Origin of the sequence: Qipengyuania sp., from assembly GCF_043423005.1 — a bacterium.
Classification (GTDB): Bacteria; Pseudomonadota; Alphaproteobacteria; order Sphingomonadales; family Sphingomonadaceae; genus Qipengyuania.
Window position 1 is genome coordinate 1 of the sequence record NZ_JBHWMI010000050.1, and the last position, 47,029, is coordinate 47,029.

The window sequence follows — 47,029 nt, forward strand, 5'->3', positions numbered from 1 at the left end:
GTGATCGATCGCAAAGCCGCTTACGCTGACCGATCCGGCATCGCCGGCGGGGCACGCGATGCCGGCGCCATCGCACAATCTGGCGAGCTTCACCTACTCGGTCCCCTTGCGCGCTTCGGGGATGAGCGGGGTGATAGAGGAAATATCGATATCGCGGCTGTCGTCGGGACGCACGCCGATCAGCGGGCCGATGCGGGGAACCAGCCGGCCGACGATCGGCGCGGCATTCCAGGCCGCCGTGCGCTGAAAGCTGGAGGCAATCGTTCCCCGCGGCTCGTCGAGCATGGCAATGACCACATAGCGCGGGCGATCCATCGGAAATGCCGCGGCAAAGGTGCTGACCAGGGCCGAGCGCCGGTATCCGCCGACCCCCGGCTTTTCCGCCGAACCGGTCTTGCCCCCCACCCGGTACCCGGGCGCATCGCCATTGCGCCCGGTGCCGTAGATCGAGATCGCGCGCATCAGCTGGCGCATGCGGCTGGAAGTCGACGCCTTGAAGACCCGGCGGCCCTGCGGCACGTCGCCCGGGGCCAGCCGGTGCAGCGTGGCGGGACGCCAGATTCCGCCGTTGACCATCGCGGCATAGGCGCTCGCCAGATGCAGCGGGGTGACCGCGATACCGTGGCCATAGCTCACCGTCATGCTGCGCAGGCGCGGCCATTTCTCGCCGGGCCAAAGCGGAAAGCCCTTGGCCGGAAGCTCGATATACGGGCGCTCGTTCATGCCGAGATCGATCATCGTCTGGCGCAGCCGTTCCGGCCCCAGTTCGTCGGCGATACGGGCGGTGACGGTGTTGGACGAATGGATCAGCGTTTCCACCACGTTGAGCGTCGGACCCATTGCATGGCTGTCCTTGATCGAGAATCGTCCCACCTTGACCGGCGAGGCATCGTAGCGCCGCCCGAAATCGCGCACCGTTCCGGCATCGATCGCTGCAGCAACAGACAGGGGCTTGAAGGTCGAGCCGAGCTCGTAGACCTGATTGGTCACGCGATTGAACATCAGTTCCTGCCCGCGCTTGTCGATCTTGTTGGGATCGAATTCGGGCAGGCTGGCAAGCGCAAGCACCTCGCCGGTATCGACATCGAGCACGATGCCGGCGGCGCCCTGGGCATCGGTCAGCTTCATGCCGCGGCGCAGTTCATCCTCGAGCGCGCCCTGCACCCGCACGTCGATCGAAAGCGTTTGCGGCGTGCCGCGCCGCGCAGGATCGGTCAGCTCGGCGTCGAGTACCTGCTCCATGCCAACGCGGCCCTTGCCGTCCGCCCCGACATAGCCAAGCACATGTGCGCCCATCGAACCCTGCGGATAGTGCCGGTCGTTCTCCATCGGCATCTCGAGCGCGAGCTCGCCGATATCCTGGACCCGGTTGGCCTCTTCGGGCAGCAGACGCCGGCGGATGTAGCCTTGCCGGCCGCTGGCTAGCTGGGCCTCGATGCGCCCTTCGTCGAGATCGGGGAAGATCGCCTTCAGCTTGGCCGCGACGACGTCGGGCGACCGGACCAGCGGGTCGCTGCCCGGGCCGAGCGCCTCGGGATTGAACCACAGCGCATAGGCCGGGAACGCCCGTGCCAGCGGCACGCCGTTGCGGTCGACGATCTCGCCGCGGGTCGGCAGCAAGGCCTCTTCCAGCGAAGTCGCCCGGGTGGTTTCCCCGCCCATGCCGAGATAGGCGATACGCAGCATCGCAACCAGGATGATGAAGGCAAAGGCGAGGCTCAACCAGATAATCCGCAGACGCGCCTGCGCCACCGCACCCTGCCGGATGCTGACCAGTTGCACACGTCCGCTGGCGACAGCGGTGCTGATCGGCGCGGCACCGTGGTGCCACGGGTTCATCGCGTTCACTGGCTGAACTCGGCTGCCGCGGCGAGCGCGGTGGCATTGGGCCGGGCCAGACGCTCCGCCAGCGTTCCTCCCCGCGATGCCGCCGGTGCCGGGCGGGCCTCGGCGTCATCGCCGGCGGGGGCGTCCTCGTCGCCCAGCCAGTCCGGTAGCAGGGTGGTATCTTCGGCGACCGGCTTGCGCGCCATGGCGAACCGGATCGGATTGGGGGCATTCTTGCCTCGCGGCACGCCGAGCGCAGCCAGTTGCCGTTCGTGCTCGACGTACTGATCGGCTCGCGGTGCGCTGTACCCGAACTCTACCGCATTCCAGTCGGCCAGCTGCTGCTGGCTGGCCCGGGTCTGGAATTCGGTTTCGAGCATCAGCCGCGCGTACTGCGCCTCGATGATATCGCGTTCGACCAGGCGGACCTGGCCCTTGACCGCGTTGACCTTGAAGGTCAGCGCGAGCAGCGCAGCAAAGCCCAGCGAAAGGACGACCAGCCAGCCGATCTGGAGCATGCGGGCGTTGGCAGTCATCACGCCGCCTCCCGCGCCGGTGCGGCGGTCCGCAGGGCATGACGCAGGACCGACGAACGCGCGCGCGGATTGCGGGCGAGTTCCGCATCGCCGGGCTTGATCGCCCGGGACACCCTGGTGAAGACCGGATCGCCATGCACTGCCATGGGGACATGACGCGAGGCGTTCTGGGTAGCGGACGCCTCGCGCAGGAAGCGCTTGACGATCCGGTCTTCGAGGCTGTGGAAGCTGACCACCGCGAGGCGGCCCCCTTCGCGCAGCAGGTGTTCGGCAGCCGACAAGGCTTGGGACAGTTCGTCGAGCTCGCCGTTCACGTGAATGCGGATGGCTTGGAAAGTCCGGGTGGCAGGATCCTTGGGCGCACCTTGCCGGTGACCCAGCGCCTTGCGCACGATCTGGGCCAGCTGCCCCGTCGTCTCCAGCGGGCGTGCGGCCACGATCGCCCGTGCGATGCGGCGCGACTGGCGTTCCTCGCCATAGCGATAGATGACGTCCGCGATCACCTCTTCGTCCGCGTCGTTGAGAAAGTCCGCGGCACTTTCGCCCGCCTGGCTCATGCGCATGTCCAGCGGCCCCTCGACCGAGAAGGCGAAGCCCCGCCGGGCCTGATCGAGCTGCATGGACGAGACCCCGATATCCATCACCACCGCGTCGACTCGCGCCACTCCGGCCGACGTCATGACGTCAAGCATTTCGGAGAAACGGTGCGGATAAAGAATAAGCCGCGGCGGGTTTTCCCCCGTCTCGGGCCATTGGCGGCCGGCGTCGATCGCGTCGGGATCACGGTCGAAGGCATGCACGGTCGCCCCCTTGTCGAGCAGCGCACGGGTATAGCCGCCCGCACCGAAGGTCGCGTCGATCACGACATCGCCCGGCCGCGGATCGAGCGCGGCAACCACCTCGTCGAGCAGCACGGGGATGTGGGGTGCGGCGGCCGCGCTCATTTGCTCTTGGCCTTCGCTTCGGCGAGGAAGCTGGCGCAGGCGGCCTTCGCCCCTGCCCATTCGTCACCCATCTTGGCCAGTTCGTCCGGGTTCCAGAGGGTGAAGAAGCGTCCGGCACCCTGGAAATAAAGGCCGTCCTCGATCCGGCCAAGCAACCGCAGATGCTCCGGCATGACGAAGCGACCGCTATCGTCGAACGGCATTTCCTGAAATCCGAACAGCTGGCTGGCCCGGGTATCCCGGTCGAAGTCCTTGCCAAGCCGAAGGTGCTTTTCTTCTTCGCGGTCCAGCTGCTCGTCGAGCTCGCCCTTGCGGCTGGTGCCGAAGCCGACCAGGCAATCCCACTTGTCGTGCTTCATCAGGCACAGGACGCGGCCATCGCTACTGTCCTTGACCGCCTTGCGGAACAGGGGCGGAAGCACATAGCGGCCCTTATCGCCTGCTGGCGAATAGGCTTGTCCGCTGTAACCTCCGAATTGCACCTGCCCCGTCCCCGGCCATACGTTGCACGCCTAACCCGGACACGATCTCCCCGCCCCCCGGTCCGCAGACCGGCAGCTCACCGCGGAAAACGCAGTGCGCGAAGACATCTTCTGTCCGATGCCAAGGACCTTATCCAAAACGCAGACGGGATGGAAGGGATTTTCACGGGATTTTACGGGAAAATGATTTAGATATTTGAGAATTAGAGATTTTTCCGAAAGGGCGATGCAAACAAACGTTAACGAAATCCTACCCACCCCTCGGCAGAATCGGCCGATACATGCGACTTTTCGCCATGGGTTAAAGGGCCCCTATCCGGCAGAAGGACGTTTTCCCGTATTATCCCCGATCCAACCGGACCGCGGCTAATCGGCGAAGGCGCGCTCTGTCAGGGCGGAAAGCGCCTCGCGCGAGGTCGCGCTGTTTCGTCGCTGATCGAGCAGGTCGGCATCGGCCACGACGACGGCCCGCCCGTCACCGATGGCGCAGCTGGCGATCAAGCCCGCGACGCCCACTGTGCATTGCCCCTGCCCGCCGGCGGGCGGCCTTGGAACCAGCAGCCCCGCCATGGCGACGGGAAGGGCGATGCCGTCGCTGGTGACGGTGCGCTCAGCCTCGCCCTGTCTCTCGTCGAACCGAAGATCGAGCCCCCAACGGGCGAGAATGGGCGAAAGAAGGACCACGTCCTGCGGACGGCGCTTGTCTCCGATCGGGAAAGCCGATTCCTGCACCAGCATCGGATCGGCAAGCACAAGCACCTCTCCCCCGTCCCGAACCCAGGTATCGAGCGCGACGTTTTCCTCCGGCGCCAGCGCACGCGGCTGGGCGAGCAGCAGGCGATCGACATCGGCCAGCGTCTGCGGCGTCAGGACATCCAGCGGGACCAAGCGGTAATCTTCCTCGAGCGCGGTCCGGGCCCAATGCGGTGCAGCCCCAGTGTCCAGCATCGCGGTGACGTCGCGCACCTCGCCCCAATAGATGGGCAAGGTCGTGAACAGGCCCAGCGGAGGCCGCTCCTCGCTCGCCGCCTTCTCGTTCGATGCGCCGTTGCAGCCGGCCAGCATCACCGCGCCGGCAAGCGCTGCGACGATCCGTTCAGTTCGCCGGCGGATTGGCACCTCCGGCCCCCTGTTCCGGGACGGGAGCGGGCGACAACGTGGATGCGGTTTCGGGTGTTTCGCTGGGCATGTCGGGAACAACGCCGGCTTCGACCAGGGGATCGCTGGCAACCGGCGGAGCGGCGCCCTGCTTGGCCGCGGGTACGGTTGCAGGAAGGTTGGTCCCTTCCGCCTGGGCTGCCCGGTTCTGGATGACGCTGGCCAGTCCTACCAGCAGCACCATCAGCACCACCCCGATGGCGCCGATCTGCAAGCGCTGGATCATGTGGCGCCGGGTTTCGCGCGGCAGGCCTTCGGTATAGTCCCCGTTGTCGGCCGGCCGGGTCATGTCGTAGGACCGGCCAAATTGCGACAGTTTCATCATCGTGCGATCACTCCTCCGGTCGAGGCAGCCAGTCGAAGACCGGCAGCCCCTTTTCGGCCAGCCAGGCAGGATTGTAGAGGGTCGAGAGATAACGGAAACCGGTATCGCACAGGATCGTCGCCACCCGCGGCCGCTCGACGCCCCGCGCCTTGAGCTCGGAAGCCAGGGCAACGGCCCCTGCCACGTTGATACCGCTCGACAAGCCGAGGCAAAGCCCCTCTTCGCGCAGCAGCCTTGCCACCCAGTCAAGGCCCTCTTCGTCCGCGATCCTGAACTGCGTATCGATCGGCGCATCTTGAAGGTTGCCGGTGATCCGCCCCTGCCCGATCCCTTCCGCGACCGAGTTCCCCTCGCTCCGAAGTTCGCCATGGGCATAGTATTCGTACAGGGCCGCGCCATGCGGGTCCGTCAGCGCGATGGTGATAGCGGGATCGTACCGCTTGAGGCCGATGCCGACCCCGGCGATGGTCCCCCCGGTCCCGGCAGCGCAGGTAAAGCCGTCGATCCGGTGGTCCATCTGCTGCCACAGTTCCGTCGCCGTCCCCTCGATATGGGCAGCACGGTTGGCCTGGTTGTCGAACTGGTTGGCCCAGACCGCCCCCGGGGTCTGCTCGGCCAGCCGCCGTGAGGTATGGACGAAATGGTTCGGGTCGGCGAACTTGGTCGGCGGCACCGTCACCAGTTGCGCGCCCAGCGCGCGCAAGGTGGCCATCTTCTCGGCCGACTGATTGTCGGGCATGACGATGATCGTTCGGTATCCCAGCGCATTGGCGACCAGCGCGATACCGATACCGGTATTGCCCGCCGTCCCCTCGACCACCGTACCGCCGGGTTGCAGGGCCCCGCGGGCCTCGGCATCGCGAATGATGTTAAGCGCGGCGCGGTCCTTCACCGAGGCGCCCGGGTTGGCAAATTCGCACTTGCCGAAGATGTCGGCCCCTGCCGCCTCGCTTGGCCCCTTGAGATGGACGAGCGGCGTGTTGCCGATAAGGGCGAGTGTATCAGGGCAAGGCGGAGGTACGGTCATGTCCGCCAAGTAAGGTCAGCTGCCGCCCGCCACAACCGCTGTCAGTCTTCCGGTGCAATCGCAACCTTCAGACCATCAAGCGCATCGGTGAACGGGATCTGGCAGGAAAGGCGCGAGGTGGCCGCGCGGTGATCGCTCGATTCAAGCAGATCGTCCTCGTCCTCGCTCATCGCCGGAAGGCTGTCGAAAAAGGCCGGATCGACGTGGACATGGCAGGTCGCGCAGGAACAGCAGCCACCGCACAGGGCCAGCAGTTCGTCGAACCCGTTGTCGCGGATCGCTTCCATCACCGTCAGACCGTCGCCGACCGCGATTTCGGAGGTCTCGCCGTTGCGGCTGGTGACGATAAGCTTGGGCATGTGTGCTGTCCTCGATTGCCTTGCCCGGCGGGCGGGCCCTATGTGCGCGGCTGCTATTCAATCGCGGCAGGTTAGGCAAGGCGGCGAAGAGCGAGGCAGCGACAGTGGGATTGACCAGGGAAAGACTGCACCGCGATCTCGATGCGGTCGCCGCACACCATCCCGCGGTGGCGACGGCGCTTGAACGCTGCGGCTATCCCGAACCGCGCCTTCATCCGGCCGGCTATCACACGATGTTGCGCACCATCATCGGGCAGCAGGTCAGCGTCGCCTCCGCCGCCTCGACCTGGGCGCGGCTCGAACAGACGCTGGGCAAGGATTTCGCGCCGGCCGACCTTCTTGCCCGCGACTTCGACGAGTTGCGCGCCTGCGGCCTGTCGCGGCAAAAGCAGGGCTATGTCCGCAGCCTGTGCGAACTGGTCGATACCAACGTGGTCGATTTCGTCGATCTGCCGTCCGACGACGAGGCGGCGATCGCCGAACTGACGAAGATCAAGGGCATCGGGCGCTGGTCGGCCGAAATCTATCTGCTGTTCGCCGAGGGCAGGCCCGATATCTGGCCGGCAGGCGATCTGGCGGTGCAGCAGGCCTGCGGCAAGCTGTGCGGCCTCGCCGAACGGCCGAGCGAGGCCGAAACCCGCAGTCTGGCCCAACCATGGCGCCCCCGGCGCGGTGCGATGGCGATCTTCACCTGGCACGTCTATGGCAACCCGGCACTCTGAGGGGAGAGCTGAACCGATGAACGAGCGCAAGACCATCTTCATCAGCGGCGGGGCCTCGGGCATCGGCCGCGCCATCGCCACGCTGTTCGGGCAGCGCGGCTGGTTCGTCGGCATCGGCGACATCGATCAGCCGGGAATGCGCGAAACCGAAAACGCGATCGGCCACGGCTTTGTCTATTCCCACCGGCTCGACGTGCGTGACCGGGGGGCGTGGGACGAAGCCCTGGAAGCGCTGGCGATCGCCGCGGGCGGGCGGATCGATGCAGTGGTCAACAACGCCGGCATCCCCCTTGGCGGCGGGCTTGTCGAGAACAGCGTCGATGAGATCGAGCGGTGTCTCGATATCAATCTCAAGGGCGTCCTGTTCGGCGCGCAGGCGGCTTATCCGTATCTTCAGCGAACGGCCCCGGGGTCGTGTCTGCTCAACATCTCCAGCGCGGCGGGCATCTACGGCACGCCGGGCGCCAGCGTCTATTCGGCCACGAAGTTCGGCGTGCGCGCCATCACCGAAAGCCTTGACGGCGAATGGGCCGCTGACGGTATCGCAGTACGCTCGCTGATGCCAGGTTTCATCGAGACGCCGTTGCTCGACCATTCGCCCAACGCGCAAAGCAACGAGGCGATCCGCCAGCGGGTGCGCGATGCCGGGCTGGAGATCACGCCTGTGACCGAAGTCGCCGAGGCGGCATGGCAGGCGGTTCATGGGGACCGTCTGCACACCCGGGTCGGCGCCACTGCCCGGCGGCTCGCTTTCGCCAGCCGCTGGCTACCGGCGCGTCTCCGGCGCGAAATGCGGTCGTCGGCCCGGCCGATGGGCCGCTAGGCGGGGGCCGCGCCCGGCAGGGCGTCGATCTTGCGCGCCATCTTGACGTCGCGCAGCGAAAGGCCGCCCGCGTCATGCGTCGTCAACGTGATGTCCACCTTGTTGTAGACGTTGAACCATTCCGGATGATGATCGCGCTTCTCCGCGATCAGCGCGACGCGGGTCATGAAGGCGAAGGCTTCCTCGAAATCGGCGAAGACGAACGACCGGGTGATGGCCGCACCTTCGCGCGCCAGCGACCACTGCGGCAGCGCCTGCAGCCAACTCTGCCGCTCCTCGTCCGACAATTGCTCCACCGACACAGCGCTCTCCCTTGCTTGTGGCGGAGGCCGCTTTTGCCTAACGACCGCCGCTATGCAACCCCGTCTCGCCGTGACCGACCTTGCCTGCCGGCGCGGTGACCGACTGTTGTTCAGGGGCCTCGGCTTCGCCTGTCACGAGGGAGAGGCGGTTCAGGTTCTTGGCGATAACGGGGTGGGCAAATCCAGCCTCCTGCGGCTGTGTGCCGGCCTGCTGACGCCCTTTGCCGGAACGATCGTGCGCACAGGCCCCGCCGCGCTGCTGGACGAGCGGCTTGCGCTCGATGCGAACCTTCCGCTGGGCCGGGCACTCGGGTTCTGGTGCGGGCTGGATGGCGCTGAACCTGGCGCGGCGATGGGCCCGCTCGACCTCGAACACCTCGCACAGGTGCCCGTGCGCTATCTGTCCACCGGTCAGCGCAAGCGGGCGATGATGGCCCGGGTGCTCGGGCAAAAGGCGCCGCTGTGGCTGCTGGACGAACCATTGTCGGGGCTCGACGAGCCGGCGCGCGCCCTGATCGCCGGGTTGGTGGCGGAACATTGCGCGGGCGGCGGCACAGCCGTCATCGCCTCGCACCAACCGCTCGGCCTGCCCGGCCTGCGCGCCATACACCTACGGGATTTCGCGGCATGATGAGCCGCCTGCTACGCCGCGACCTCGGCCTGCTGCTCCCCGGCGGGCGCGGCGGGGCGGGCGTGCTGCCGCTGTTGTTCTTCCTTGCGGTCGCCATGCTGTACCCGTTCGCGGTGGGCCCCGAGCCTGAGCTGCTGGCGCGAACCGGAGGGGGGGTGATCTGGGTGGCGGCGCTGCTTGCCGCGATCCTCCCGCTCGAACGGCTGGTCACCGGCGATCTCGAGGCGGGCGTCTTCGATCAGCTGGCGCTGCGCGGGATCAGCGAGGAATGGGCGATGGTGTCGCGCCTTGTTGCGCATTGGCTCGCCTTCGGACCGCTGCTGCTGATCGCGGCGGTTCCCGCTGCGGCCTTGCTCGGCCTTTCAGGAGAGACGCTGCGCACCGTGCTGCTCGGGTTGCTCGCGGGCACCCCGGGGCTGGCGGCGGTAGGCCTTGCGGTGGCGGCACTGACGGCGAGTCTGCGCGGCGGGGCGGCCCTTGCCGGGCTGATGGTCATCCCGCTCGCCGTGCCCTTGCTGATCTTCGGAGCGGGCGCACTCTCCCAGCCGGAAGCCGGCGGCCTGTTGCTGACCTGCGCCATCAGCCTTGGCCTGTGCGCGGTCGCCCCATTGGCCGCCGGCGCCGCGATCCGTGCGGCGCGCGACGCCTGAACCGTCAATAAGGCGGCTTGTGCAAGCCTTTCGGGCTGAGGGTGAAGATTTCAAGCCCGTCCTCGGTGATTCCGACCGAATGCTCGAACTGCGCGCTCAGGCTCTTGTCCCGAGTAACGGCGGTCCACCCGTCGCCGAGCAGCTTGGCATGAGGACGGCCAAGATTGATCATCGGCTCGATGGTGAAGAACATGCCGGGCTTCAGCAGCGGCCCCGTCCCCGCCCGGCCGGTATGGACCACTTCGGGGGCATCGTGGAACAGTCGGCCAAGACCATGGCCGCAGAACTCCTGCACCACGCCATAGCGGTGCTGCCGCGCATGATCCTCGATCACCGCACCGATGTCGCCCAGCCGCGCCCCCGGCTTGCCAGCGGCCTCGATGCCCAGCATCAGGCATTCGTAGGTCACGTCGACCAGCCGCCGGGCCTTGAGCGGCACGTCGCCGACCAGATACATGCGGCTGCTATCGCCGTGCCAGCCGTCGAGCAGGGGGGTCACGTCGATATTGACGATATCCCCGTCCTTCAGCGGTTTGTCGCCCGGAATACCGTGGCAGATGACATGGTTGATCGAGGTGCAGCAGCTATGGGCATAGCCGCGATACCCCATCGTCGCCGGGACCGCGCCTGCATCCAGCGTCATCGTGCGGACGAGATCGTCGATCGCGCCGGTGGTGATGCCGGGCGCCACGAAACCGGCCAGCTCGTCGAGAATTTCGGCAGCCAGCCGTCCGGCGCGGCGCATCCCCTCGAAGGCCTCCGGGCCGTGCAGCTTGATGGTGCCATCGCGCAAGACGGTCTCGTTACCGTCGATAACCTGATATTCTGTCATGTCGCCCGAGATAGCGAAGGCAGTGCCGGATTGCGAGGGTTCACCGCGGGGCGGCGAACGCGGTCCGGAATGCAGGCTTCACCGCGGAGGTGATCGCCGCGTCCACCGGAAAGACGAGTTCGTAAGCCCCCTCGGCATAGGGTCCGGCGACATAGGGTCCGAAATAGATCGCGATCCGGTCGAACGTTTTGCCTTGCGACGACGCCACGAGGACGCTCGCCTCGTCCAGGGCCGGGCACTGGTTCGGCCATTCCCGATTTGTGCGGCTTGCCGGCATCCCCCGCCGGGTGCCCCGTTCGGCATCGAGCGCCGCGCACAGCGCCGGACCAATCGCGTCCTGCAGCACGGCGGGTGAGACAAACAGGTCGATCGCCTCGCGCGGCTCCCCCGCGGCCCGATCCCATACCAGAGACTGCCGGTGGCTCATCCCGTGGGCGCCGCCCGTGTACTGATAGATATCGGCTGCAAGGCTGAGGAAGGCAGGAACGTCGCCCAGGACCGACCATTCCTTGCGCAATTCGCGCATCTGGCACGAGACGCAGCCCGCCGGCGCATCGCGCAGCGCAGCGTCCCATTCGGCTTCCTGTTCGGCAAGCAAGCGGGTCCGTTCGCGCAGCAGGAAGGAGGCAAGGTTGGGCTCGGCGGCGACTTCGGCAGGCCAGCTGTAGACGAACATCCGACTGCCGTCGCCCTTGCTGGCTTTGCTTTCGAACCGGACCGGCTGCGGCGGCAGGGCGGATGGGCTTGCCACCGGCGGCGGCCCGCACGAGACGCTCGACAGGGTCAGCAAAATCATCAAGATGGCGTATCGCATGAGGGCTCCTTTCGCCCGGCGCACCATAATCGAGGACGACGCAGCACCGATGGCCGGCATTCCCCATCTTATCGAAGCCGACCGCGGTCAGGAAGCGACCGCCTTGCACCTGGTCGATAAATCCACTGTCGATGATTTCATCAAGGCATTGGCGCCGGGGCAGCAGGCGGCGCTGGCGGCGCAGCGCTTCGCCGGCGGTGGCTACCAGACCGCCATCGTGCCCGACAGGGATGGCTGGTTCGCGGTCGGCGGTGTTGCCAATGTCGCCAGCCTGTCGAGCTGGTGCATGGCCAAGCTTGCGGAATTCCTCCCCGCCGGAACGTACCGCCTCGCGAACGGCGATCCCGGCCCGGCGCTGCATGGCTGGCAGACGGCGCAATATCAGTTCGATCGCTACAAGAAGGACGAGGACGCCCCGGGCAAGCGTATCCTGCTGACGCGCGAGGCGGCACGGATCGCGCCTGCGATCGCCGAAGCGGGGGCGGTGTGTCTGGTCCGCGATCTGGTCAACACGCCGGCCGAAGACATGGGGCCCGCCGCGCTCGAAGCCGAATTCGAGCGGCTGGCGCAAGCGCACGGCGGCAGGCTGGAGGTGGTCCGCGGCGATCGGCTGGAACAGGACTATCCGATGGTCCACGCCGTCGGCCGCGCCGCGGCGCGCAGCCATGCACCCCGCCTCCTTCACCTGACCTGGGGCGAGCCTGCCGATCCGGTGCTGGCCGTGGTCGGCAAGGGGGTGGTTTTCGACAGCGGCGGGCTCGACATCAAGAACGCCAGCGGGATGCTGCTGATGAAAAAGGACATGGGCGGGGCCGCCCATGCCATCGCGTTGGCGCAGCTGATCATGCAGGCCAAGCTCAAGGTGCGCCTTCACCTGCTGGTCCCGGCGGTCGAGAACGCGATCAGCAGCAACGCCTTCCGCCCGGGCGACGTGCTGAAAAGCCGCAAGGGGCTGACGGTCGAAATCGGCAATACCGATGCCGAAGGGCGCCTGATCCTGGCCGACGCATTGACCCGCGCCAGCGAGGAGAGTCCCGATCTGGTTCTCGACTTCGCCACCCTGACCGGCGCGGCCCGGGTGGCGCTGGGTCCGGACCTGCCTGCGCTGATGGCGCGGAAGGACGAAACCGCCGACGCGCTGATTGCAGCGGGCAAGGCGTGCGACGATCAGGTCTGGCGCCTGCCGCTGCCCGAAGCCTATGCCGAGTGGCTCTCGTCCGATATCGCCGATACCGGCAACAACCACACCAACGGCTTTGCCGGCGCCAGCGTGGCCGGACTGTTCCTCGACAAGTTCGTCGCGCCGGGCCTCGACTGGGTGCATCTGGATACCTATGCCTGGCGCCCGTCCGGCAAGCCCGGCCGGCCCAAGGGCGGCGAGGCGCTGGGCCTGCGGGCCGCGTGGCACATGCTGCAGAAGCGTTACGCTGCGGCATAACCCGCCGCCGCTCCCTTGCCGGATCGCGGCAGGGCGGGTAAGCGCCCCCATCCGCAACGAAGGGCATCCACAAGTACGGTGAGCGAAGAGCCGCGCTATCCACTTCCGCAAGGTATCGTTGGTCTGAATGGCCCGGTCGAAAAGCCGGAGCCGGGAACGCTGCCGTTGCGCGGCGATCTGGCGCATATCGCACTCGCCAACCGGTATCTTGCCGCCCATTATGTCGTGCCCCTGCCCCGCGTCATCGGGACGAAGGACGTAACGCTCAAGCTCGCCATGCGCGAGGACGGCGCGGATGGGGCAGTCCTGCCCGCCGGTACGCCGGTCGAATTGCTCGACAGTGCGGGACGATGGTCGTGGATCGCGTGCGGGCCGGACGGGCCGAGCGGCTATGTGCTGACCGAGGCCCTTTCGCCCGGCGCGCCCGGCGAAGATGCCGCATAAGGTTTTCATCGACGGTGCGGCCGGGACCACGGGCCTCGAGATCGCGGTGCGGCTCGAAGACCGTGCCGAATTTGCCCTGATCACCCTCGATGACGACCGACGCAAGGACGCCCGCGCCCGTGCCGATGCCTTGAATTCAGCCGACATCGCCATCCTGTGCCTGCCCGACGATGCCGCACGCGAGGCGGTGGCGATGATCGATCCGCAATCGCGTGTGAAGGTGATCGACGCATCAAGCGCGCACCGCGTGGCCCCGGGCTGGACCTATGGCTTTCCCGAACTGTGCGGTGCCGACGTGGTCGCGCGTGCCACGCGGGTTTCCAACCCAGGCTGTTATCCCACAGGCTTTCTCGCCTTGGTCGCGCCCCTCGTCCGCAGCGGCCTGCTGCCCGCGGACTGGCCCTACACGGTCAATGCGGTCAGCGGCTATTCGGGCGGCGGCAAGCCCCTGATCGCGCGGTTCGGCCAGCCCGATGCCCCCGCCTATCGCGCCTATGGTTACGACATGACGCACAAGCATCGTGCGGAAATGAAAGCTCACGCCGGACTCGCGCACGGGGTGATCTTCGCCCCCTCCGTCGTCCCGGCCTACCGCGGAATGATCGTGGAGGTGCCGCTTCACCTTGGCGCCATGACTGGCGAGGTCACGGCAGCGTCCCTGACTGAAGCCCTGAAGACGTTCTATGCCGATGCCCCATTGGTCCTAGTCGTCGATAGCGAGGGCATCGACGAACTCGTGCTGGAACGGGACGGCGCGCCCGATGACGGCATGGAACTGTTCGTCTTCGGCAACGAGGGCGGGTGGCATGCGAGGCTCGTCGCCCGGCTGGACAATCTCGGCAAGGGTGCCGCCGGCGCCGCGATCCAGTCTCTCAACCTGATGTGCGGGCTGCCCGAGACGAGCGGGCTGCGACTGCCGGCGACGCGATGAAGGCCGTGCACGGTTTTTGTGCAGGTGCGATATGATGGTTGGCGGGGCCTGCCCGGCACGGCACAAGACACAAGTGCTCGCGGCCGGCCGGCCGAGTCGGCAGCTACGGACTTTGGCGACGCCGTTTGATGAGGGATGAGACCGGGTGAAGAAGATCGAAGCCATCATCAAGCCGTTCAAGCTCGACGAGGTGAAGGAGGCGCTGCACGATGTCGGCGTATCCGGGATCACCGTGCTCGAAGCCAAGGGGTTCGGCCGGCAGAAAGGCCATACCGAGCTTTATCGCGGGGCTGAATATGTCGTCGATTTCCTGCCCAAGGTGAAGCTCGAGGTCGTCGTCACGGACGATCTTGCCGACCGGGTGGTCGAGGCCATCGCCGCTGCGGCGCAGACCGGCCGGATCGGCGATGGCAAGATTTTCGTCTCGCAGGTCGAAGGCGCAATGCGCATCCGTACCGGCGAGCGTGACGAGGACGCAATCTAACCGGCGCAAGAGGCAGCGCCAGCCACCTATCTCACGGAGGACATCATGGCCGAACCAAAGGACATCATCGAACGGATCGCGGACGAGGGGATCGAATGGGTGGACCTGCGCTTCACCGACCCCAAGGGCAAGTGGCAGCACCTGACCATGGTCGCCAGGACGCTCGATGAAGATCAGCTGGAAGACGGCCTGATGTTCGATGGCTCGTCGATCGCCGGGTGGAAGGTCATCAACGAATCCGACATGATTCTGAAACCCGACCTCGATCGGGTGTATGTCGATCCCTTCAGCGCCGAACCCATGCTGATCGTTTTCTGCGACATCGTCGAACCGTCCACGGGTGACTGGTACGCGCGCGATCCGCGCACCACGGCCAAGCGGGCCGAGGCCTATCTCAAGACCACCGGGATCGGCGATACGATCTATGTCGGCCCGGAGGCCGAATTCTTCATGTTCGACGACGTCCGGTTCGAGGATGGATACGCCGCATCGGGCTTCCGCCTCGACGATATCGAACTGCCGACCAATACCGGCCGCGAATACGAAGCGGGCAACATGGCGCATCGCCCGCGCGCGAAGGGGGGCTATTTCCCCGTCGCTCCGGTTGACAGCGGCGTCGATATCCGCGGCGAGATGGTCTCGACCATGATCGAGATGGGCCTCGATTGCGACAAGCATCACCATGAAGTGGCCGCTGCGCAGCACGAACTGGGGCTGACCTTCAGCACCCTGGTCGAAACCGCCGACAACATGCAGATCTACAAGTATGTGGTCCATCAGGTCGCGCACATCTACGGCAAGACCGCGACCTTCATGCCCAAGCCGATCCGTGACGATAACGGTTCGGGCATGCACGTCCACATGTCGATCTGGGACGGCGGCAAGCCGACCTTCGCCGGCAACCAGTATGGCGGGCTATCGGAAAACTGCCTCTATTACATCGGCGGGGTGATCAAGCATGCCAAGGCGCTGAACGCCTTCACCAACCCCACCACCAACAGCTACAAGCGGCTGGTTCCGGGGTTCGAGGCACCGGTTCTCCTAGCCTATTCGGCGCGCAACCGTTCGGCCAGCTGCCGCATCCCCTATGGCGCGGGCGACAAGGCCAAGCGGGTCGAGTTCCGGTTCCCGGACGCGATGGCCAACCCGTATCTCGCCTATGCGGCGCTGCTGATGGCCGGGCTCGACGGAATCCAGAACAAGATTCACCCGGGCGAGGCGATGGACAAGAACCTCTACGATCTGCCCCCGGCGGAACTGGCCGACGTGCCGACCGTGTGCGGATCGCTGCGCGAAGCGCTCGAGGCGCTGGCCGCAGACAACGAGTTCCTGTTGCGCGGGGACGTCTTCACCAAGGACCAGATCGACTCCTATTGCGAGCTGAAATGGGACGAGGTGAAGCGGATGGAAATGACCCCCTGCGCAGTCGAATTTGATATGTACTACAGCGCCTGATCACATGCGAAGGCCGCGGGCAGCCGGGGGGTGCGCCCCCCTCGGCGCCTGCGATGCCGGGGGCTTCGTCACCGTCCCGCCCGACAATCGACAAAGGACACCGCCCGCCGCACTGACGCACCGATGCCGCTTGGCGCTTAATGCGCCAGCCGGTAATCCAGCGGCAGGCCGTCCTTCGACGGCAGTTTTTCTTCCGCATCCTGCACCCGCGGGCGGGTGGCTTCTGCGATCAGTCGCCGCTGTTCGTCCTCGGGCATCCGCTCCCACCCTGCCCGCGTCAGACGGTCGAGCGGCCGGAAGCGGACCTTGTACTGCATCCGCTGCGACCCTTCGACCCAATAGCCGAGATAGACGTAAGGCAGGCCTTCGGCTGCCGCGCGGCGGATATGGTCGAGGATGATGAAATTGCCGAACCCTCCCCGATCCTGGAGGTCGGGATCGTAGAAGCTGTAGATCATCGACAGACCGTCGCCTTGGACATCGGTCAGGCAAGCTCCGACAAGCCGTCCCGGCCCGCCACCTCGCGACGGTTCGCGATACTCAACGACGTGGCTCGACACCGGCGTATGCTCGACCATGTCGGCGAAATCGGATTCGTCCATTTCCGCCATTCCGCCGCCCGGATGCCGCGAGGCGAGATAACGGCGCAGCAGCTGGAACTGCTCGTCGGTCGCCCAGGGGCGGCACTCGCTCACCTCGATATCGCGATTGGCCCTCAGCGTGCGTTTCTGGCTGGTCGACGGCACGAATTCGGTCGCCGCCACCCGCACCGAAACACATGCCTGGCAGTCGAGGCAGGAGGGGCGATAGGCAACCGTCTGGCTGCGGCGAAAACCGATCCTGCCCAGCGCCTCGTTCAGTTCGTCCGCATTCTGGCCGCGCAGTTCGGTGAACACCTTGCGCTCGAACTTGCCTGGCAGATAGGGGCAGGCCGACGGACTGGTGACGAAGAAGCGAGGGAATCGGATCGGGGCCGTCACGGGGCTGGCGTCCTTTCGCGTCAGGAGAAAACGGCTGTTCTCGTGACGCTTATATGGCTCACCCGGGAAGGTGTTAAAAGTCTCTTAACCATCAAAATGCAGGCCAGGCCAGACGGACGGTCAAGCCCGCTATCGTCAGTCGGGTTTGGCGAGTTCGACCTGATAGCCCTTGGAGCTCAGCGCCGCGATCAGCGCCTCGATCTGCGCGCGGTCCTGCGCCTCGCATTCGAACTCGGTAATCAGCGCCTTGGCCGGCTGGCTGGTGAAGATGCGCTGATGGTGAATCTCGACGATATTGACGTTGTGCGCCTCGAATTCGCGCATCACGTGGAACAGTGCACCGGGGCGATCCCGAAGCGAGAGGCGCAGGCGCGCCAGCCGGCCCGAACGTGCAAGATCGCGCAGCAGCACTGTCGCAAGAAGGCGGGTATCGATATTGCCGCCGCACAGCACCAGCCCCACGCTCTTGCCGGCAAAGCGCTCGCGGTTCGACAGGACTGCCGCCAGTCCGGCCGCGCCCGCCCCTTCGACGACGGTCTTCTCGATCTGCAACAGCAGGGCCACCGCGTGTTCGAGAGCGGGCTCGTCGACCAGTAGGATCTCTCCGACCAGCGCGGCGATGATCTGCGAGGTAAACGCGCCAGGCGCCTTGACCGCGATGCCTTCCGCCAGCGTATCGCCGCCGCAGGCGCGGGTTTCCCCGGTCAGCGCGGAATACATCGAAGGATAGAGCGCCGCCTGCACGCCGATCATCTCGATCGCGGGGTTGATCGCGCTGGCCACGGTCGCCATGCCGCTCATCAGCCCGCCGCCGCCGATCGGGACGACCAGGCAATCGAAATCGCTCTTCACGTCGAGCATCTCGAGCGCGACCGTCCCCTGCCCGGCGGCAACCGCGGGATCGTCGAAGGGATGAACGAACGTCAGCTGCCGCTCCTGCTCGAGCACGCGGGCATGGGCATAGGCCTCATCGAATGTCTCGCCGAACAGGACTACCTGGCCGCCGACGCTTTCGGTCTGCATCACTTTGACGCTGGGGGTCGTGCGGGGCATCACGATGGTCACCGGGACGCCCAGACGCCGCCCGTGATAGGACAGGCCCTGCGAATGATTGCCGGCCGAGGCGGCAATGACACCCCGGCTGCGCTGCGCCTCGGGCATCAATAGCAGGGCGTTGAGCGCCCCGCGCTCCTTGTATGCCGCGGTAAATTGCTGGTTCTCGAACTTCAGCCAGATATCCGCCCCGGCAATCTCGGACAGGGTGATCGAGTGCAGAAGCGGGGTTCGCACCACCGCGCCCTCGATCCGCTGCGCCGCCGCCCGCACGTCCGCAATCGTCAGGAGGTCACGGGCCGGGGCTGTGAGGCTTTGCGCCGGGGGCTGGTTCATGTGCCCCGGCCTAGGCCCGGCCCGCCCGCGGTGCAATTGCGGAAAGGCTTTCGCCCTTTCGCGCATTGCCTTATCCGCTGCTCGATACGAAATTCCAGGGGTCGCCCGATCGATGAAGAACCAGCTTGCCGCCGCCCTTTCCGCTCTCGCCCTGATCTCCGCCAGCCCCGCGCTGGCCGATACGCTGGTCGATAACGTTCAGGGCATCACCGTCGGCGACGACGGCGAGATTGAGCAGTTCGACGCACTGGTCATCGGTGATGACGGCCGCATCGAAAGGGTTCTTCGGCGCGGCGATACCCGCCCGCGGACCGACTATCGCGAGGATGGCAAGGGCCGCGTCATGCTTCCCGGCCTCATCGACGCGCATCTCCATGTCATGGGCCTGGGGCTCGGCGCACTCACGCTGGACCTGTCGGACACGAAATCGCTCGACGAGGCCTTGGAGAAGATCCGCAGGTTCGCGCAGGAAAACGAATCGCGTCCGTGGATCCTCGGCCGGGGCTGGAATCAGGAAACCTGGGGTCTGGGCCGTTTCCCGACGGCAGCCGAACTTGACCGCGCGGTTGCCGATCGGCCCGTCTACCTCCAGCGGGTCGACGGTCATGCCGGCTGGGCCAATACCCTTGCGCTGAAGGCCGCCGGGATCACCGCCAAGACCAAGGCTCCGGCCGGCGGGCGGGTCGAACGGCTGCCCGGTTCGCAGGAACCCTCGGGCATCTTTGTCGATGCCGCGGAAAACCTGATGCAAGAGGCCATCCCCGCACCGCGTCCGGCCGATCGCGATCTTGCCCTGCAAGAGGCGCAGAAGCGGCTTCATGCGCTCGGCATCACGGCGGTGGCCGACATGGGCACCACGATCGAGGACTGGCAGGCCTTTCGCCGCGCGGGCGATCGCGGCGCGTTGACCTTGCGGATCATGTCCTATGCCGCCGGCCCCGACCAGATGGTGCTGATCGGCGGTAGCGGGCCGACGCCATGGCTGTATGACGACAAGCTGCGGATGAACGGAGTCAAGCTGTATCTGGACGGTGCGCTCGGCAGCCGCGGCGCTTGGCTGAAACGTCCTTATGCCGACGATCCGGGCAATACCGGGTTGCCGCTCCTCGCCCCGGCACAATTGCGCAACATTCTGGTGCGGGCGGCGCAAGGAGGTTTCCAGCCTGCGGTCCATGCCATCGGCGATGCCGCGGATGCCGAAATACTCGATGCCATTGCCGAAATTGCCGAAAGCTATCCGCAAGACCTGCGCTGGCGGGTGGAACATGCCCAGATCGTCGATCCGGTCGATCTGGCCAAGTTCGGGCAGCACGGCATCATCGCCAGCATGCAGCCGGTCCATCAGACCTCCGACCGGCTGATGGCCGAAGCACGGCTGGGACCCGACCGGCTGACGGGCGCCTATGCCTGGAATTCGATCGCCCGCACCTCTGCGCGGCTGGCATTCGGATCCGATGCGCCGGTGGAATCCCCCGATCCCTTTGCCGGGATCGCCGCGGCGATCAGCCGCACCGATGCGGCCGGGCAACCGTTCGGCGGATGGAGGCCCGAAGAGCGCGTAAGCCGCGAGCAGGCGCTTGCCGCGTTTACCGCCGATGCGGCCTACGCAGGGTTCGCCGAAGGCCGCTTCGGCAGGCTGGCCGAGGGCGAGCGCGCCGATTTCGTGCTGGTCGACCGGGATCCCCTGTTGGCAACGCCCGAGCAAATCCGCGCGACGCGGGTGCTGCAGACCTGGGTCGGCGGACGCAAGGTCTATACCGCGGACTGAGCGTCCTCGGCGGCGGCGGCGGTATCGTCGCCCGGATCGGATGCCGCCGGGCGGCGCTTCTCGCTGATCTTCATGATCAGCATCGCCGCCTCGAACAGCATCAGCAACGGCACGGCCAGCAGGATCTGGGAACCGGGATCCGGCGGGGTGATGATCGCCGCGATGACGAAGACCAGCACGATCACGTACCGCCGCGCCTTGCTGAGCTGCGCATGGCTGACGATCCCTGCGCGGTGCAGCAGCAACAGCAGGACGGGAAGCAGGAAACTGAACCCGAAGGCCAGGATGAACTGCATGACCAGCCCGAGATAATCAGACGCGCTGGGCAAGGCGAGAATGTCGAGCCCGCCCGCCTCGCCCTGGAAACTCAGCATCCAGGCAAAGGCGGTGGGCATGACGAGATAATAGGCCAGCGCCGCGCCGGCCGTGAACAGGATCGGCGTCGCCAGAAGAAAAGGCAGAAACGCCTTCTTCTCCCGCGCGTACAGGCCGGGTGCGATAAAGGCCCATAACTGGTTCGCAATGAACGGAAAGCTCAGGCAGAACCCGCCGAAAAGGGCGACCTTCAGCTCGACGAAGAAGACCTCGTACAGCTTGGTAAAGATCAGCTGGCCCTCGCCCTGCGGAAAGGAATCCTTGAGCGGCTGAACCAGAAACCCCAGCAGCGCATCGGCAAAATAGAGGCAGATGCCGAACCCCGCCAGCAGGGCCAGCAGGCTGCGGACCAGCCGCGCGCGCAGCTCGATCAGGTGATCGAGCAGCGGTGCCTCGCTATCGTCGATGTCGCGGATCTTGAAGGCCATGGTTCAGTCCCGGTCCTGCCCGCTGTTTCCGGCGTCTGCAGGGCTCGTCGCACGCGATTCTGCCGAGCCGGCGGCGGGGGGCAGGAGATTTTCCGGCGCCCCGTCCGGCTTTGGCGCTGCGCCGCCCTCAGGTTCGCTGCCGGTGGGATAGCGGGCCATGATTTCCGCATTGCGGGCGGCCCACTTCTTTTCCATGTCCTCCATTTCGGCTTGGCGGACCATCTCGTCGATGCCCGAGCGGACGTGGTTCGACATGCGCCGCAGCTTGCCGATCCAGCGTCCGGCAGCACGCAAGGCCATCGGCATGTCCTTCGGCCCGATCACGACGATCGCCACGACCGCTATGACCAGCAGTTCGCTCGCGCCGATGTCAAACATGGATCAATCCGGTTGGCGGAGGGCGGAGGTCAACCCTGGCTGTCGCTGCGGGGGGCGGGCTGGGGTTCGACGTGAGTGGCTGCAGCGGAGGTGGCGGCAGTCGGCGTGGCAGCAGCCGATGTGGCGGGCGCGGTCGCGGGCGGTTCGGTCCGCGCGACATCGGGGGCCGGGCCCTCGATCCGCGGCGCCGGCTTGTCCGCCTCGTCCATCCCGTGCTTGAAGCTTTTGATGCCCTTGCCGAATTCGCCCATGATGTCGGCCACCCGGCCGCGCCCGAACAATACCAGCACAATGACGAGCACGATCAGCCAGTGCCAGATCGAAAAGGAACCCATGATCTTCTCCAAGCCGCAGGCAAGCGGCGCAATCCTGTCTTACGAACTCCTATCTAGACGCTCCACCGGGGGATTGCCAGCGTGGTCGGTGTCGTTTGCGTCGCCGGTCAGGGCCTCGAAGGCATCGTCGACCGGGTCGAGCAGTCCGGCAGCGCGCAATTCGGCCAGGCCGGGCAGGTCACGCCGGCTGGCGAGGCCGAAGTGGTCGAGGAACGCAGGCGTCGTCGCATAGATCGTCGGCCTCCCCGGAACCTCGCGCCGCCCCGCAATCCGGACCCAGCCCGCCTCCATCAGCACATCGAGCGTCCCGGGGCTGGTCTGCACCCCCCGGATGGATTCGATCTCTGCCCGGCTGACCGGTTCGTGATAGGCGACGATGGCCAGCACTTCGGTCGCCGCCCGCGACAGCCGGCGGGGCTGTTCGCGCTCTCGGCGCAGCAGGTGCGCCAGATCGCTCGCGGTCTCGAAATGCCAGCGCTTGCCGCGCTCGACCAGATGCACGCCGCGCTCCGCATAGTGCGTTTCCAGTTCGCCGAGCGCTGCGGCCAGTTCGGCTTTGGGCGCATTCCCGAGCACGTCGGCCAAGCCATCGAGCGACAGCGGTTCATGCGCCGCGAACAAGGCCGCCTCGACCGCGCGCACCAGTTCCCCCGGCCGGTGGGTCACGCAATGCGCCGCAGCCGCAAGGGACCGAAGGCATCCTCCTGCGCAAGTTCGGCCCTTCCCAAACGCGCCAGTTCCAGCGCCGCGACGAAGCTCGAGGCGAGTGCTGATCGGCGCAGGCGAGGATCGGCATGAGGGGGCAGAAAATCCCGCAACTCGAGCCATTCCAAATTCACGCCGAGCATGTGCGAAACCCGCTCCAGCGCCGATTCGAGCGTCATGACCGGACGTTCGCGGACCATGTGGACCGCGGGTGCGGTGCGCGCCTTGACCCGCCCGTATGCCTCGATCAGCGCGTATTGATCGGATTGCCACAAGGTCCGCCGGTCAATGTGCAGACCTTCCGGCGCGCCGCGCAGGAACACGTCGCGCCCGATCCGGTCGCCGCCCATCAGCCGCGCCGCCGCCTCGCGCATCGCGCCCAGGCGTTGCAACCGCAATTGGAGGCGCAGGGCCAGTTCCTCGGGTCCCGGATGTTCCTGTACGTCCCTCGGCAGCAGCAGGGCCGATTTGAGATAGGCGAGCCAGGCCGCCATCACCAGGTAATCGGCCGCCAGCTCGAGCTTCAGTGCATCGGCGCGTTCGATATAGTCGAGATATTGCTCGACCAAAGCGAGGATGGAGATTTCGCGAAGATCGACCTTCTGCCGCCGCGCCAGGTCGAGCAGCAGGTCGAGCGGCCCTTCCCACCCGTCGAGTTCGAGATAGAGCGCCCCGTCATCGGCAGAAGGCGCGGCAATACCGCGCCAATCATCCCTATCGTCGTCGAACAGATCGGCAAGGAGGGTGCCTTCGCTCATGCCTCGCTCGATATCGCCAGGCCGAGAAGAGCGTCACGCTTGGCGATGAGTGCGGCGGTCGAGGCGCCGCCATTCGAAGCATTGCCCATGGCTGCATGAACCCGCTCAAGCCGTGCCTGCCCCGCCTCATCCAGGTCCGGGCACCGCGTGGCGATCCCCAGCATGTCATCGAGCCGGGCCCAGCAATTGAGGACCACGTCGCAGCCGGCCGCAAGCGCGCGCTCGGCCCGCTCAGGGATTGTCCCGTCGAGCGCCTGCATGTCGATATCGTCGGTCAGCAGCAGCCCGTCGAATCCGATCCGCCCGCGAACGATGTCTTCGATGACGACCGGCGAGAGGGTTGCCGGTCGCTCGTTGTCCCACGCCTCGAATACGATATGCGCGCTCATGCCCAGGGGGTGCGCGGCCAGCGTCCGGAACGGAGCGATATCGTCTTCGAGTTCCGCTTCGCTGGCATTCACGCGGGGCAGCACCTTGTGCGAATCGCAGGTCGCCCGCCCGTGCCCGGGAATGTGCTTCAGGCATCCCACGACGTCGGCTCGCGCATGGCCTTCGAGTATGGCGCGGCCAAGCGCCGCGACCTGCATCGGCGATCCCCCCAGCGCGCGGTCCCCGATCACATCGTCGGTTTCCGGCCGGCGAACGTCGAGGGGGGCGTGGAAATTCACCGTAATGCCGCAATCCGCCAGTTCGCGCGCCAGCGCCTCGGCATTGACCAGCGCCGCCTCGATCGCAGAGGCGGGGGCAAGATCGTAAAGCTGCGCAAAGGCTTCGCCCGCGGGAAACCGCGGCCATTCGGGGGGCTTCATGCGCGCCACCCGCCCGCCTTCCTGATCGATCGATACGATCAGGCGGTCGCGTCCGTGAAGCGAGCGCAGGTCGTCGGTCAGGCGGCGAAGCTGTTCGCGGGTCTCGCAATTCCGGGCGAAAAGGATGTAGCCGGCCGGATCGGCATCACGAAAGAACGTCCGCTCGTCATCCGACAGGACCGGGCCGGCGATACCGAAGATGGCAGGCGTCATCCGCCCGGAATCGCAGGTTCGCGTCGCCGTTGCAAGCCAACCGCCCGCCGAGCTTGTGGATCGCCGCGCTGCCTACTTGATGAAGCAGGCCAGCCCATCGGCCTTGAGCGCATCGCACAAACGCCGGGCCGAAGCGCGATCACCGGCCAGCGCCTGCAGACGGTAGACCCGGCCGATATCGACCCGAGCCTCGACAACCCGGTGACGCACCCCGGCGAGCGCCTCTGTCTGGCGCGTCAGTCGTTGCCAGGCATCCTCGGCCGCAGCCCGATCGGGGAAAGCGCCGACCTGTACCGCGGTGCCACTGGCCGCAGGCGCCGGCGCAGGAGCCGCCTCGCTTGCTGTAGCAACAGGTTGTGCTGGCGCCGCCTCGGCCCTTTCCGAAGTCCGCTGGGCGGGAGTGGCGGGGGGTTCAGCATCGGCAATGTCCGTGGCGATGGCAGGCGCCGGCGCACGTTCGGCAAGCCGCCCTTCGCGAACCTGCCCCTCACCCACGGCAAAGCTTGTGTCGCCAGTTCCGGCAAAGGTCTTGCCGCCCTTTTCGGCGGGGCGGGTCTTGTATGGCTCTTCGGGCGCCGCGATGATGCTGCCATCGGCCGGCGGTTCGCCCGCGGTGCGCCCCGAAAGCCACCAGATCGCACCGACGAGTGCTACCAGCACGGCAAGAGCAACCAGCCCCATGGTCACCAGCCGTCCCGTGGGAAGGCCCGGCTCGTAATCGCGGTCGTCGTCCGTTTCGAGCCAGGGGAGCCGTTCGGTCCCGATCAGATCGGGATCGCCGCGGCTGTCCCAATCGCTGTCGTCGGCATAGGGGCTGCGCGCCATCCTTACATCTCCTCCACCGCTTCGACACCGAGGATGCCGAGACCGTTGCGGATCACCTGCGCCACCTGAGCGACCGCGAACAAGCGTGCGCTGGTCAACTCGGGGTCGCCCTCCTGGATGATCCGCTTTGCCGGATCGTCATTACCGGCATTCCAGAAACTGTGAAAGGCCGCGGCGAGATCGCCGAGGAAGAAGGCGATGCGGTGCGGCTCGCGCGCCTTGGCGGCGGCATCGACCACCCGCGGGAACTGCGCGGCTTCGCGAACCAGATGCAGCTCGTCCGCTCCAAGACGATCGAGATGGTCGGCCGATGGTTCGACGCCGGCCTTGCGCATGGTCGAACTGATCCGGGCATGGGCATACTGGAGATAGAATACCGGATTGTCGCGGCTGGCCTCGACCACCTTGGCGAAGTCGAACTCCATCTGCGCTTCGGGCTTGCGGGTCAGCATGGTGAAGCGGACGACGTCCTTGCCTACCTCCTCGACGACCTCGGCAAGGGTCACGAATGTGCCCGAACGCTTGGACATCTTCACCGGCTCGCCATTGCGCAGCAGGTTGACCATCTGCACCAGCTTGACATCGAACGGGATCGGGCTGCCCTGCCCTTCGGACAGCGCGGCGACCGCGGCCTTGATCCGCTTGACCGTGCCCGAATGGTCCGCGCCCCAGATGTCGATCAGCGCATCGGCGCCTTCCGCCTTCTGCATATGATAGGCCAGATCGGCGCCGAAATAGGTCCAGCTGCCATCGGATTTGCGGATCGGGCGGTCCTGATCGTCGCCGAACCGGGTGGAACGAAACAGCGGCAGCTCGACCGGCTCCCAGTCTTCGGGCGGGGCCTTGCCCTTGGGCGCTTCGAGGACGCCATCATACACGAAGCCATGCTCGCGCAGCCATGCCTCGGCCGCCTCGGGCTTGCCCGCAGCCTGCAATTCGGCCTCGGATGCGAAAACGTCATGCTCGATCCCCAAGAGGGCGAGGTCGGCGCGGATCATCTCCATCATCGCCGAAACCGACCGCGCCCGGAACTCGGGAAGCCATTCGCTATCGGGCGCATGGGCGAATCGATCGCCGAACTCATTGGCCAGCGCCTGCCCCACGGGCACCAGATAATCACCGGGATAGAGCCCCGCCGGAATGTCTCTGATACTTTGCCCCAGCGCCTCGCGATACCGCAGATGGACCGAGCGGGCGAGGACATCGACCTGTCCGCCTGCATCGTTGACGTAATATTCGCGCGTCACCTCGTGGCCGACGAACTCCAGCAGGGCGGCAAGCGCATCGCCCACCACCGCCCCGCGGCAGTGGCCCATGTGCATCGGTCCGGTCGGGTTGGCCGAGACGTATTCGATGTTGACCCGCTGGCCCCGGCCCGCCTGCGACCGGCCATAACCGGCGCCCAGCGCGGCGATGGCGCGCAATTCCCGCTGCCAGACGTGATCCGCAAGCCGAAGATTGATGAAGCCCGGCCCGGCGATCGTCGCCTCGGTCACGTCGGGGCGGTGTTCGAGATGGGCGACGATCCGTTCCGCCAGCGCACGCGGATTGGTCTTGGCCTGCTTGGCGAGGACCATCGCGGCGTTGGTCGCGAGGTCGCCATGCGCGGGATCGCGCGGCGGTTCGATCGTCACAGCCGTGCGGTCAGAGCCCGGCGGCAGGTCGCCTTCCAGCTCCAGGGCATCGAGAACAGCGTCGATCGTCGCGGCAAAGCCGGCGTAGAGGGTCTGGGTGTCGTCGGACATGCGCGCGCGCCTAGACGACTGACGCGAAAGCGCAAGTAACCGCGCGCCGCGCGCGGCGGCGTCCGCGTGTCAGCGCGTGGCGTTGTAGCGCAGCTGCTCTTCGCTCAGCTGGAACCCCACCAGAAGCTCGAAGGTCGCGCGCTGGATCGCCGCACGGACTTCGGGATCGGCCAGCGGGTCGAGCGCGGCATCGGCGTCACCGGCCTTGCGCTCACGGGTGATCTTGCGGCGAATGTCTTCGGGCAATGTCGCATCGGCACGGTTGACGAACGCCCCTGCCTTCGCGCTCGCCCGGGCCCGCTCCTGTCCGTCCGCAAAGGTCAATCGGACCGTTCCGACGCGCTTGGTCACTACGGCGCTGCCGCCGCGCAGGACGGTCGAGAAATACGGCAGTTCCACCGTTCGCGCGCCAGAAGTGTTCTGCCGCCGTGCGACCACGTCGAATGTCGCCTCGCTATAGACCCGCTCGCCGCTTTCGTTGCAGGTCGAACGCAGGTTGGTGATCGCCGCCGTCAGATCGAGGTCGGCAAAAGTGCGCGAAGTGGGCGAGGTAAACAGCGTGATGTCGCCGGTATAATCGGGAATGCCTACCGCGGGGCAGGCAGTGCGCACCGCCGTGATGCCGACACCCTGATCCACCACCAGTTCACCTGCGGTGTTGCACCCGGCAAGCGCGAGCCCCAATCCGAGGGCGGTCATCAGGCGAAAGCGCATGGTCATGGCGGCGGCAATCCTTGAAAGTTCGTCTGCATGCTCCGCCGGGGAGCGCGCGTGCCCTAGCTTGGCGCGCGGCAAAGCGCTAGGGGGAGGCATATGAACGCCCCCTTTCGCACCGACCTGCCCGAAGATGATGCGCGCCCCCCGCTCGAAGTGCTGATTGCCGCCCCGCGCGGCTTCTGCGCCGGTGTCGACCGCGCGATCGAGATCGTCGAGCGCGCGATCCAGAAATACGGGGCACCGGTCTATGTCCGCCATGAGATCGTGCATAACAAGTACGTCGTCGAAGAATTGCGGCAGAAAGGTGCGATCTTCGTCGAGGAGCTGGACGAGGTGCCGAGCGATGCGCCGGTCGTCTTCAGTGCCCACGGCGTTCCCAAGACCGTCCCCGCCGAAGCGCAGCGCCGGGCGATGACCTATCTCGATGCGACCTGCCCGCTGGTCAGCAAGGTCCATCGCCAGGCCGAACGCCAGATCGAGAAGGATCGTCATATCCTTTTCATCGGGCACGAAGGCCACCCGGAGGTCATCGGCACGATGGGGCAGGTGCCCCCCGATCGCATTACCCTGGTGGAGACTCTGGAAGATGTCGAACGTCTGCCGTTCACTGCCGCGGACGATCTGGCCTATCTTTCGCAGACCACGCTTTCGGTGGACGATACCCGCGCGATCGTCGAGGCGCTGGAGGCGCGGTATCCGCAGATCGTCGGGCCCAAGGCCGAAGACATCTGCTATGCCACCAGCAATCGCCAGGCGGCAGTGCGCGAGATTGCTTCGGGTGCCGATCTGGTGCTGGTCATCGGGGCGCCCAATTCGTCGAACTCCGTCCGACTGGTCGAAGTCGCCGAAAGGATGGGCGCATCCGCGCGGCTGATCCAGCGCGCTTCCGAAATCGACCCGGCATGGCTCGACGGGATCGGCACGCTCGGGCTCACGGCGGGTGCATCCGCGCCCGAGGCGCTCGTGCGCGAGGTGATCGCCTGCCTTTCGCAATGGCGCCGGATCGAGGAACGCACGATCACGACCGCGGAAGAAAGCATCGTTTTCAAGCTGCCTCGCCAACTGCTCGAGTAGGGTGGCGGTCTATACCGATCTTGCCGCGCACGAGCTGGGCGCGATCGTCGATGGCTGGGATGTGGGCAGGCTGGTTTCAGCCAAGGGTATCGCCGAGGGTATTTCCAACAGCAACTGGCTGATCGAGACTGCCGGATCGCCCCGCTCGGCACGGTTCGTCCTGACGATGTACGAACGGCGGATCGACCGTGGGGACCTGCCTTTTTTCCTCGGCTTGCTCGATCATCTCGCCGCGGCAGGACTACCGGTACCACGGCCCCTTCACGATCCTGCGGGGGCCCCCTTCCGGATGGTGGGCGACAAGGCGGTGGCCCTGATCGAATATCGTTCGGGCATCTCGCCAGCCTGGCCCACCCCCCGCCAAGCCCATGCCGCCGGCGCGGTCCTGGCACGGATCCATCTGGCCGGGGCAAGCTACCACGCCGCGCGGGGCAATGCCCTCAGTCCGCCCGCCTGCGCCGCGATGCTCGCCGCAATCGGGCCGGCGCGGTTGCGTGCGATCGACCCCGCCCTTCCCGCATTCACCAGCAAGGCGGCCGATCTTGCCGAACGCTGGCCCCAGAACCTGCCGGTTTCAGTCATTCATGCAGACCTTTTTCCCGACAACGTCCTCATGGTGGGCGACAGTGTGACCGGGGTGATCGACTTCTATTTCGCATGCACCGACCAGATGGCATACGATCTTGCCGTCACCCATTCCGCGTGGGCTTTCGACCGCCGGACCGGCGCCTATCGCGAGGATATCGGGCGGGCGCTGATCGAAGGCTATGGCAGCGTGCGCGACCTCTTGCCCGCCGAACGATCGGCCCTGCCGCTGCTGGCCCAAGGCGCGTGCCTGCGTTTCGTCGCCAGCCGGGTAGAGGACTGGTTCGAGCAGGCCGGAAGCCATGAAATCCTGCGCAAGGACCCGCTGGACTATGCGAGACGCTGGCAATTCTACGAAAGCCAAGGCAACGCGATCTTCGCATGAAGAATGTCGAGATATTCACTGATGGCGCCTGCAAGGGCAATCCCGGCCCCGGCGGTTGGGGCGTCCTGCTGCGCATGGGTCCGCACGAGAAGGAACTATCGGGTAGCGCGCCGGAAACGACCAACAACCGGATGGAACTGACCGCCGCGATTCGCGGGTTGGGTGCGTTGATCGAACCCTGCCGCGTCGATCTCTATACCGACAGCCGCTATCTGATCGACGGGATAACGAAATGGGTCGACGGCTGGAAACGGCGTGGCTGGGTCAACGCGAGCAAGAAGCCGGTGCGCAATGCTGAACTGTGGCATGAACTGATCGAGGCTTGCGCCCGCCACGAGATTACCTGGCATTGGGTCCGCGGACATTCGGGCCACCCCGAGAACGACCGGGTCGACAAACTGGCCAGCGATGCTGCCGAATCGATCGCCGGAATGCGCGTCTAGCGAAACCTGGCCGGGCTGTAGAGCGCCGGATCGAGCCGCGCGGTCATCGCATCCGGGCCGCGCCCAAGCAGGACTTGAGCGGCGAGCCGGGCGGCTGCCGGCGAAGTCTGGATGCCGTATCCGCCCTGCCCTGCGAACCATGCAAATCCTTCGGTCGCGGGATCGGGGCCATACACCGGCAGCCGGTCGGGAGCGAAGCTGCGGAGGCCCGCCCAACGGCGCTCGACGCCCGCGATTCCCCAGTCGACTACGGTTTCCAGGCGCGCAATCGCCTGTGCCACGGCGAGCTCCTCGGGCGCCGCATCGCAGGGCTGGCTGGGGGTCTCGTCGTGCGGGCTCAACCACAATCGTCCCGCCTCGGGCTTGAAGTAGAACCGCCCGCCAATGTCGAGCGCCAGGGGCAGATCGGCAGGCGGCGGCTGCGCAAGCCGCAATTGGACGACCGTGCGGCGCAAGGGCGCGATGCCCAGAGGCTGTGCACCGGCAAGACCAGCCAGCTCGTCGGCCCAGGCGCCCGCCGCATTGACAAGCGTGGATGCAGCGAAGCGTGTCTCCTGGGCGTTAAGGGTCCAGCCGCCCGACCGTCGCTTTGCCTGCGTCACGCGCGCGCGGCATACCAGCCTCGCCCCGGCCTTGGCAGCCCGGGCAAGGTAATGCTGATGCAGCGCGGCAACGTCGATATCGGCGCAGCCCGGCTCCCAGATCGCCGCGCTCCATTGGGGTCGCAGCCCCGGCAACCGTGCGCCGAGCGCACTGCGGCCAAGCCGTTCGAACGCTGCTCCGGTCGGTCCGAAGCGCTCTTCGAAAGCATCGAGGAGGCCCGTATCCTCCTCGCGCCCGATGTAGAGAGCGCCGCGCGGGGTCAGGAACCCGCCGTCGCGCAGATAATCGCCCGAGGCGAGCGTCAGCGGAACGATTTGGGGCCCGCCATAGCACTCTTCCCAGAATGCCGCGGAACGGCCGGTGGCATGATAGCCCGGCATGTCTTCCGCTTCGAGGATCAGGACCCGCGCCCCGCCTTCCGCGAGTTCGGCACCCAAGCTGGCCCCGGCGATACCGGCGCCAACGATCGCGAAATCATGGACGGTCATGGGTGCGGCGCGGCCCGGTCCAAAAATTCGGCAATCCCGGCCATGGCCTGATCGCGCACGGCATCGACCTCGCGCAGGATTTCATGCCGCACCTCGCTACCGAAAGCGATCAATTCGGCCTTGGGCAATCGCGAGGCTGCCCGTTCCACCGCGTCATGCCGCACCAGCCGGTCATGCGTGGTCGACAGCAGCAGCACGGGGATCGTGACCTGCTCCATCGCGCCCGGGCGTTCGATCCGGCGGATCGAGGCATAGGCCTGCGCGACCCAGCCCCAGCTGCCCGGCCCCATGGCGACCTCCGGACGGTGATTGCGCCACCATAGCTCGTCCTCGTAGCGGTCGGCATCGTGGGTCAGAAGGGAGGAACGCCGCAAGGGCACCTCGCCCGGCTTCTCGCTACCCTGCCAGGCCGGTCGCCGCGGGTTGCCGACGATGCCCATCATCCGGGCGACGACATGCAGCATTGGCAACGGCAGGTCCGGCCCCGCCATGCGCAGCATCGGTGCCACCAGTACGAGCGCAGCGGGATCGACCGCGCGCTCGATCACGGCACGAAGGGCTATATGCCCGCCCATCGAATGGCCGATAATGACGTGCGGACCCGGCGTCGCGCTTCGCCAGTCGCGCCAGAATGCGCCGAGATCGGCGACCCAGTGGGCGAAATCGTCGACATGGCCGGTGAATGGATCGTCTCCGAGACGGCCGGACCCGCCCTGGCCTCGCCAGTCCGCGGCGGTCACCCGCCAGCCGGCGCGATGCCATTGCTCGAGGGTCTCGAGATACTTTTCGTAGAAATCGCCGCGTCCGGGAAGGAACAGAATTGCGCCCCGCGGCGCTGCGCCCGCCCCCGGCCAATCGATTCGCCGGATCGCGTGCCCGTCGGCCGCGCGCCAGCGGCCTTCCGTGGCGGCGGGGGGAATAACGCGCCGATCGAGCGGCGGCTGCACAAGGCTTGCAGCGGCGGCAGGGGTCAGCGGATCGATTGGAGCCTCCTGCCTGCGCCGCCCGAGGGCGAGGTTACTCTTTGGTAAGCATATTTGCCTACCATGGTTCCCAAGGGGGCCTCGCGGCGACGTCATGAACCAACAGATACTTACCTACGTCCTGCTCGGCGCATTGGCAATCGCGCTGGTCGTCGCTGCGGCGACCGATCTGAAGAGCCGCACGATCAGCAACCGGCTCAATCTGGTCATCGCCCTCGGCGCGCCGCTGTTCTGGTGGGCGAACGGGATATCGCCGTTGCCGGGCATCGCATTGCAGCTTGCCGTCGCGGCAGTCACCTTCGGGGTCTGCTGCCTGTTCTTCGCGCTGCGCCAGATGGGCGGCGGGGATGTCAAGCTGCTGACCGCGCTGGCCTTGTGGATGCCGCCGGCCAATTTCCTCAGCCTCGTCGTCATCACCGCCATGCTCGGCTGGGTGCTGACCCTGGTGATGGGCGCATGGGCGGTCGCGCATTCGCGTGCTGCCGGCACGCGGCCGCTGCGCGATACCGGCTGGCTGATCGCCTTCACGCTGGTGGCCGCGAATTTTGCGAGCGCAGTTCTGGGCGGACCTCGCCTGACCCTGCCGCCCGCGCTGCTCGACCAGGCAAGCGGAGGGGGCATGGCAATGCTGATAATCGCGCTGCTGCCGGTCATGCTGCTGGCAGCCGTAACGCTCGCCTCGATCCGGATCATCCGCCGCCACGGTCAGCAGATGCGGGTACCGTACGGCGTCGCGATCTCGATGGCGGGCCTTTCGATCATCGTCGGCAGCACGGTTCTTCCGGCCGCCGGGGCATGACTTCAAAAGCAACAACGCGATCTTAACCAATCGCTCGATAGAAGAGCGAAACCATAGCAACCCGCATGCGAATCCGGCGGGCAAGAAGGGGGCTAGAATAGCCATGGACAGGAAGAAGCTGGTTCTGCTGGTAGGTGCCGCGATCATCGCGATCGGAACCGCCCTGCTTGCCCGGAGCATGTTTGCCGGGGCATCCGCCCCGCAAGCGGCCGCCGCCGCGGTCGAGCCGCAGGGGCCCAAAGTGCTGGTGGCACAGCGCGCGCTCCCCGCAGGAACGATCATCACCGCCGATGCCATCGGGTATCAGCGCTGGCCGAGCGAGCTGGTCAAGGATGCCTACTTCCTCGATGGCGAGGCCGATATCAGCAAGCTGATCGGCACCGTCGTCCGCCACCCGATCACCGCTGGCGAACCGGTAACGCAGGGCTCGCTGGTCAGCCCCGGCGATCGCGGCTTCCTCGCCGCCGCGCTGTCCCCCGGAATGCGTGCCGTCACCGTCCCGGTCGACGCCAAAAGCGGCGTTGCCGGCTTCGTCTTCCCCGGCGACAGGGTCGACATGGTGCTGACCCAGACGGTCAGCGGCAACGACGGGACCGATCTGCGCGCATCGGAAACGATCATTCGCAACCTGCGGGTTTTGGCGACCGACCAGTCGACGACGCAGGAAACGGTCGACGGCGTCACCCAGGTCAAGGAAGTCAGCACCGTCACGCTCGAGGCGACGCCGACGATCGTCGAGAAGATCGCCGTGGCCCAGACCATCGGCACGCTGAGCCTGACGCTGCGTTCGATTGCCGACAGCCAGGGCGAACTGGAACGCGCCATCGCTGCGGGCAATGTCCGGATCCCCGACGGCGCCTCGCCGCAGGAGGAAGAGCGCCTGCTGAAGGAAGCGATGGCCCGGCCCGATGACAGCCGCGGAAGCTTCGTGACCGGCGGCGACGTCTCGCGCTTCCAGCGCAGCTCGATGCCAGCCCAGGGCAGTCGGGCCGAAGCCGCGCCCGCGGCCCAGCCGGCACCGGCGGCAGCTGCACCCCGGGGGGACAGTGCCCCGGTACGCCGCGGCCCGAGCGTCCGGGTGACCCGCGGCAAGGCAACCGAAGACGTATCGGTCGGCTCGGCGGGTATCTCCGCCTCGGCCTCCTCGATGGTCTCCAGCCAGGCGGCGGGGGCTGGGCGCGCGGCCCGGGCCGTCGGCTCGATCTACTGAACAAGACAAACAATTGGACGCCATCAGGGGGCAATTGCCATGAACCGTCGCATTCACACCAAACTGCTGCTCGCCAGCCTGGCCCTGGCGCCGCTGGTCACGGTGGGCACCGCGCCCGTCGCAGCCCAGTCGGTCGTCAGCCCGAAGCAGGACATCGTCCTGTCGATCGGTCGCGGCGAACTGGTCAACGTGCCCGGCACGATGGCGGATGTCTTCATCGCCAATGACGAGATTGCCGACGTCCAGATCAAGTCGCAGCGCCAGCTGTACCTGTTCGGCAAGGCCGGGGGCGAGACCACCGTCTATGCCAGCAACGCGCAGGGTGACATCATCTGGTCGGCCAATGTCCGGGTCGGCTCGAATATCGGCAGCATCGACCAGATGCTCGGCCTTGCCATGCCCGAGGCCAAGATCAACGTGGCCACGATGGGGACTAACACGGTCCTCCTCACCGGCACGGTCGCCGCGCCTGAGGATGCCGCCGAGGCCCAGGCACTGGTCGAGGCCTTCGTCGGCGAATCGACCAATGTCATCAGCCGCCTCAGGATGGCGACGCCGCTGCAGGTCAATCTGCAGGTGCGCATCGCCGAGGTGAGCCGCAGTGTGGTCCGCTCGCTGGGCGTCAATCTCGCGTCGATCGACAGCACAAGCGGCTTCAAGTTCGGGATCGGCCAGGGCCGCAGTCCGGTTACGTTCAACCCGGGTCGCTCGCTCGGCGTCGGGGCGGGCGATACGGTCGACCGTTTCCTGAACCCGATCACGGGCGAAATCGAGGAAGTCCCCGCAAGCAGTATCGCCGGCGGCGGCCTCGGCTCGACCCTGGGTTTCGCCGGACAGTTGCTCGGCCTCGATATCGCCGGTGCGCTCGATCTTGCGGAAACCCATGGCCTCGTCACCACCCTGGCCCAGCCCAACCTCACCGCATTGTCGGGCGAGACGGCGGAATTCCTGGCCGGTGGCGAGTTCCCGATCCCGGTCAGCCAGGGTCTGGGCACCACGACCATCGAGTACAAGAACTACGGGATCGGCCTTGCCTATTCGCCGACCGTCCTTTCGAACGGTCGCATCTCGATCCGGGTCCGCCCCGAGGTATCGGAACTGTCGACCCAGGGCGCCGTCACGCTCAACGGTTTCCAGGTTCCTGCCCTTGTCACCCGCCGGGCGGAAACGACGGTCGAACTGGGCTCGGGACAGAGCTTCATGATCGCCGGTCTCCTGTCCAACAATGCACAGAACCAGATCGAGAAGGCACCCGGCCTCGGCAATATCCCGATCCTTGGCAATCTGTTCCGCTCGACCAACTGGCGGCGCGGCGAAACCGAGCTGGTCATCGTGGTGACGCCGTATCTGGTGAAGCCGGTCAACGACCGCGACATCCGCCTGCCGACCGACGGCTATCTCAAGCCCACGGAAGGCCAGCGGATCCTCGGCTACAACGAATCCGACGGTGTCTCGGGCGCCGAGCGACCCGGTCCGACGGTGGCGACCACCACCACGACCACACCGGCGGTGCCGCAGGCGGACGCCCGCCGCGAAGGCGAGACCGCCTCTGCCAAGCCCGGCTTCAGCTTCGAATAAGGAGGGGATGCAAATGCGCATGACCATCAAACGCGTGGCCACCGCCTCGCTTGCCGCAACCATCGCCCTCGCCGTGGGCGGATGCAGTAACATGAACATGGAAAACCGCTCGCTTTACAGCGTCAAGCAGCCGGTCGTCCAACGGGCCAACCACACCTTCGACGTCGCCGCCGATGCCGAAGGGCTTCCGCTCGAGGAGCAGCAGCGGCTGGTCGGATGGTTCGAAAGCATGGACCTGCGCTATGGCGACCGGGTCGCGATCGAGACTGGCGGCTATGGCAACACCGCACTGCGCGAAGACGTCGAGGCGCTGGCCGGCCGGTATGGCATCCTGGTCAGCGATGGCGCGCCGGTAACCGAGGGCTACGTTGCCCCCGGCCAGATCCGCATCGTCCTCACCCGTTCGACTGCATCAGTGCCCGCTTGCCCCGACTGGTCGCATACCGCCGAGGCGAACGAGTACAACTCGACCAACCCCAATTTCGGTTGTGCGGTGAACAGCAATCTGGCGGCCATGATCGCCAATCCCGAAGACCTTGTCGAAGGGCAACGGGGCACCGGCGAGACGACCGTCACCACCTCGACCAAAGCGATCAAGGCCTATCGCGACAGCGAACCCACCGGCGCCGGCGGCCTGGCCGAAGTCGGCACCGAAGGAGGCAGTTAAGTCATGAGCGCATCCCTCAAAACCACCATGCCCGGCAACCGCGATCCGTTCGCCGCCTACATCTGTGATGAAACCGCGCTCGACGTCTTGCGCCCGGTGGTCATCGAACTCGGCTGGCAGCCGGAGAAGTGCAACAAGGGCGGGCTGCGCAATGCGGTCCAGTCGCTGTCGGTTTCGGCCAGTCCGAACATCCTGATGGTCGACCTGTCCGAAAGCGGCGATCCGCTGAACGACATCAACGCTCTTGCCGAGGTCTGCGAACCGGGCACGGTCGTGATCGCGATCGGTCAGGTCAACGACGTGCGCCTCTATCGCGATCTCCTCGCAAGCGGGATCCACGACTATCTGCTGAAGCCGCTCTCGGCATCGGTACTGCGCGATTCGCTCAACCAGGCGCAGGCCGTGTTCATGGCGCCCCGGGCCGGCGATACCGAAACCCAACGCCACCATGTCTCGACCGCAGTGGTCGGCATGCGCGGGGGCGTCGGCGCATCCACGCTGGCGACGTCGCTTGCCTGGATCTTCAGCGCGAACAAGAAGCTGCCCACTGCGCTTCTCGACCTCGACGTCCATTTCGGCACCGGGGCGCTGACTCTCGATCTGGAACCCGGGCGCGGGCTGATCGATGCGATCGACAACCCGAGCCGGATCGATGGCCTGTTCATCGAACGGGCGATGATCCGCGCGAACGACAATTTGGCGATCCTTTCGGCCGAAGCGCCGATGAACACGCCCCTGATGACCGATGGCGCGGCTTTCCTGCAATTGCAGGAAGAGTTCCGTCACGCTTTCGAGATGACGGTGGTTGACCTGCCGCGCAACATGCTGATCAACTTCCCGCACCTGCTGAACGAGGTCAACGTCGTCACCCTGGTGACTGAAATGACTCTCGCTTCGGCCCGGGACACGATCCGCGCGCTGTCGTGGCTGAAGGCCAACGCGGCCCATGCGACCCCGCTGGTGGTGGCCAACAAGGTCCAGCCCGGCGCAGCGGAAATCAGCAAGGCCGATTTCGAAGCGTCGATCGAACGGGCGATCGACATCACGATCCCCTACGATCTGAAGGCTGCCTCGAACGCTGCCAAGCTTGGCCAGACCTTTGTCGCGGCCAATGCCGGAAGCAAGGCGACAGCCGGGATCCAGCAGCTCGCAACCCGCGTCATCGGGGCCGGCGCCGAAGATGCGGAAGCGCCGGAAGGTCAGGGCGCTGACAAGAAGTCGCTGCTCGGCACGTTCGACTTCAAGTCGTTGCTGGCCAAGAAGGACAAGGCACCGGCAACCGCGCCAGCCCAGTAAGCTGCGGGCGGGGGGCGGATTTGCGCCGCCCCGCTCCTCGCACCCCATCCCGACACACCCGAGGGAGATTCTCGATGCCCATACTCCAGATGCTGCTGTTCGTCGGCGGGCTGCTTGCGCTCGGTGCGATCGGCTACATCATGCTGGGCGGGGGCAGGGCCGGAAAGGCCAGCCAGCGGCGTTTGCAGCAGGTGCGCTATCGTCATTCGGAAAGCACGGATGCAAAGGTCGAATCGCAGCTGAAGAAGGCGATCGCCGCGCGCAAGCCCAAGATGCAGGTGACTGCGGGATCGGGCTCGAGGGTGGAAGCGCTGGCCATCCGGCTGGACCGTTCGGGCAAGGGCTGGACACTTGGCCAATATGGGTACGGCTCGCTCGGCATCGCGCTGGTCATTTCCGTGCTGCTGTTCCTGAAGACCGGTTCGCTTGCCCTGTCCTTGGCGGTCGGCATCTTCGCCGGTGCGGGCATCCCGCATTTCCTTGTTGGAAGGGCGATCAAGAAGCGCACCAACCAGTTCAACACCCGGTTCCCCGATGCGATCGAACTGCTCGTCCGCGGATTGCGCTCCGGCTTGCCGGTCACCGAAACGCTGGGCGTGGTGGCGCAGGAAATTCCCGGCCCCGTCGGCCAGGAATTCAAGATGATCGTCGAACGGATCAAGATCGGCCGGACGATGGAAGAGGCGCTGCAGGTGACTGCCGACCGGCTCGGCATTCCGGAATTCAACTTCTTCTGCATCACGCTGGCGATCCAGCGGGAAACCGGCGGCAACCTGGCCGAGACGCTTTCCAACCTCGCCGACGTGCTGCGCAAGCGCGCCCAGATGAAGCTCAAGATCAAGGCCATGAGTTCGGAATCGAAAGCCTCGGCCTACATCGTCGGCGCACTGCCGTTCATCGTCTTTGTCCTCATCTGGTGGATCAACCCGGCCTATGTCGGCGGCTTTTTCGAGGACGACCGGCTGATCGTCATCGGACTTGGCGGGCTGGTGTGGATGAGTATCGGCGGCTTCATCATGGCCAAGATGGTCAGCTTCGAAATCTGAGCGGGACGGAAGGATAAACATCATGCAACCAGCCGGCCCTACCCTCCTCGGTTTCGACGTCATCCTGATCGGTTCGATCCTGGCCGGGATCGCCGCCCTCGCGATGGTGATCGCGATCTATTCGGCGGTCACCATCCGCGATCCGATGGCCAAGCGGGTCAAGGCACTCGAAGGGCGGCGCGAGCAGCTCAAGATGGGCCTCGTCACCTCGACGGCGAAGAAGCGCCAGAGCCTCGTCCGCAAGAACGATACGGCGGACAAGGTTCGCACGACGCTCGGCAACATGAAGGTGTTGCAGGACAGCCAGCTCGAGATGATGCAGCAGAAGCTCGCCTGGGCCGGTCATCGCAACAAGGAGATCGCGGTCATCCTGCTCGGCGTCAGGATGGCGGCACCGATCGTCCTCGGCCTCGTCGCGTTCGTCCTGCTCTATGTCGTCGAGATCTATCCCGAGTGGCAGATGAAGCGGGTCATGGCGCTCGCGGCAGCCATGTTCATCGGCTACAAGGGCCCCGAAATCGCGCTGAAGAACAAGGCCAGCAAGCGCACCGACGCGATCCGCAAGGGTTTGCCCGACGCGCTCGACCTGCTGGTCATCTGCGCCGAAGCCGGGCTCACGGTGGACGCGGCGTTCAACCGCGTCGCCAAGGAACTGGGCCGGGCCTATCCGGAACTGGGCGACGAGTTCGCGCTGACCGCGATCGAACTGTCCTTCCTGAGCGAGCGCAAGAAGGCGTTCGACAACCTCGCCTACCGCGTCAACCTCGAGGCGGTGAAGGGTGTGGTGACCACCATGGTCCAGACCGAGCGTTACGGTACGCCGCTGGCTTCCGCGCTGCGCGTGCTCTCGGCCGAATTCCGCAACGAGCGGATGATGCGCGCCGAGGAGAAGGCGGCCCGCCTGCCTGCCATCATGACGGTGCCGCTGATCCTGTTCATCCTTCCGGTGCTGTTCATCGTCATTCTCGGCCCGGCGGCATGTTCGATCTCGGATGCCTTCAGCGGGGGCGTGGGAAGCTAGCGCTCTCCCGGCCCCACGCGGTGGACACCCAAGCCTGGCGCGGCCTCAATGGTCGGCCAGGCTTTCCGCATCGAGCTCTCCGGCGTTGGCCCGCACCCGGGCGAGCAGTTCGCGCATCGTCTCGCGCTCCTGCGCGGAAAGGACCGAGAACAGCTCTTCCTCGATCTTCATCGCCAGCGGCATGATCCGGGCATGGACCGCCCGGCCCGCATCGGTCAGCGCCAGCAGGTGCGAGCGCCCGTCCCTCTCGTTCGGGGCCCGCGCGATCAGCCCCCGCGCCTCGAGCGCGCTGCACGCACGGTTGACCGGCACCTTGTCCATCAGTGTCGCCCGGGCAAGCTCGCGCTGGGTCAACGCGCCACTGTCCCCCAGAACCGCCATGATCCGCCATTCGGTGGTCTTGATCGCGAACCGCTTGCGATACTGCTCGGCGATCCGGGCCGACACGGCATTGGACGCGACCGACAGCTGATAGGGCAGAAAATTCGCCAGGGGTTCGATAGGTGCGCCGCTCGCCATGCGCCCGCCTTTAGCCGCGTCGCGAGCGCGTGCAAGACCGCCGCCCCGCCTAGCGATAGCCGGGCTCGTCCCACCAGGGATAGAAATCGGGCATGTCCCCGCTCACGGTGTCGGGATAGGCCGGCGGCCGCTTCTCGAGGAAGCTGGCGATGCCTTCGCGCGCGTCGGCACCGCGGCTGAGACGGTAGATCGCCTTGCTGTCGATCCGGTGGGCCATCATCGGATGCTCGGTTGCCGACAGGCGCCACAGCATCGCCCGGGTCATCGAGACCGACACAGCCGAGGTGTTGTCGGCGATTTCGCGGGCGATCCCCCGCGCCGCGTCCATCAGCTCGCCCTGCGGATGAAGCGAGCGGACGAGCCCGCGTTCCTTCGCCTCGGCGGCGTCGAAGATCCGCCCCGTCATGCACCATTCGAGCGCGGTCTGCATTCCCACCAGCCGCGGCAGAAACCAGCTCGAGGCGGCTTCGGGCACGATCCCGCGGCGGGCGAAGACGAAGCCGAAGCGCGCATTGTCGCTCGCAAGCCGTATGTCGAAGGGCAATTGCATCGTTGCCCCCACCCCCACCGCGACGCCGTTGCACGCCCCGATCAGCGGCTTCTTCGAGTTGAACAGCCGCAGCGTCAGCCGCCCGCCGCCATCGCGCACCCGTTCGTCGGCCAGGTCATCGACCTGCTCGGGATCGGAGAACACATGGCCCCCGTCCTCGGGCGTCAGGTCCGCGCCCGCGCAGAACGCCCGCTCGCCCCGCCCGGTGACGATCACGGCCCGCACCGCGTCATCGGCATCGGTTACGTCGAGCGCGTCGATCATCTCGGCCATCATCTGCCTCGTGAAGGCGTTCATCTTGTCCGGCCGGTCGAGCGTCAGGGTGGCGATCCCGTCGGCAATGTCGAGCGCGATCTGGGTGTATGGGGTCATGCGATGGCCTTCCGGTGCTGTTGTCGCGATGGGCACGTGTCACACTTGTCACACAGTCCAGGCCAAGAAAAGCGGGCGCGGCGCACCCACGGCGCCCGCCCGCCTCGAGACGTGCAAAGCGTGGCGCGAAAGCTGGCGGTTCGGCGGCGGAACATCGCCCGATCTGAACGCCGTCGGGGCCGAGTAGGAAAGTGCGGCGTGCGGCAATCCGTCACGGCGTCATGAAGCCCCTCTCGCGGGGTTCGCGGCCCCGATTTGGTGTTTGGGGATAGCTGTGCTACAAGCCGCTCGCTGACGTCGAAAAATGCGACGGACTTCGAGTTTTGACGACCGCCGCTTGCCTGACGGCCCCGGCGTAAACCAGACGACGATGCCCTTTCATCGAACGATTTGATGCACGACCGTTCCGCATGTCGCGGCGCGGCAACCCCTCGCGTTCTCGAAAGGAACCATCATGAGCAAGACCGGAACCGTGAAATTCTTCAATGCCGACAAGGGCTATGGCTTCATTCAGCCCGATGACGGGTCGGAAGACAGCTTCGTCCACATCACCGCCGTGCAGGCGGCCGGCATGCAGACGCTCGATAAGGAGCAGCGGCTGAACTACGAAATCGAGACGGGCCGCAACGGCAAGGCCAGCGCCGTCAACCTCTCGGCCGCCTGATCGACCGGACAGACCCCGTCGGCGCGCCCAACCGCCGTGGCCGCCGACGGGATCCCTTTTGAGGCGGCGGACGCCAGGGGTGACCATGAGCCAGACGTTCGAATTCTACGATGCCCGGGCGCGCGAAGCGGCGCAGGAGGCACAGGACGCCGTTCTCGACAACGTCAGGGACCGCAATCTGCGCGCCGAAAAGACCTGGCGCAGCCTCGCCGATCAGGCACACAAGATCAGGTCAGAACGCGAAAAGGCCGAAAGCCTGCGTCTGGCGGCGAAATCCCAGCAGGACGACCCGGCCTGAAGCCTTCGCCCGGTTCGCTCACCCTTCATCTTTTTAACGGTAACAACCGATGCCCGCACCCATGACGGGCGCGGGCATGACAGGTTCGATTATCGCGGCGCCATGCGGATCGCGCCGTCGAGGCGCACGTCCTCGCCGTTGAAATAGCCCGTTTCGATCATGCACAGAGCGAGCTTGGCGTATTCTTCCGGATTGCCGAGGCGTTGGGGGAACGGCACGCTGGCGGCCAGCGCCTCCTTCACCTGGGGCGGCGCAGCATTCATCAGCGGCGTGTTGAAGATGCCCGGCAGGATGGTGTTCACCCGGATGCCTTCGCGCATCAGGTCGCGCGCGATCGGCAGCGTCATGCCGACCACCCCGCCCTTCGACGCCGAATAGGCCGCCTGGCCCATCTGTCCGTCTTCCGCCGCGACGCTGGCGGTGTTGACGATCGCGCCGCGATCGCCGTCCTCGCTCAGCGGATCGAGCGTCATCATCCCCGCGGCCGATTTGGCGATGCAGCGGAAGGTGCCGATCAGGTTGACCTGGATCACGAACTCGAAGGCCTGAAGCGGGAAATGCTTGATCTCGCCCGACTGCTTGTCGCGGCTGGCGGTCTTGATGGCATTGCCGATCCCCGCGCAATTGACGAGGATGCGTTCCTGTCCATGCGCCTCGCGCGCGCGGGCGAAACCGGCGTCGACATCGTCCTCGCTGGTCACGTTGACCTTGCAGAAGATGCCGCCCAGCTCCTGCGCCAGAGCGGTGCCCTTTTCCTCGTTCATGTCGAACAGGGCCACCTTCGCCCCCTTCGCGGCCAGCGCGCGGGCGGTGGCGGCGCCGAGGCCCGATGCGCCGCCGGTGATGACGGCCGGAGTCTTGCTGCTGATTTCCATTGCTCTCTCCTGATTGGTTCGCCGCGACCCATCGACCTGTGGCCTGTGTCGTACGCGGCGAACATGATTGCGATACCGGGCCGCCGCTCCAGACGGCCACGGCGGGAATGATCGTCCGGTCTGGTTAGGGGCCGGTCAAAGCGCCTCGACGATGGTGACGTTGGCAACGCCGCCGCCCTCGCACATCGTCTGCAGGCCATAGCGCTTGCCCCGGGCGCGCAGCGCGTGAACCAGCGTCGCCATCAGCTTGGTTCCGCTGGCACCCAGCGGATGGCCCAGCGCGATTGCCCCGCCATTGACGTTGAGCTTGTCGGGGTCAGCCCCGGTATGCTTCAGCCAGGCGAGCGGCACGGGGGCGAACGCCTCGTTGACCTCGTAGAGGTCGATGTCCTCGATCCGCATTCCGGCGCGTTGCAGCGCCCGGTCGGTGGCGAACAGCGGCTCCTCCAGCATGATTACCGGATCGCCCGCGGTGACCGTCAGGTTGTGGATCCGGGCGAGCGGGGTGAGCCCATGCTCCTTGAGGGCGCGTTCCGACACGACCAGCACCGCGCTCGACCCGTCGCAGATCTGGCTACTGGTGGCGGCGGTGATCCGGCCCTCGGGGCTCAACAGCTTGACGCCTGCGATCCCGTCGAGCGTCGCATCGAAGCGGATGCCCTCGTCCACCGTATGCTGCTGCGCACCCTCCAGGGTCTCAATTTCGATCGGCACGATCTCGTCGGCAAAGGCGCCCGCCTCGGTCGCGGCGGCTGCCCGGCGATGGCTTTCGAGGGCGAACCGGTCGAGCTGATCCTTGGAAAAGTCGTGCTTGCGCGCAATCGCCTCGGCTCCGGCGAATTGCGACCACTGGATACCCGGATAGCGCTCCTCGAGGCCGGGCGACTTGTAGTGCCCGAGGCCCTCCTTCATGTGGAACATGGCGGTGGAGCCCATCGGGACGCGGCTCATGCTTTCGACGCCGGCGGCGATGACCACGTCCTGCGTCCCGCTCATCACTGCCTGCGCGGCGAACTGGATCGCCTGCTGCGAGGAACCGCACTGCCGGTCGATCGTGACGGCGGGGACCTTTTCGCCAAGGTGGCGCGCGGCGAGGACGGCGTTGCGGCCGACCTGCATCGCCTGCTCGCCCCCCTGACTGACGCAGCCCATGATGACATCCTCGACCGCATCGGCAGCCAGCCCGCTGCGCGCCATCACCGCATCGAGCGATTGCGCCGCCAGATCCACCGGATGGACGCCGGCCAGCCGCCCCCCGCGCTTGCCGCCGGCGGTCCGCACGGCTTCGACGATATAGGCTTCGGGCATGACATTTCCCTTTGCATTTTGAGTTGCAACCGAACGCGTATGGAGGCGCATCCTGTGCGTCAAGAGGGCTGGCCCGGCCACTCGCCTTGCGTGATAAAGGGTGCCGGCTGTATGGCATCGGACGTGACGCTAAAGACGATCTTCGCCCTCAATCCCGCGCTCGATCGGGCTGCGCTCCACTTGGCTTTCGCGCAGGCCGGGCTCCTTCAGGTGCGCGACGTCCTGACGTCTGAAAGCGCGCACGAATTGCGCGCCGCCCTCGCCCGCGGAACGCCGTGGGGCATGGCGGTGCGTGCCGGGGATGGCGCCGGCTCGCCCCCGCGAAGCTTTTCCGCAGAGGCGCTGCGCGATCCTGCCACCGCGCGCGAACTGAACGATGCCGCGCAGGCCGCGGCGCGCGCCAGCGCGCGCGGCGACTACGGATTTCGCTACAGCCATTGCTCGATGGTCGAGGCGGTGAGGCAGGGCGGCAGCGGCGGCGGGCTGCACGAGATAATCCTCGAGCATATCAACTCCGAGGTGTTCCTCGGCTTTGTCCGCGAGATAACCGGATTTACCGATCTCAGTCGCGCCGATGGCAATGCGACCCTGTTCGGCCCCAACCACTACCTCGGCCGGCATAGCGACAGCCATGTCGCGGAGGGCTGGCGGGTGGCCTATGTCCTCAATCTGCCACCGGACGACTGGCACCCCGACTGGGGCGGATACCTGCAGTTCCTCGACGAGGAGGGCGATATCGTTCGCGGCTATCGCCCGCGTTTCAATTCGCTCAACCTGTTTGCCGTGCCACGGCTGCACAGCGTCAGCTACGTGACCCCCTTCGCACCGCTCGGGCGGATGGCGATTTCGGGCTGGTTTCGAGACTGGTGAGCGAAGGCGCGCGGGTCTGGCGCGACCGGGCGCTCGCGGCGGAGCGGCAGGGCGGTCCCGCCGCTGCGCTCGCCCTGCTGGACGCAGGCTTGCGCGAATTTCCAGCGGTGGCGCCGCTCCACAACAGTGCTGGTTCGCTGGCCTTGCGGTGCGGCCTTGCCGACCGGGCCGCCGCCGCCTTCGCCGCCGCCCGTGCGCTGGCGCCGCAGGAGGCGGAATATGCGATCAATCACGCGATCGCGCTCGAGCGGACGGGGGCCGCGGGGGCAGCACTCGCCGCCCTCGATCAGGTCGCCCAGGGCAAGCGGGATGCGCGCTACTGGTCGGTCGCAGGGTCCTGTGCCCGCTCGGCCGGCGACCTGGCCCGGGCGGCGGCTTGCTATGACCGCGCGCTGGCCCTTGAAAACAACCGCGCGCTGGCCCTCAAGGGGCGGGCCCGGGTCGCCTTGGAACGGGGGGAGGACGACGCCGAAGCGCGCTATCGGGCCGCCATTTCGGTCACTCCCGGTGATCGCGAACTGTGGCTGGGGCGCGCCTATGCGCTCAGCGAGGCAGGCGATCTGCCAGCGGCCCTTTCCATCGCCCAGGCGATCGTCGGGCAGGCGCCCGGCTGGATCGACGGCCTGCGATTGCTGGCCGAATTGCGCCTTGCAAAGGGCGATCCCGATTTCGACAGCCACTTTATCGCAGTCGCCGGCAAGGCCCCGGACGATCCGGCGATCCCGCTCGCCCACCTCGCGCTGCTCGAGAACGTCGAGCGCTTCGCCGCGGCGCATGACGTCGCGGCGCGCGCCGGCCGCGCCTTCCCCGATCGGCCGGAGTTTCCAGTGCTGGCAGCGGCCATGGCCAGCGCGGCGGGCGAACTTGACGAGGCCAGCCGGCTCTTCGCCGCCTTGCCGGCCGCGGGCGCCAGACCCACGATCGAGCGCGCTCGCCATGCACTGCGCCTCGGGGACGGTGCGCAAGCTACGGCACTGCTGACGAGCGTGACAGCCGAGCCGCAAGCCGCCCATGCAGCCTATGCGCTGCTGTCCATCGCCTGGCGGATGACCGGCGATCCGCGGGCCGAGTGGCTTCATGGGCAGGAGGGTCTGGTGGCGTTGCTCCCGCTGCGCGATGCCGAAACGGTCCTGCCCGCGGCGATCGCCCGGCTCAAGGTGTTGCACGATCGCGCGGCATTCCCGCTCGGCCAGTCGCTGCGCGGAGGTACCCAGACCCGGCACCGCCTGTTCGACCGGCACGAACCCGAATTCGCGGCATTGAAGACGGCAATCCTCGCGACGGTGGAGGATTACCGTGCGGGGCTGCCCCCGCGGGACGGTGCGCATCCCTTGTTGAGGCACCGTGAGGCGCCATGGCCCATGGCGGGGTCATGGTCGGTAAGGCTGACGGGCGGGGCGGATTTCCACGCCTCGCACATCCACCCGCAGGGCATTCTTTCTTCCGCGCTCTATCTGCTGCTACCGGACAGGGCCGGGCTCGCTCGAGGGGAAGGCTGGCTCGAACTCGGGCGCCCCCCGGCGGACCTTCGCCTCGACCTTGGGCCGGTGACGAGCCTGCACCCGCGCGAAGGCTATCTCGCGCTGTTTCCGAGCACCCTGTATCATGGAACGACCCCGTTTGCGCAGGGGCGGCGGATGACGGTCGCATTCGATATCGCCGCAGGAACGTAGGCGGCCCGGCGGCACAACCGCCAGCACTTATCCTAATCATAGATGCAGCTGCACACGCGAAGTCAGGCGGCGCAAAAGAAAAGGGCGGCGAACCGAAGTCCGCCGCCCCTTTT

At 66.5% G+C, this 47,029-nt stretch carries 52 protein-coding genes; 24 read left to right on the forward strand and 28 right to left on the reverse strand.

Annotated elements, in window-relative coordinates; translation table 11 throughout:
* Positions 1-93 precede the first annotated feature (93 nt).
* From ACHFFA_RS08145 to ACHFFA_RS08180, 8 genes are all read right to left on the reverse strand, one after another.
* A complete protein-coding gene (locus ACHFFA_RS08145) occupies positions 94-1,839 on the reverse strand; it encodes a peptidoglycan D,D-transpeptidase FtsI family protein (RefSeq protein ID WP_394270400.1) in 1,746 nt (581 codons plus the stop codon).
* A gap of 5 nt (positions 1,840-1,844) precedes the next feature.
* Positions 1,845-2,363, reverse strand: a complete 519-nt coding sequence (locus ACHFFA_RS08150; RefSeq protein ID WP_394270350.1) for a hypothetical protein — start codon at positions 2,361-2,363, stop codon at positions 1,845-1,847.
* Positions 2,363-3,307, reverse strand: a complete 945-nt coding sequence (rsmH, locus tag ACHFFA_RS08155; protein ID WP_394270351.1) for a 16S rRNA (cytosine(1402)-N(4))-methyltransferase RsmH — start codon at positions 3,305-3,307, stop codon at positions 2,363-2,365. The genes ACHFFA_RS08150 and rsmH overlap by 1 nt, the downstream gene beginning before the upstream one ends.
* The gene (locus tag ACHFFA_RS08160; protein WP_394270352.1) at positions 3,304-3,729 is read right to left on the reverse strand and encodes a division/cell wall cluster transcriptional repressor MraZ; all 426 of its coding nucleotides are present in this window, start codon (positions 3,727-3,729) and stop codon (positions 3,304-3,306) included. Before ACHFFA_RS08160 ends, rsmH begins: the two co-directional genes overlap by 4 nt.
* A gap of 426 nt (positions 3,730-4,155) precedes the next feature.
* Positions 4,156-4,908, reverse strand: a complete 753-nt coding sequence (locus ACHFFA_RS08165) for a Gldg family protein (protein ID WP_394270353.1) — start codon at positions 4,906-4,908, stop codon at positions 4,156-4,158.
* Positions 4,886-5,272, reverse strand: coding sequence for a hypothetical protein (locus ACHFFA_RS08170; protein WP_394270354.1), 387 nt, complete (start codon positions 5,270-5,272; stop codon positions 4,886-4,888). Before ACHFFA_RS08170 ends, ACHFFA_RS08165 begins: the two co-directional genes overlap by 23 nt.
* Positions 5,273-5,279: 7 nt before the next feature.
* A complete protein-coding gene (locus tag ACHFFA_RS08175) occupies positions 5,280-6,299 on the reverse strand; it encodes a cysteine synthase A (protein WP_394270355.1) in 1,020 nt (339 codons plus the stop codon).
* A gap of 41 nt (positions 6,300-6,340) precedes the next feature.
* Positions 6,341-6,658, reverse strand: coding sequence for a 2Fe-2S iron-sulfur cluster-binding protein (locus ACHFFA_RS08180; RefSeq protein ID WP_394270356.1), 318 nt, complete (start codon positions 6,656-6,658; stop codon positions 6,341-6,343).
* A gap of 104 nt (positions 6,659-6,762) precedes the next feature.
* Here ACHFFA_RS08180 and ACHFFA_RS08185 point away from each other — a divergent pair, with 104 nt between their 5' ends.
* Positions 6,763-7,380, forward strand: a complete 618-nt coding sequence (locus ACHFFA_RS08185; RefSeq protein ID WP_394270357.1) for a DNA-3-methyladenine glycosylase family protein — start codon at positions 6,763-6,765, stop codon at positions 7,378-7,380.
* A 16-nt stretch (positions 7,381-7,396) separates the two neighbouring features.
* Entirely contained in the window at positions 7,397-8,203 is an 807-nt protein-coding gene (locus tag ACHFFA_RS08190) for an SDR family oxidoreductase (RefSeq protein ID WP_394270358.1), read from the forward strand.
* Here ACHFFA_RS08190 and ACHFFA_RS08195 read toward each other — a convergent pair.
* Positions 8,200-8,505: a 4a-hydroxytetrahydrobiopterin dehydratase gene (locus ACHFFA_RS08195; protein ID WP_394270359.1), complete on the reverse strand. Its 306-nt coding sequence runs from the start codon at positions 8,503-8,505 to the stop codon at positions 8,200-8,202. The two genes, ACHFFA_RS08190 and ACHFFA_RS08195, sit on opposite strands and share 4 nt — an antisense overlap.
* 52 nt (positions 8,506-8,557) lie before the next feature.
* Here ACHFFA_RS08195 and ccmA point away from each other — a divergent pair, with 52 nt between their 5' ends.
* Positions 8,558-9,136, forward strand: a complete 579-nt coding sequence (gene ccmA / locus ACHFFA_RS08200) for a heme ABC exporter ATP-binding protein CcmA (RefSeq protein WP_394270360.1) — start codon at positions 8,558-8,560, stop codon at positions 9,134-9,136.
* Positions 9,133-9,786 (forward strand): heme exporter protein CcmB, encoded by a 654-nt coding sequence (locus ACHFFA_RS08205; protein ID WP_394270361.1) that lies wholly within the window; start codon positions 9,133-9,135, stop codon positions 9,784-9,786. Before ccmA ends, ACHFFA_RS08205 begins: the two co-directional genes overlap by 4 nt.
* A gap of 4 nt (positions 9,787-9,790) precedes the next feature.
* On the opposite strand, the gene map is transcribed toward ACHFFA_RS08205, so the two are convergent.
* A complete protein-coding gene (gene map / locus ACHFFA_RS08210; RefSeq protein ID WP_394270362.1) occupies positions 9,791-10,618 on the reverse strand; it encodes a type I methionyl aminopeptidase in 828 nt (275 codons plus the stop codon).
* Positions 10,619-10,658: 40 nt separating this feature from the next.
* Complete coding sequence (locus ACHFFA_RS08215) at positions 10,659-11,432, reverse strand: DUF4163 domain-containing protein (protein ID WP_394270363.1); 774 nt, start codon at positions 11,430-11,432, stop codon at positions 10,659-10,661.
* A gap of 49 nt (positions 11,433-11,481) precedes the next feature.
* Here ACHFFA_RS08215 and ACHFFA_RS08220 point away from each other — a divergent pair, with 49 nt between their 5' ends.
* From ACHFFA_RS08220 to glnA, 5 genes are all read left to right on the forward strand, one after another.
* Positions 11,482-12,870 carry a leucyl aminopeptidase family protein gene (locus ACHFFA_RS08220; RefSeq protein WP_394270401.1) on the forward strand — a complete coding sequence of 463 codons (1,389 nt, stop codon included), beginning with the start codon at positions 11,482-11,484 and terminating at the stop codon, positions 12,868-12,870.
* 78 nt (positions 12,871-12,948) lie between these two features.
* Entirely contained in the window at positions 12,949-13,314 is a 366-nt protein-coding gene (locus ACHFFA_RS08225; protein ID WP_394270364.1) for a hypothetical protein, read from the forward strand.
* Positions 13,304-14,245, forward strand: a complete 942-nt coding sequence (argC, locus tag ACHFFA_RS08230) for an N-acetyl-gamma-glutamyl-phosphate reductase (RefSeq protein ID WP_394270365.1) — start codon at positions 13,304-13,306, stop codon at positions 14,243-14,245. The genes ACHFFA_RS08225 and argC overlap by 11 nt, the downstream gene beginning before the upstream one ends.
* 145 nt (positions 14,246-14,390) lie before the next feature.
* A complete protein-coding gene (locus ACHFFA_RS08235; RefSeq protein WP_394270366.1) occupies positions 14,391-14,729 on the forward strand; it encodes a P-II family nitrogen regulator in 339 nt (112 codons plus the stop codon).
* A gap of 45 nt (positions 14,730-14,774) precedes the next feature.
* Positions 14,775-16,184, forward strand: a complete 1,410-nt coding sequence (gene glnA, locus ACHFFA_RS08240) for a type I glutamate--ammonia ligase (RefSeq protein WP_394270367.1) — start codon at positions 14,775-14,777, stop codon at positions 16,182-16,184.
* 137 nt (positions 16,185-16,321) lie between these two features.
* On the opposite strand, the gene ACHFFA_RS08245 is transcribed toward glnA, so the two are convergent.
* Together ACHFFA_RS08245 and ACHFFA_RS08250 are read right to left on the reverse strand one after the other, a co-directional pair.
* Positions 16,322-17,164 carry an arginyltransferase gene (locus ACHFFA_RS08245; RefSeq protein WP_394270368.1) on the reverse strand — a complete coding sequence of 281 codons (843 nt, stop codon included), beginning with the start codon at positions 17,162-17,164 and terminating at the stop codon, positions 16,322-16,324.
* A 135-nt stretch (positions 17,165-17,299) separates the two neighbouring features.
* Positions 17,300-18,553 carry a threonine ammonia-lyase gene (locus tag ACHFFA_RS08250; RefSeq protein ID WP_394270369.1) on the reverse strand — a complete coding sequence of 418 codons (1,254 nt, stop codon included), beginning with the start codon at positions 18,551-18,553 and terminating at the stop codon, positions 17,300-17,302.
* Between the two features lie 112 nt (positions 18,554-18,665).
* On the opposite strand from ACHFFA_RS08250, the gene ACHFFA_RS08255 reads away from it, so the two are divergent.
* Positions 18,666-20,321, forward strand: coding sequence for an amidohydrolase (locus ACHFFA_RS08255; RefSeq protein ID WP_394270370.1), 1,656 nt, complete (start codon positions 18,666-18,668; stop codon positions 20,319-20,321).
* Here the strand turns inward: ACHFFA_RS08255 and tatC are convergent.
* The 9 genes from tatC to ACHFFA_RS08300 all read right to left on the reverse strand — a co-directional run bounded on the left by tatC (position 20,306) and on the right by ACHFFA_RS08300 (position 27,612).
* Entirely contained in the window at positions 20,306-21,124 is an 819-nt protein-coding gene (tatC, locus tag ACHFFA_RS08260; RefSeq protein WP_394270371.1) for a twin-arginine translocase subunit TatC, read from the reverse strand. The genes ACHFFA_RS08255 and tatC overlap by 16 nt on opposite strands.
* A gap of 3 nt (positions 21,125-21,127) precedes the next feature.
* Complete coding sequence (tatB, locus tag ACHFFA_RS08265) at positions 21,128-21,502, reverse strand: Sec-independent protein translocase protein TatB (RefSeq protein WP_394270372.1); 375 nt, start codon at positions 21,500-21,502, stop codon at positions 21,128-21,130.
* A 29-nt stretch (positions 21,503-21,531) separates the two neighbouring features.
* Positions 21,532-21,837: a twin-arginine translocase TatA/TatE family subunit gene (locus ACHFFA_RS08270; RefSeq protein ID WP_394270373.1), complete on the reverse strand. Its 306-nt coding sequence runs from the start codon at positions 21,835-21,837 to the stop codon at positions 21,532-21,534.
* A gap of 39 nt (positions 21,838-21,876) precedes the next feature.
* Positions 21,877-22,503, reverse strand: coding sequence for an SMC-Scp complex subunit ScpB (gene scpB / locus ACHFFA_RS08275; protein WP_394270374.1), 627 nt, complete (start codon positions 22,501-22,503; stop codon positions 21,877-21,879).
* Complete coding sequence (locus ACHFFA_RS08280) at positions 22,500-23,300, reverse strand: segregation and condensation protein A (RefSeq protein ID WP_394270375.1); 801 nt, start codon at positions 23,298-23,300, stop codon at positions 22,500-22,502. The genes scpB and ACHFFA_RS08280 overlap by 4 nt, the downstream gene beginning before the upstream one ends.
* Positions 23,297-24,322 (reverse strand): beta-N-acetylhexosaminidase, encoded by a 1,026-nt coding sequence (gene nagZ / locus ACHFFA_RS08285; RefSeq protein WP_394270376.1) that lies wholly within the window; start codon positions 24,320-24,322, stop codon positions 23,297-23,299. Before nagZ ends, ACHFFA_RS08280 begins: the two co-directional genes overlap by 4 nt.
* 72 nt (positions 24,323-24,394) lie before the next feature.
* Positions 24,395-25,147, reverse strand: coding sequence for an SPOR domain-containing protein (locus ACHFFA_RS08290; protein ID WP_394270377.1), 753 nt, complete (start codon positions 25,145-25,147; stop codon positions 24,395-24,397).
* A 2-nt stretch (positions 25,148-25,149) separates the two neighbouring features.
* Complete coding sequence (gene argS, locus ACHFFA_RS08295; protein WP_394270378.1) at positions 25,150-26,892, reverse strand: arginine--tRNA ligase; 1,743 nt, start codon at positions 26,890-26,892, stop codon at positions 25,150-25,152.
* Between the two features lie 69 nt (positions 26,893-26,961).
* Positions 26,962-27,612 carry a hypothetical protein gene (locus ACHFFA_RS08300; RefSeq protein ID WP_394270379.1) on the reverse strand — a complete coding sequence of 217 codons (651 nt, stop codon included), beginning with the start codon at positions 27,610-27,612 and terminating at the stop codon, positions 26,962-26,964.
* Positions 27,613-27,705: 93 nt separating this feature from the next.
* Between ACHFFA_RS08300 and ispH the strand changes: the two genes are divergently transcribed.
* From ispH to rnhA, 3 genes are read left to right on the forward strand one after another with little or no spacing between them, the layout of a single operon-like run.
* Positions 27,706-28,683, forward strand: a complete 978-nt coding sequence (gene ispH / locus ACHFFA_RS08305; protein ID WP_394270380.1) for a 4-hydroxy-3-methylbut-2-enyl diphosphate reductase — start codon at positions 27,706-27,708, stop codon at positions 28,681-28,683.
* A gap of 1 nt (position 28,684) precedes the next feature.
* Positions 28,685-29,653 carry a homoserine kinase gene (locus tag ACHFFA_RS08310; RefSeq protein ID WP_394270381.1) on the forward strand — a complete coding sequence of 323 codons (969 nt, stop codon included), beginning with the start codon at positions 28,685-28,687 and terminating at the stop codon, positions 29,651-29,653.
* Complete coding sequence (rnhA, locus tag ACHFFA_RS08315; RefSeq protein ID WP_394270382.1) at positions 29,650-30,096, forward strand: ribonuclease HI; 447 nt, start codon at positions 29,650-29,652, stop codon at positions 30,094-30,096. Before ACHFFA_RS08310 ends, rnhA begins: the two co-directional genes overlap by 4 nt.
* On the opposite strand, the gene ACHFFA_RS08320 is transcribed toward rnhA, so the two are convergent.
* Together ACHFFA_RS08320 and ACHFFA_RS08325 are read right to left on the reverse strand one after the other, a co-directional pair.
* Positions 30,093-31,187 carry an NAD(P)/FAD-dependent oxidoreductase gene (locus ACHFFA_RS08320; RefSeq protein ID WP_394270383.1) on the reverse strand — a complete coding sequence of 365 codons (1,095 nt, stop codon included), beginning with the start codon at positions 31,185-31,187 and terminating at the stop codon, positions 30,093-30,095. The genes rnhA and ACHFFA_RS08320 overlap by 4 nt on opposite strands.
* On the reverse strand, positions 31,184-32,134 hold the full coding sequence (locus ACHFFA_RS08325) for an alpha/beta fold hydrolase (RefSeq protein WP_394270384.1): 951 nt from the start codon (positions 32,132-32,134) through the stop codon (positions 31,184-31,186). Before ACHFFA_RS08325 ends, ACHFFA_RS08320 begins: the two co-directional genes overlap by 4 nt.
* Positions 32,135-32,264: 130 nt before the next feature.
* Between ACHFFA_RS08325 and ACHFFA_RS08330 the strand changes: the two genes are divergently transcribed.
* The 7 genes from ACHFFA_RS08330 to ACHFFA_RS08360 all read left to right on the forward strand — a co-directional run bounded on the left by ACHFFA_RS08330 (position 32,265) and on the right by ACHFFA_RS08360 (position 39,787).
* A complete protein-coding gene (locus ACHFFA_RS08330; RefSeq protein WP_394270385.1) occupies positions 32,265-32,969 on the forward strand; it encodes a prepilin peptidase in 705 nt (234 codons plus the stop codon).
* A 103-nt stretch (positions 32,970-33,072) separates the two neighbouring features.
* Positions 33,073-34,179, forward strand: a complete 1,107-nt coding sequence (gene cpaB / locus ACHFFA_RS08335; protein WP_394270386.1) for a Flp pilus assembly protein CpaB — start codon at positions 33,073-33,075, stop codon at positions 34,177-34,179.
* A 39-nt stretch (positions 34,180-34,218) separates the two neighbouring features.
* Entirely contained in the window at positions 34,219-35,757 is a 1,539-nt protein-coding gene (locus tag ACHFFA_RS08340; RefSeq protein WP_394270387.1) for a type II and III secretion system protein family protein, read from the forward strand.
* A 19-nt stretch (positions 35,758-35,776) separates the two neighbouring features.
* Positions 35,777-36,424: a CpaD family pilus assembly protein gene (locus ACHFFA_RS08345; protein WP_394270388.1), complete on the forward strand. Its 648-nt coding sequence runs from the start codon at positions 35,777-35,779 to the stop codon at positions 36,422-36,424.
* A gap of 3 nt (positions 36,425-36,427) precedes the next feature.
* Positions 36,428-37,720, forward strand: coding sequence for a pilus assembly protein CpaE (locus tag ACHFFA_RS08350; RefSeq protein ID WP_394270389.1), 1,293 nt, complete (start codon positions 36,428-36,430; stop codon positions 37,718-37,720).
* 74 nt (positions 37,721-37,794) lie between these two features.
* Complete coding sequence (locus ACHFFA_RS08355) at positions 37,795-38,766, forward strand: type II secretion system F family protein (protein WP_394270390.1); 972 nt, start codon at positions 37,795-37,797, stop codon at positions 38,764-38,766.
* Positions 38,767-38,788: 22 nt separating this feature from the next.
* Complete coding sequence (locus ACHFFA_RS08360; RefSeq protein ID WP_394270391.1) at positions 38,789-39,787, forward strand: type II secretion system F family protein; 999 nt, start codon at positions 38,789-38,791, stop codon at positions 39,785-39,787.
* A 45-nt stretch (positions 39,788-39,832) separates the two neighbouring features.
* On the opposite strand, the gene ACHFFA_RS08365 is transcribed toward ACHFFA_RS08360, so the two are convergent.
* On the reverse strand, positions 39,833-40,306 hold the full coding sequence (locus ACHFFA_RS08365) for a MarR family winged helix-turn-helix transcriptional regulator (RefSeq protein WP_394270392.1): 474 nt from the start codon (positions 40,304-40,306) through the stop codon (positions 39,833-39,835).
* Between the two features lie 49 nt (positions 40,307-40,355).
* Positions 40,356-41,228 carry a crotonase/enoyl-CoA hydratase family protein gene (locus ACHFFA_RS08370; RefSeq protein WP_394270393.1) on the reverse strand — a complete coding sequence of 291 codons (873 nt, stop codon included), beginning with the start codon at positions 41,226-41,228 and terminating at the stop codon, positions 40,356-40,358.
* A gap of 454 nt (positions 41,229-41,682) precedes the next feature.
* Here ACHFFA_RS08370 and ACHFFA_RS08375 point away from each other — a divergent pair, with 454 nt between their 5' ends.
* Complete coding sequence (locus ACHFFA_RS08375; RefSeq protein ID WP_394270394.1) at positions 41,683-41,892, forward strand: cold-shock protein; 210 nt, start codon at positions 41,683-41,685, stop codon at positions 41,890-41,892.
* 85 nt (positions 41,893-41,977) lie between these two features.
* Complete coding sequence (locus ACHFFA_RS08380; protein WP_394270395.1) at positions 41,978-42,190, forward strand: hypothetical protein; 213 nt, start codon at positions 41,978-41,980, stop codon at positions 42,188-42,190.
* 89 nt (positions 42,191-42,279) lie between these two features.
* Here ACHFFA_RS08380 and ACHFFA_RS08385 read toward each other — a convergent pair whose 3' ends face one another.
* On the reverse strand, positions 42,280-43,065 hold the full coding sequence (locus ACHFFA_RS08385) for an SDR family NAD(P)-dependent oxidoreductase (protein ID WP_394270396.1): 786 nt from the start codon (positions 43,063-43,065) through the stop codon (positions 42,280-42,282).
* Positions 43,066-43,200: 135 nt separating this feature from the next.
* Positions 43,201-44,373 carry an acetyl-CoA C-acetyltransferase gene (locus ACHFFA_RS08390; RefSeq protein WP_394270397.1) on the reverse strand — a complete coding sequence of 391 codons (1,173 nt, stop codon included), beginning with the start codon at positions 44,371-44,373 and terminating at the stop codon, positions 43,201-43,203.
* A gap of 123 nt (positions 44,374-44,496) precedes the next feature.
* On the opposite strand from ACHFFA_RS08390, the gene ACHFFA_RS08395 reads away from it, so the two are divergent.
* The gene (locus tag ACHFFA_RS08395) at positions 44,497-45,243 is read left to right on the forward strand and encodes a 2OG-Fe(II) oxygenase (protein WP_394270398.1); all 747 of its coding nucleotides are present in this window, start codon (positions 44,497-44,499) and stop codon (positions 45,241-45,243) included.
* Positions 45,240-46,916, forward strand: coding sequence for a putative 2OG-Fe(II) oxygenase (locus ACHFFA_RS08400; RefSeq protein WP_394270399.1), 1,677 nt, complete (start codon positions 45,240-45,242; stop codon positions 46,914-46,916). The genes ACHFFA_RS08395 and ACHFFA_RS08400 overlap by 4 nt, the downstream gene beginning before the upstream one ends.
* Positions 46,917-47,029 lie beyond the last annotated feature (113 nt).

Coding starts and splice junctions, on each gene's coding strand:
- tatC (WP_394270371.1), bottom strand. CDS start 21,124: ATGGCCTTCAAGATCCGCGACATCGACGATAGCGAGGCACCGCTGCTC.
- ACHFFA_RS08190 (WP_394270358.1), top strand. CDS start 7,397: ATGAACGAGCGCAAGACCATCTTCATCAGCGGCGGGGCCTCGGGCATC.
- ACHFFA_RS08365 (WP_394270392.1), bottom strand. CDS start 40,306: ATGGCGAGCGGCGCACCTATCGAACCCCTGGCGAATTTTCTGCCCTAT.
- rsmH (WP_394270351.1), bottom strand. CDS start 3,307: ATGAGCGCGGCCGCCGCACCCCACATCCCCGTGCTGCTCGACGAGGTG.
- tatB (WP_394270372.1), bottom strand. CDS start 21,502: ATGTTTGACATCGGCGCGAGCGAACTGCTGGTCATAGCGGTCGTGGCG.
- ACHFFA_RS08330 (WP_394270385.1), top strand. CDS start 32,265: ATGAACCAACAGATACTTACCTACGTCCTGCTCGGCGCATTGGCAATC.
- ACHFFA_RS08175 (WP_394270355.1), bottom strand. CDS start 6,299: ATGACCGTACCTCCGCCTTGCCCTGATACACTCGCCCTTATCGGCAAC.
- ACHFFA_RS08250 (WP_394270369.1), bottom strand. CDS start 18,553: ATGAACCAGCCCCCGGCGCAAAGCCTCACAGCCCCGGCCCGTGACCTC.
- ACHFFA_RS08375 (WP_394270394.1), top strand. CDS start 41,683: ATGAGCAAGACCGGAACCGTGAAATTCTTCAATGCCGACAAGGGCTAT.
- nagZ (WP_394270376.1), bottom strand. CDS start 24,322: ATGACGCCTGCCATCTTCGGTATCGCCGGCCCGGTCCTGTCGGATGAC.
- ACHFFA_RS08270 (WP_394270373.1), bottom strand. CDS start 21,837: ATGGGTTCCTTTTCGATCTGGCACTGGCTGATCGTGCTCGTCATTGTG.
- ACHFFA_RS08145 (WP_394270400.1), bottom strand. CDS start 1,839: ATGAACCCGTGGCACCACGGTGCCGCGCCGATCAGCACCGCTGTCGCC.
- ACHFFA_RS08340 (WP_394270387.1), top strand. CDS start 34,219: ATGAACCGTCGCATTCACACCAAACTGCTGCTCGCCAGCCTGGCCCTG.
- ACHFFA_RS08220 (WP_394270401.1), top strand. CDS start 11,482: ATGGCCGGCATTCCCCATCTTATCGAAGCCGACCGCGGTCAGGAAGCG.
- map (WP_394270362.1), bottom strand. CDS start 10,618: ATGACAGAATATCAGGTTATCGACGGTAACGAGACCGTCTTGCGCGAT.
- ACHFFA_RS08150 (WP_394270350.1), bottom strand. CDS start 2,363: ATGACTGCCAACGCCCGCATGCTCCAGATCGGCTGGCTGGTCGTCCTT.
- cpaB (WP_394270386.1), top strand. CDS start 33,073: ATGGACAGGAAGAAGCTGGTTCTGCTGGTAGGTGCCGCGATCATCGCG.
- ACHFFA_RS08170 (WP_394270354.1), bottom strand. CDS start 5,272: ATGATGAAACTGTCGCAATTTGGCCGGTCCTACGACATGACCCGGCCG.
- ACHFFA_RS08390 (WP_394270397.1), bottom strand. CDS start 44,373: ATGCCCGAAGCCTATATCGTCGAAGCCGTGCGGACCGCCGGCGGCAAG.
- glnA (WP_394270367.1), top strand. CDS start 14,775: ATGGCCGAACCAAAGGACATCATCGAACGGATCGCGGACGAGGGGATC.
- ispH (WP_394270380.1), top strand. CDS start 27,706: ATGAACGCCCCCTTTCGCACCGACCTGCCCGAAGATGATGCGCGCCCC.
- ACHFFA_RS08215 (WP_394270363.1), bottom strand. CDS start 11,432: ATGCGATACGCCATCTTGATGATTTTGCTGACCCTGTCGAGCGTCTCG.
- ACHFFA_RS08385 (WP_394270396.1), bottom strand. CDS start 43,065: ATGGAAATCAGCAGCAAGACTCCGGCCGTCATCACCGGCGGCGCATCG.
- ccmA (WP_394270360.1), top strand. CDS start 8,558: ATGCAACCCCGTCTCGCCGTGACCGACCTTGCCTGCCGGCGCGGTGAC.
- ACHFFA_RS08300 (WP_394270379.1), bottom strand. CDS start 27,612: ATGACCATGCGCTTTCGCCTGATGACCGCCCTCGGATTGGGGCTCGCG.
- ACHFFA_RS08320 (WP_394270383.1), bottom strand. CDS start 31,187: ATGACCGTCCATGATTTCGCGATCGTTGGCGCCGGTATCGCCGGGGCC.
- argS (WP_394270378.1), bottom strand. CDS start 26,892: ATGTCCGACGACACCCAGACCCTCTACGCCGGCTTTGCCGCGACGATC.
- ACHFFA_RS08380 (WP_394270395.1), top strand. CDS start 41,978: ATGAGCCAGACGTTCGAATTCTACGATGCCCGGGCGCGCGAAGCGGCG.
- rnhA (WP_394270382.1), top strand. CDS start 29,650: ATGAAGAATGTCGAGATATTCACTGATGGCGCCTGCAAGGGCAATCCC.
- ACHFFA_RS08355 (WP_394270390.1), top strand. CDS start 37,795: ATGCCCATACTCCAGATGCTGCTGTTCGTCGGCGGGCTGCTTGCGCTC.
- ACHFFA_RS08205 (WP_394270361.1), top strand. CDS start 9,133: ATGATGAGCCGCCTGCTACGCCGCGACCTCGGCCTGCTGCTCCCCGGC.
- ACHFFA_RS08360 (WP_394270391.1), top strand. CDS start 38,789: ATGCAACCAGCCGGCCCTACCCTCCTCGGTTTCGACGTCATCCTGATC.
- ACHFFA_RS08345 (WP_394270388.1), top strand. CDS start 35,777: ATGACCATCAAACGCGTGGCCACCGCCTCGCTTGCCGCAACCATCGCC.
- ACHFFA_RS08180 (WP_394270356.1), bottom strand. CDS start 6,658: ATGCCCAAGCTTATCGTCACCAGCCGCAACGGCGAGACCTCCGAAATC.
- ACHFFA_RS08370 (WP_394270393.1), bottom strand. CDS start 41,228: ATGACCCCATACACCCAGATCGCGCTCGACATTGCCGACGGGATCGCC.
- ACHFFA_RS08290 (WP_394270377.1), bottom strand. CDS start 25,147: ATGGCGCGCAGCCCCTATGCCGACGACAGCGATTGGGACAGCCGCGGC.
- ACHFFA_RS08350 (WP_394270389.1), top strand. CDS start 36,428: ATGAGCGCATCCCTCAAAACCACCATGCCCGGCAACCGCGATCCGTTC.
- ACHFFA_RS08255 (WP_394270370.1), top strand. CDS start 18,666: ATGAAGAACCAGCTTGCCGCCGCCCTTTCCGCTCTCGCCCTGATCTCC.
- ACHFFA_RS08280 (WP_394270375.1), bottom strand. CDS start 23,300: ATGAGCGAAGGCACCCTCCTTGCCGATCTGTTCGACGACGATAGGGAT.
- argC (WP_394270365.1), top strand. CDS start 13,304: ATGCCGCATAAGGTTTTCATCGACGGTGCGGCCGGGACCACGGGCCTC.